This window comes from Silvibacterium sp. (assembly GCF_047605705.1).
GTDB lineage: Bacteria > Acidobacteriota > Terriglobia > Terriglobales > Acidobacteriaceae > Silvibacterium.
On the sequence record NZ_JASGFD010000024.1, the window covers coordinates 1 to 57,671 of the forward strand.

The window sequence follows — 57,671 nt, forward strand, 5'->3', positions numbered from 1 at the left end:
CGCGACGGGTGCGTTGCGCGACCTGCACCAGGTTCTCACCGGGATCGAGCAACTACGGGATTCACCGTGCCCGACACCTTGGTGGCGAGGCCTCCGTAGTATTCGAAGCAGGTGGCCGCATCGGCGACGTCGAATTCTGCTTCGACGATCGGTTTGCCGGAGTTGCGCGATTCGAGTTCAGCCAGCATCGGCGCTTCGGCACGGATCTTTTCGGCGATGCGAAAGAGTATGCGGCCGCGCTCCTGCGCCGTAGTTTGCGGCCATCCGTCGTGATCGAAGGCGCGACGAGCGGCGGCGATGGCCCGATCCACTTCAGAGGTGGTCGCATCGGGAATCTCGGCGATGACCTCTTCGGTCGAAGGGTCGTAAACAGGGATGCGTTTGCCGCCCGCGCCTTCTACCCACTGGCCGTCAATGAACATGCTTTCCTGCGTTGCCTGAGAGATCGCCATGGTAGTTAGAAGGACCTTTCGGTTGGAGTGGGGAACACCGCTGCTGGCTGCGGCAAGGGATCGAGCGCAGTGGCGACATGCTGGTTGCGTGCGGCTCTCCGGTAGAAGAGATATGCCGAACCGAAGATGAGCACACAGGCTGTGAGCAGCTTGCCTTCGTAGATCCAGATAGAGCTGACCTGCCGCGAAGGCACGAAGGCGACGCCGATGCCGACCAGTGTCGCCAGCAGGCCGGCGAGAGCGTTTGCGATGAGGTAAGGCTTTGACGTATGCAGCTTCGCGTCGGGTGCGAGAGCGTGTTTGAGCAGCGCGGCAAACATATAGCACGAGGGCAGCAGTTGCAGGATGACCGCTAGGTCGAGCATTGTCAGGTAGGCTTCTCCCACGGTGACGCCGAAGAAGCTGAGCAGGGTAAGCAACGCCGACAGTGCAGCGTAAATGATGAGGCTGACATACGGCGTGTGATAGCGCGGATGGACCTTGCCCACGACTGCGGGCAGGTAGCGGTCTATGCCCGCGACGAAGGGCAGGCGGCCTGCGCCGCTGAACCACGCTGAGGCTGTGCCGAGAATGGCAAGGCATTCCAGAAAGGCCAGAGGCGCAACCACAAACGAGAGGCCGTTGTGCAGAGACATCACATTGATCGCTTGCAGGACACCGGAGAGAATACCGATCTGCTCGTGCGGGAGCGCAATGAGCATGGCCATCGTGGTACCCAGATAGATGGCCGCGGCTGCTAATCCTCCCCAGAAGATGGCGACAGGAAGATTGCGCTTTGGCTCACAGATTTCATCGCCCATGATCGAAGCGAGATCGAGCCCGACGAGGCTGTAGCAGATAGTGCCGAAGGCGGGCAGAAGCCGCCAGTCGTGAAAGACAGGGCGGATATCCGCGCGATGAAATGAGCTCTGGTGATGATGCAGCGTGATCCCCGCGAGCAGCACGACCACGGCTGCTCCGCCGATGGTGCCTGCGCCGCCGAGGTTGTTGATCCATTTGCCCAGCTCGAGGCCGCGGATATTCAGGATCAGCAGGAAGAGCAGCAGGGCGGTGGCCATCGATGCCGTAAAGGCAGGGCTGTCCGCGAACCGCTGCACGCGTGGTCCAAAGACATAGACGCCGACGCCCACGCAGGAGAGCACGACAGTCGGCAAGTAGAAGACGTTCGAGAGCCAGTAGCACCATCCTGCGAAGAAGCCGTGCTGTTCGCCGAAGCCGCGCTTGGCCCAAAGATAGATGCCGCCTTCGCCGGGCCACTTCTGCGCCAGTTCCGTGACCGCCGCGCCCTGCGGCCAGAAGAAGAGCAGCATCGCGATGAGCCACAGCCATAGCGTGATGGGGCCGGATGCGGAGATGGGCGGCACCATGTTGAGATTGGCAACTGCGACGATAAACAGCAGGATGAGGTCGCGGCGTCCGAGCACACGCCTGAGCCCCGGTGTATGGCTGCTGCCTGGCATTCTTCTGGCCAACCGCATCCTCCTTTCTGGAATGCGCCGCCCCTATTCTGCCTGGGCGGCGCAATGTCGTCGCTCTTACACGGTTTGTACTGTGCTCTCCTGCTGCGCCTGCGCGATGGATGGCGCGAGTTCTTCAAAAGCGCTGAGATGGCGGTCGATATCGGCCATCGAATGCGCGACGGAGAGCGTCCACTGCTCGTCCCACCAGTAGGGTTGTGGCATCACGCCGCGGTTCACCATGCCGAACCAGTAGAGCTTCCAGAGATCGGTGTCGACCTGCAGCCAGTCGCGATAGTTGCGGATCTTGTGATCGTAGAAAAGCAGTGCGCCATTGGCTCCCGCGCTCTCCACATAGCCCTCGATGCCTGCTTTCTGCGCGATCTGCCGATATCCCGCGACGAGCGCTTCCCCGATCTTCGCAATGTGCGCGTAGCCCTCCGGCGTCAGCACATGATGGAACGTGGCAAGGCCAGCCGCCATGACCAGCGGATTGGTCGCGTAGGTGCCGGCGTGGAAGACCTTGTGCTGCGCGATCATATCCATCACCGCTTTGTTTGCGGCGAAGGCTGCTAGCGGAAAACCTCCGCCGATGGACTTGGCGAGGGTGACGATATCGGCCTGAATCTGGAAATACTCGCAGGCTCCGCCGCGCCCCAGCTTTGCGCCGGTTTTTACTTCGTCGAAGATGAGCAGCGCCCCCTCCTTCGTGCAGATCTCGCGCAGTCCTTCGAGATAGCCTTCGACCGGCATGCAGATGCCGATGTTCATCATGATGGGTTCGAGGATGATCGCCGCAATCTGGCCCGGGTTTGCTGCGAAGAGGCGCTTTATCGCTTCGAGGTCGTTGAATTGCGCGACCAGAGTGTTCTTCACTGTATCTGCCGGAACACCGCCGCCTGCGGGCACCTGCGTGGGATGCTCGGGGTCGCCGTAGAGATCGGCCGACGGCTTCATGCTCACCATCACCGAGTCATGCACGCCGTGGTAGCCGCCTTCCATCTTGATGATCTTGTCGCGGCCGGTGAAGCCGCGCGCCAGGCGTATGGCGTGCATCGTGACCTCGGTGCCGCTGCTGCCAAAGCGACATTGCTCGAGCGGAAAGCGAGTGCAGATCTCCTCGGCCAGTTCGTATTCGAGGGTATGCGGCATGCCATACATGGTGCCGATCTCGAGCCGCTGCTTCACCGCATCGACGACGGCGGGATGACAGTGCCCCGCCATCAGAGCGCCGAAGCAGAGGTTGAAGTCGATATATTCGTTGCCGTCGAGATCGTGGATGTGCGAGCCCTTCGCGTCCTTTACAAAGAGAGGCCAGGGCTCGTAGCTACGAAAGTTGCTGGCGACCCCAAGCGGGAGGCGCGGCTCCGCCTTTTTGAGCGCGGCGCGTGACGAAGGGGTGCGCGATTCGAAGGTGGCGAGTTCCTTCTCGAGAAGATGATGCATGGCAGCCAATCCTTTTCGGGTGACACCCGGCTATCGCGGGGCGTGTCGAGCGTGCGGGCCGTAGGTAGACGTGGCCCAGGTCTCAGCTGGCGTGCCGGAGCACAGCTTCACTGCGCGCGTAGCGCAGGATCCAGCGAAGACGGCAGTAGGTTCCGGGGATGCGCAGCAGTGGGGAGAGCGCAGGCGAGACAGGGAGCGCCTTGCGCGCGTCGCGTGCGCAACAACCGCATTCGGATTGCGAAGCAGCAGCCATACTCGGAAACGGTCCCTCCCTTATGGGGCGTAGGCACGAATAACAAGAGGCGATGTCCTGCGTACTGCTAAAGCAAAATGGCTGCGGGAAGAGGCGTGCAAATTTCGTTGCGGCCCGCAAAACCTTGTAGTAATTTTGCAAAAATTAGTAAATTTCCTCACGCATGTCAAGCACAAACGCTTTGTCCGCTGTACCTGTCTTGCAGGCCCGTCTTACGCTTCAACTTCCGTACCTGCAGTGATCCTGATAGGCGCTTGCTGCCTTGAGATTTCCGAGGAGCCATCTGTGCCGGTCTGTCGAATTTCAACATGTCGATACGAGAGTGCTGCGTTCGTGAGAGCGGGTTCTCTCTTCTCTGGCATTGCGGCAAGGATGCTGCCGCTTCAATCCGGAGCGACTGCATGACAAACCCGATTACACGGCGCAGCTTCCTTGCGGGCACGGCTCTCCTTGGTGCGGACCTGCTTCTGTGCGCGCAGCCGCTCGCCCGTCCACAACACAGTTGCGTGATTGTCGGCGCGGGCCTCGCCGGGCTGACTGCGGCATGGCGGCTCTCGTCTGCGGGCTGGAAGGTGACGGTGCTCGAGGCGCGCAATCGTCCCGGCGGACGCGCGTGGACCTATCGCTTTCCGCAGGCTCCCGAGTTGAGTTGCGAGATGGGTGGGGAATGGATCGGCAAAGAGCATACGCGCATGCTTGCCATCACCAGCGAGTTGAAAGTGCCGCTCGAGCCCCATGCGTATCACGTGTGGCTGCTGCGTCACGGGCATCTCTATACGCCGGGAAACTGGGGTCTTTCGCCTCAGTCCAAGGCCGCGTGGGAAAAGTTTCGCGCAACGTATGCGCACTACAGCGAGCAGGAAAAACGCCGCCTCGACCAATACGACTGGTGGACGTGGTTGGGCAAGATCGGCTACACGCGTGACGACCGCGCTCTTCGCGAAATCATCGATCCCACGGACTTCGGCGAAAGCACGCGTGTCGTCTCGGCGTTCTCCGTAGGAGATGAATACACGCAGGGCGATTATGCGAATCCGCAGGCGACCGATGAGATGGACTTTCACGTGCGCGGTGGTAACAGCGAGCTGGTCAAGGCTCTGATCGCGCGACTGCCCGCAGGCTCGGTGCATCTCGGTAAAGCAGTAACAGCGATCACGCAAAACTCCGCGCGCGGCACGGTAACGATCGAGGCGGGAGGAGAGACGTTCACGGCGGATAGCTGTGTCTTTACCGCGCCTGCAACCATGCTCAACAGCATTCGCTGGGATCCTGCGTTGCCTGCAGCCAAGGCCGAGGCTGCCGAGCAGCTGGAGTACGGACGCATCATCAAAACGCAGCTGCTCTTCGACCGCCGTTTCTGGCCCGCGGAAGACTTTTCGCTGATGACCGACGAGACTGCGCACCAGTTCTACCACTCGACATTTGGTCAACAAGGGCAGCGCGGCATTCTTTGCTCCTATGCGTGTGGTGACAAGGCCGACGTGCTGGCGGCGCAATCGAAGGTCGAGCGGCAGCAGCAGATGATCCGCGATCTTGCCGTTGTCTCGCCGAAGGCCGCGGGCGCGTTGCTCGACAGTTTCGATCAGCCATGGCAGGAGGATCCCTGGGCGCAGGGAGCGTATGCGGTCTATCGGCCGGGACAGTGGTTCCGTGTGCGGCCACTACTGGCTGCGCCGCATGGACGCGTACTCTTCGCGGGTGAGCATATCGCCGACTGGCAGGGGTTTATGGAAGGCGCGGTGACAACGGGCGAGGCTGCGGCACATCATCTGTTACATGCCTGATGGCAGACGCGGGGCTGGAGCATATGAATTTTGCTTTGCCACGAAAGATTGCGCCGGTACGCTGAGAGCATTCACTTTGCCAAGGATCGTCGATGAACCTTCGCTGCTCCCTCATGGGGTTCCTGTCTGTCCTGCTGCCCTGCATCGGTATCGCTCAGGTTGACTCTGCCAAAGCTCCTGCTCCGATCCCGGTAAAGGTGGTCGTTGTGGCCATGTACGAGCAGGGGGAGGATACGGGCGATGCACCGGGCGAATACCAGTATTGGGTGGAGCGCATACACCTGGATCGCGTGCTCCCGCTTGATGCGGGCTATCACCATGTGCGGATGAACAAGGATGGTGTGCTCGCGGTGTTGACTGGCGTGGCCACGGCGAAGGCGGCTGCGAGCATCATGGCGCTGGGGCTCGATCCTCGCTTCGATCTCTCGCATGCTTACTGGCTCGTTGCTGGTATTGCCGGTGGCGATCCGGCGGATGTCTCTCTGGGGTCTGCGGTGTGGGTGCAGCAGGTGGTCGACGGCGACATTGCGCACGAACTCGATGCACGCGAAATACCGGCTGACTGGCCGACGGGCAAGGTTCCGCTGCGTCGCACCACTCCCTATGAAGAGCCTGCCGATGCAGGCTATGGCGAGCTCTATGATCTGAATCCGGTGTTGACGCACTGGGCCTATGCGTTGACAAAGAACACGCCGCTTGCCGACGATGACCGCATGCGTGAGAAGCGCTCGCATTTTGCGCAGGCTGCTGCCCAGCGGCCTCCATTCGTTGCTACGGGAGATGAGGTGTCGTCCGCCACATACTGGCATGGAGCCAGGCTGGACCAATGGGCGAATGCCTGGACCCACTATTACACGGGCGGCAAGGGCAACTTCATGGTCAGCGGTATGGAGGACTCGGGCACGTTGCAGTCGCTCACCTTTCTCGATCATGCGGGCCGGATCGATCGGAGGCGCGTGCTTATTTTAAGAACGATTTCGAATTACGATCAGCAGCCTGCGGGAATGACCGCTGCGCAGAGTCTCACCGAACAGAAGGTGAGCCGCTATGGCGCTTATCTGGCGGCGCTCGAGGCAGCGTACGCGGTCGGGCGGCCGGTGGTGGATGCAATTCTGGCGCACTGGAGCGAGTATCGCGATCATCTGCCTTCAGCGGCGGAATGATCGAGTCGGGCTTGATCCGGATCTGATTGCGTTGGTGCGAAGGGCCATTCGCGCCTGCGCCACGCCCTTACGAGATAAAGCGCCGATCCAGTGATTGCAACGACCACGGCATCGAGCAACTCGCGTGAGGCTTCCTTGCGAGAGAAGACGATGAAGAGGAAGCCTGCGAGTGCGGCCAGCGGTGGCAGCGGGTAGAGCCATACGCGGAAGGGGCGCGGCATCTCCGGCCGCCGAATGCGCAACAGGATGATGCCGACCTGTTGCAGCAGGTATTGCAGCAGGATACGGATGGCGACCAGCGCAGCAATCACCGTTGCCAGGTGGAAGAAGCAGAAAATGGTGGCCACGCCCCCCAGTGCCAGCAGCGAGACAGACGGGAACTTATGCTTCCTGTCCACGTGTGCGAAGGCGCGGAAGTAGTTGCCGTCGAGCGCGGCAGCATACGGGGCGCGCGAGTAGGCGAGCAGCAGCGAGTAGACGGAGGAGAATGCCGTCCACATGACCAAGAGTGTGAGCAGGCGAGCCGCCGTCGAGCCGACGGTCTGCTGCATCAGGGAAGACACGACGGCCAGCTTTGCCGAGCTGTTGCCGACGAGTTCCTGTACCGGGATCACACCGAGCACGCTCACATTCATCGCGAGATAGAGCGCGGCGACGATCACGATCGACCACAGGATGGCGCGGGGAATGGTGCGGCCCGGCTCCTTCACCTCACCGCCGAGGAAGCACACCGAGTAGTAGCCCCAGTAGTCGTAGGTGGCGAGCAGCGTCGCCGAGCCTAGTCCGGCGAAGAAGCCTGCATGCAAATCGAAGGCATGGGGCGCGGGGTGCAGCAGTTCGGCGTGGAAATGCGTGAATCCTGCGACGATGACTGCACCGATGGTGAAGAGCACCCCTCCGGTGAGCACCCATGCTGTGCGGGCGATAGAGCTGACGTTGCGGTAGAGCATCGCCACGGCAAGCACGCAGGTGGCTGCGGCGAGAAAGCTCACCGCAGGAATCGAGCCCAGAAGCGGCCGGTCCAGTGAGGGCCACAGCCACGCAGCATACTGCGCGAGGCCGATGCATCCCGAGGCGACCGAGAGCGGAGCGCTAAAGCCGAGCTGCCAGATGTAGAGGAAGGAGATCATGCGTCCGGCGCCGTTGCGGCCGTAGATCTCGCGCAGGAAGGCGTAGGAGCCTCCGGCCTCGGGCATGGCTGCGCCGAGCTCGGCCCATACCAGGCCGTCACAGATGGCGATGAGCGCTCCGAGGAGCCAGCCGAGCACCGCCTGCGAACCGCCCATCGCTGCTACCACCAGCGGCAGTGTGATGAACGGGCCCACGCCGATCATGTTCATCATGTTCAGCGAAATGGCGCTGCCCAGGCCGATGCGGCGTTCGAGTGCGGGCTGTTGGGAGTCGGCCAAGGTCGGGTCGGAAAATGGGGAATCGAAGTCTCAGACTACCGTATGGGGAAGGCCTTGCGGGCGCGCTCGATCTCCTCGTAGTGCTGCTCGGCCCAGATCCATACGCCGCAGAAGGCTGCGCCGAGACTGTGGCCGAGCGGCGTGAGCTGGTAATCCACGTGCGGCGGGATCACGGGATGCACGGTACGCAGAACCAGGCCATCGTGCTCCATCTGGCGGAGCGTCTTGGTGAGCATCTTCTGGCTGATGTCGCCGACCAGCTCGCCAATGCGCGTGAAGCGGACGACACCGTGCTCTTCGAGGACTTCGAGCACGATCATGGTCCACTTGTCGGCGATGCGCTCGATGATCTCGCGGACGAGTCTTTCAATCTTCGGATCGATCTCTTCGGGGATGGGCTGGCCGGGTTCACACATATGCGGAACAGGTCGGCTCGGTGCAGAGGCCAACTTTTTTTCTGAAGGCAAGATCAACGCAGTCATATGACTACCCCTGCGGTAAGTATAGAACTCTTAGGTGCCTGCTTTCCAGAAGAGAGTGTAATTTCTAGGATGATTGAGGCAGCGATGAGAGGGCTGCACGCTATGAACATCTCGGGAAACACCATTCTGATTACGGGCGGAGGCTCGGGCATTGGCCGCGGGCTCGCGGAAGCACTGCATGCCGAGGGCAACCAGGTCATCATTGCCGGACGCCGTCAGAGCGTGCTGGATGAGACGGTGAAGGCCAATCCCGGCATGAAGTCCGTGACGCTGGATATCGAGGACGCCGCTGGGCTCCCGGCATTCGCGGAAAAGCTGGTCGCGGAGTTCCCCATGCTGAATGCCGTGATCCTGAATGCCGGCATCATGCGGGCGGAGAATTTGAGCGAGGCCGCGCACCTGGCGGACGCGGAGGCCATCATCAACACGAATCTACTCGGTCCGATCCGTCTGCTGGCGGTGCTGCTGCCGCATTTTCTGAAGCAGCCGCAGGCGACCGTGGCGACGGTGTCGTCGGGGCTGGCGTTTGTGCCGCTCGCGCCCACGCCGACCTACAACGCGACGAAAGCCGCGATTCACTCGTACACGCAGTCGCTGCGCTACCAGTTGAGAAAGACAACAGTCGAGGTGTTGGAGATCATTCCGCCGTATGTGCAGACGGAGCTGATGGGCGGTGCGGAGGATCCGCGTGCGATGCCCTTAAAGGAGTTCATCGCTGAAACGATCCAGATCCTGAAGCAGCAGCCGACCCCGGCGGAGATCAGCGTGGATCGGGTGAAACCACTGCGGTACGCGGCCGAGAGCGGGCACTATGACCAGGTATTCCATGGCCTGAATGAGGCGATGGCCGGCAGTCACTGATCTTTTGGATTGAGAATGACAAAGCCCGCTCTGGGAGAGCGGGCTTTGCCATTTTGGTGGCGAGGTTCGTGTTCTTCCGCCCAAACCCTCGCTTGTTGAGAGGACAGCAGGTTCCTCCACTGCGCTCGCGCTGCTCGCTTCGGTCGGAATGACAAGGTGTAGAAGATGGGTTCGCAGTCTCCCACGTCTCAGAATCGAGACGTGGGGCACCCGGCTTTCTTGTTTGGAGCAGTTCTTACTGGTTGACGGCCCACGCCATGCCATCGGGGCCGGGGCCGGCATTGATGTGGCCTACCACCTGCCAGCTGTGCAGGTCGAGCACGGCGATGTTGTTGTCCGGCGTGCAGGCGATATAGGCGCGCGCGCCATCCGGCTGCACCACGATGCCCGCCGCGCCGTGGCCGATGGGGATGTGCTTCACGACCTTGCGCGTCGCGGCATCGAGCACCGTCAGTTCGCCTTTCTGCAGGCAGGAGACCAGGACGTACTTGCCGTCCGGCGTGAACTTGAGGCGATTGGCGCTGGGCACATTTGCCTGCAGCGTCGCGACGACCTTCTTCTCGGCAAAGGAGATGACGGAGATAGTGCCTTCCTTGGCGTTGGCGACCCAGATCTCTTTCTCATTCGGAGAGACGTCGAAGCCTTCCGATCCGCCGCCCACCTTCACTACCGTCTCGTCCCAGTCGGTCTTGGGCATCGGCTCGTTAGGCAGCGCAGCAGGCGGCTTGGGAAGTGCAACCGGTTCAATGATGGTCACGGTGCCGGAGTTCACATTCGTGGTCACGATGCGTTGCATGTCCTGCGAGACCCAGACCATGTGGGTGCGGTTCTGGCCGGTGCCGAGAATCCAGTCGACGCGCTTGGACGAGGGGTCATACCGTCCGATGGACTTGGCCCGCTCGGCGGTGAACCAGACGCGTCCGCCCGCATAGGCAAGGCCGTGCGGGCCAGCGAGAGGGCCCAGATCGACGGGGGCGAGCGTCTTGTGATTCACCAGATCCACGACTGCGAGGGTGTGAAAGGTGCCAAAGCCGTAGTTCGAGACATACGCCGTGCGCCCGTCATTCGAGGCGATGACCTCGTGAGGATCCCAGCCCACAGGCATTTTCGCGATGACCTGGAGGGTCGTGGGGTCGATGACGGAGAGCGTGCGGTCCTGCTTCGACAGCGCGAGCAGCGTGGCCTTGGGCGCGCTCTGCGCATGGAGCAGCGGGGCTGCCAGCAGGGAAGCGAGAACGGCGGAACGGAAAAAGAGCTTCATGCCCTTAGCCTACATCCGTACCTGGAAAACTTTCTGAGCCGCACAGCCGAGCGGATGCATCGAAGAAAGGTTTACAGTTTTCATATGGCCAGGTTGTCCCAGGAAAAAAACTTGCCGGTCGTAGACCTGGCGGGTGTCGGGCTGAATGCTACCGACACATTGATTCACCTGCAGCATTATCCTGCGCGCGGCGCCAAGGGTGAGTATCGCGGTTCGACCGTGTTGCCCGGCGGCCAGGTGGCGAGCACGGTGATCGCATGCGCCCAGTGGGGTCTGCGTACTCGCTACGTGGGTAAGCTCGGCGAGGATGAGGCGGCGCGCCTGCATCGCGGGGAGTTCGAGCGCCTCGGCGTCGAAGCGCAGATTCTCACCGTTCCCGGCGGAGCCAGCGCCCAATCATTGATTTTTGTCGACGGAACGGGTGAGCGCACGGTGCTGAACCGCCGCGATGACGCCCTGATTATCAAGCCCGAGGAGTTGAGCCGCGAGTGGGTGGTAAACGCCCGTGCGCTCCACGTGGATGGATGGGACACCGATGCTGCAATCCAGGCTGCCCGCTGGGCTCGCGAGGCCGGTGTGCCGGTGATTGCTGATCTCGACGAGCTCTATAACGGGATTGAACAGCTGGTGCCGCTGATCGATTACCTGATCGTCAGCCGGGACTTCCCGAATCGCTTCACAGGTGAAGCAGATCTTGAGTTTGCGCTCCGCCGCCTGCAGCGGGAGAGCGGCTGCAAGCTGGCCGCAGCCACGCTGGGCGAGCACGGTGTACTGGCCTGGGACGGTTCGCGCTTCTATCACTCCGCTGCCTACAATGTGCCGGTTGTTGATACTACGGGCGCGGGCGATGTCTTCCATGCCGGGTACATCTTTGCGCTGCTGCAGGGCTGGCCGCTGGAGCGGCAGCTGGATTTTGCCTGTGCGGCCGCGGCGATCAACTGTACGGGCATCGGCGCGCGCGGCGGGATTCAGTCGGTCGAGCGTATCGAAGAGCTGATGGCTACCGGCGAGCGCCACGACGCAGCAGAGTTTGCTCTGCTGGCCCGATAAGGATCTTCCTCTATTGAAACCAGAAAGCCCGGCATAGCGCCGGGCTTTTGTACACTGGCTTTGCATGCCCAAAGCTGCCCTCTCTCACATTCGCACTGCCTCCGCTCTCGCGATGGCCGGCTTCGTGACGGTGTCGCCGTTCGTTTCTTCTCTCGCCGCGCAGGTCACGCCCTGGCAGACTTCGATCGTCGCTTCGGCCGACCAGCAGACACTGCCCGAGGATCGCGGCGCCGATGGACTATCTCTGACACTCAGGAAGCTGCACACCTGGGCGAGCCTGATGATGATCGTCGCGCACCCGGACGACGAGGATAGCGGCATGCTCACGCTGGAATCGCGCGGGGCTGGCGCGCGGACGGCGATCCTCACGCTGACCCGCGGAGAAGGCGGCCAGAATGCAATGTCCGGCGAGGCCGACGACGCACTGGGGCTCATCCGCACGAATGAGCTCCTACTGGCCGATCAGTACTCGGGGACAGAGCAATTCTTCTCGCGGGTTGCCGACTACGGCTTCTCGAAGACGCTCGACGAAGCGCATCGGAAATGGGGGCGCGACCGCGTGCTCTACGATGCCGTGCGTGCCGTGCGCCTGTACCGCCCGCTGGTTGTGACCTCGGTGTTTACCGGAAACATTACAGATGGGCATGGGCACCATCAGATGTCGGGTGAGGCGGTGCAGGAAGTCTTTCGCATGGCTGGTGATCCAAATGTCTTTCCGGATCAGATCGCGGCGGGCCTGCGTCCATGGTCGCCAGTGAAGGTGTATGCGCGGCTGCCTTTCTTTTCGATAACGAGCAAGGGCATGTTCGACTATGCCACGAACAAATGGGCGCCCGTTCGTTTCTATGATTACGTGCAGGGGCATTGGTCGGATAAGGCTCCTACGGCCGATGTTGAGATCCCGGAAGGCACGTATGACCCCATCCTCGGACGGTCCTATGTGCAGATGGCGCGTGATGGCTGGGCTCTCCAGAAATCGCAGTATGGCGGCGGCAATCCTCCGCTTCCCGGCGATTTCAGCGTTGCGTATCACCGTTATGGATCGCGCGTGCAGACGCCTGCGGCCGAAGGCGTTCGAGAGAACGGCTTCTTTGATGGCATCGATACATCGCTCGTGGGTATCGCCTCACTCGCGCACGGCGACACTACGTTTCTTACCGCTGGCCTGAAAGAAATTGACCAGCATGTGATGACGGCGACCTTCAACTACCTGCCGTCGAGCCCCGTGAAGATCGCTCCCGAGCTGGCGCTGGGAGCGCAGCGGACGCAGGCGCTTCTCGACCAGGTGAACGCAAGCGGCCTGAGCGCAGACGACAAAGCAAATGTCGCGCATGAATTGGAGATCAAGCTCACGCAGTTCAACACCGCGTTGGCAGAGGCTCTTGGCCTGAAGGTGCGGGCGCTGGTGATTCCCGAGGATGGATCGAAGGATGTCACCCTTACGATCAACGCCGAGGAGACACGCACGGCTGTTACCCCGAGCGAGCAGTTCACGGTGCGCCTGCACGTGACTGGCGCAGAGCCGTGGAGCACCGGCGGCAATCTGAAGCTGACGAAGACCTGGCTTGCGTCGAGCGGGGATACGCCGTGGCATGTGGAGCGCGCGGGTTCACCCGGTATGGATGTGGCTGCGAGCCATGAGGGCGATGTTCTTTATCGTGTGACGGTGCCGCGCAATGCGCCGCCCACCGAGCCGTATTTCACGCGCCCCTCGACGGCGCAGCCTTACTACGATGTCTCCGATCCGAAGCTGCTGAATCAGCCCTTCGCGCCCTATCCGCTCGCGGGCTGGGCAGAGTTCGACTACAACGGTGTGCCGATCCGCATTGGGCAGGTGGTGCAGACGAACCACCGTGAGCACGGATACGGCAATCTCTTCGAGCCTTTAGTCGTGATGCCGAGGCTGGCGGTGAATCTCTCCGCGCATGCCGGAGTGGTTCCGCTGGATGCGAAGTCCTTTCCGCTCGCTGTCTCGGTGAGAAACTATCAGCCGGACAACGCGGACGGCACGCTGCATCTTGAACTGCCGCAGGGCTGGACCGCTGAGCCTGCGTCGCAGGCATTTCACCTCGCGCCAAACCAATCTGTAACCGAGACGGTGACAATTCATCCCGGAGCGCTTGCAGCGCAGTCCTACGACATCCATGCAATCGCGCAAAGCGGCAATTACGAGTACAGTACCGGCGTGGAGCGGGCTGGGTATCCCGGCCTGCGTCCCTATTTTCTCGATCGCCAAGCGACCTACAGCGTGCACGGCGCGGATGTGAAGGTCGCCCCCGGCCTGCGCGTTGGATACATCATGGGCACGGGCGATGAGGTTCCTGAGGCTCTCACCCAGCTAGGTGTTACGACCCACCTGATCACGGCTGCCGAGCTCGCTTCGGGCGACCTCAGCGGTTACAGCGCCATCCTCGTGGGTATCCGCGCTTATTCGAATCGCAGCGATCTCGTTGCGGCGAATGCGCGGCTGCTCGACTATGCACACAATGGAGGCGTGGTCGTTGTGCAGTATCAGAATCCGGGACTCAGTTCGAGCGTAGGGCCCTATCCTTATTCTGTTCCTGGCGATGCAGAGAAGGTCGTGGATGAGTCGGATGCGGTGAAGCTGCTGGCTCCTTCGAGCCCGCTCTTCCAGTGGCCAAATCGCATCTCGGGGGCTGATTTTTCCGGATGGGAAGAAGAGCAGGGTCACAGCTTCGCCTCCTCGTGGGATCCGCATTACATCCCTCTGACCGAGGTTGCCGATCCGGGGCAGGATCCGCAGCGTGGTGGTCTGCTGGTTGCGCCTTACGGAAAGGGCATCTACATTTATGAGGCCTATGCGCTGTACCGCCAGTTCCCGGCGGCGGTGCCGGGTGCATATCGTATCCTTGCGAATCTGATCAGTCTCAGTGCGAATCCGAATCGCAGCACCATGAAGCCATAACGTTCGTTGCCAGCTTTCCAGAATCCGTCAATGGTCAGGGAGCCGATGAAGGATTTTACTTCCGCGAAGCACTTCAGCCGCCGCCGGTTTCTGCGGCAATCCGCCTTCACCAGTTCCATGGCCGCGCTCGTGTTTCACGGCGGATGGCCGGTATCTGCGCTTGGCCAGACCGCAGCAGCGCAGCCTGCGCCGGCTTCACAGGGCTCCGGCTCGGGGCCTCTGGTGCGCACGGCCAGCGGCGCATTGCGCGGAGCAAGTGCCGCCGGTATCCACATCTTTCGCGGCGTACCCTTTGCGCAGCCTCCCGTTGGAGACTTACGTTTTCGTCCGACTGAGAAGCTAAAGCCATGGCAGGGAGAGCGCGATGCCACGCAGTTTGGGCCGTCCCCCATGCAGTTTGGCGAGCCCCGCGTGGTACATAGTGAAGACTGCCTGCAGCTGAATATCTGGGCACCCGAGGGCAAAGGGCCGTACCCGGTTTTCGTCTGGATACATGGCGGCGGATTTACCGGCGGCCATGCCTTTGAGGGTATCTATGACGGCAGCGAGTTCGCGCGCGAGGGAATTGTATGCGTGACAGTTGCATATAGGCTGGGAGTCTTCGGGTTCCTGGACATGGCCCCACTGCTGGGCAATGAATATACGGGCTCGGCGAACAATGCGCTGCGCGACCTCATCGCATCACTGGAGTGGGTCCGAGAGAATATCGCCAGCTTCGGCGGCGACCCGGATCGTGTGACCATCGGGGGTGAGTCGGCGGGAGCCAAGCTTACAGACATCCTGATGGGCGTACCCGCAGCCCAGCCACTTTTTCACCAGATGATCTCGGAGAGCGGCGGTGCCGAGCGGGTATGGCCGCAGCAGAACTCCTTCCGTGTGGCTCAGGGGTTTGGCGATGTATGGACGAAGCAGTCGAGCGAAAGTGCAGCAGCACTGCGCACGGCTCCGGCAGAGGACCTGATCCAGGCGCAGCATGATTTCATCGCGAACTGGCCGCAGCATTTTCCTCTGCGCTGCGAGATCGATGCTTCGCTGTTGCCGCGTCTGCCTGTGCTCACCATTGCGAAGGGCTCCACGAAAGGGAAGCGGCTGCTCATCGGCACCAATCGGGACGAGAGTTCACTGTTTGTCGGGCCGCATCCAACTGGAGATGCCACGGCAAAGGATATCGGCAACATTACGCTGGAGCAGTTCCTGCCCGTGTATCGCAAGTACAAGGGCGTCTATACGGATTTAGGGCTGGAACAGTTACGTATTCGCGCGCTCACGGCGGAAGAATACTGGGTGCCGTCGATTCGCGTGGCCGATGCTCACATCGCCGCAGGCGGCAAGGCATGGATGTATCGCCTCGACTTCACGGAGGCGAGCGGCCGACTCTCAGGCTATGCCTATCACTCGCTCGATATTCCTCTGGTGTGGGACAAGCCTCATGAGCAGGTCACGAACTCGTCGGCGGAAGCCGTCATCGCCAAGCAGATGCATATCGCCTGGGTGGCCTTCATCAAGGGAGAAACGCCGACGGCGCCCGGCTTGCCGACGTGGCCCGAATATACGGGCACGCATCGCGAGACAATGATTCTCGATGTTGCGTCGCATGTCGAACAGCAGCCACTCGAAGCAGAGTTGCGGCTTTGGGATAACGTGCTGTAGCTGTGTGGAGTCTCGCCCCTGAGCGAGGCTCTTGTCTCTCGATGATGGCCGGGTGACGACAGCACCAATCCGGAATTTTTTCGCTCTGAAACGGTTTTATTTTCGTTCCGTCGCCGCGGCCAGCTCGCATTGTCCGATGGATTCCCCCTGCTGCATTTATCCTGAGAGGACCACCCCTTGTTTTACAGGTGACCCCACGGCCCGATGTCGATTACGACCCCATCCTCGCCCCAGGCTGCCCCGGTGCATAAACCCTCCACCGCCATGGATGGCTGGGTGATGGCAATCGGCGGCTTCAAGATGCTCGAAGCCTTGCTCTGTATTCTCCTGGGGATCGGTGGCCTGAAGCTGTTACACCTGCACCGGGATCTGGTGGATGTCGCGACGCGCGTGGTCGTGGAACTCCGTCTCGATCCGGAAGGGCATTTCGTCAACATCCTGTTGGATAAGATCGCCTTGATTGGTCCGCACCGGCTGAGGCAGATCAGCCTGGGAATTTTTGCCTATGCCGGGCTGCATACGCTGGAAGGCGTGGGACTTCTGCTTCGCAGAACCTGGGCGGAGTACGTCACCCTGATCCTGACCGCTTCTTTCCTGCCCTGGGAGACCTTCGAGATCCTTCATCGCTTCACCTGGATCAAAGTCGGGCTCTTCGTTGTGAACCTGCTGGTACTGGCTTTTCTGCTGTACTACGTCCGGTCACGATCGCATGCCCGCAGAAATTACCGGGCCGGGGAAAAACTTACGTAGCGGAAGCAACCTTTTTAGGCAAGCTTTAAGAGGGGGCGGGAATCAGAATTGCAAACACTATGGATTGCGGGTAACGCTCTTTCGTAACCACAATATGTGGTGGTTTTTAGTATCGTTTTGCACCATTTCTGAGCGCTTCCACCGCAAAACTACGAATCCACAATTTTTGTTGTTTGACGGCCTATGCCCGTGCGCTACGATTGTGGACGAAAGGGGCCCAAAAGGGTCTAAAGTGGTTCAACTTTAAGATTTACGAGGTCCTTCCCAGCCGCTGTGGAACGTTAGCACACCGACTCCGGTTGGGCGAAGGATTCTAGGATGTTTCGCGGCAATTACCCAACGCGAGTCGACGAAAAAGGGCGCTTGAAGCTCCCTGCCGACTTTAAGCGGGTAGTGGAAGAGAAGCAGTACGGCGAGACGTTCTACATCACGAGCAGGGACGGAGTGGATGTAGAGATCCACCCGATGAAGGAATGGGAAGAGATCGAGCGGAAGATCGCCGCGATTCCCAACTCCAACCCGGCCAAGAAAAAGTTGATGAATTACATCAACTATTACGGCCAGACGGTTGAAATGGATACGCAGGGCAGAGTTCTCCTGCCGCAGCTCCTGCGCGAAAAGACCAGCACGCTAGGCGATGTCCTGATCTTCGGCATGCACACGTTTCTGCGGGTAACCAACCGCGAGAACTTCGTGAAGCTGATGGACGAGTCGCCCATGACAGAAGAAGACGAGCAGATGCTCGAAAGCTTCGGCTTATAGAAAGGCAGTCCCTGAGGGGAAGCACATGACAGAACGTGAACGCCATGTGCCCGTTCTTTTACAAGAAGCGATCCGATACCTGAACCTGCTCCGCGGCGGTACGTATGTCGACGCGACGCTCGGACTGGCAGGACACTCGAGCGCGATTGCACGAGCGATCGGCCCCGAGGGCAAGTTGATTGCCTTCGACCGCGATCCCGAGGCGATGGCCCTGGCAAAGGCCAGACTGAACGCCCTTCGCGAGGAGCTCGGCGCCGAGATGCCCGAGGTAGTCCTGCACGATACGGAGTTTTCCGGTGCTGCCGAGCTGATTGAGCCGGCGAGCCTGGATGGCCTGCTGGCCGACTTCGGCGTCAGTTCCCTGCAGTTCGACGAGGCGCATAGAGGTTTTAGTTTTCAGGCGGATGGGCCACTGGAGATGCGGATGAATCCGCGCCGGGGGCACTCCGCCGCACAAGTGGTAAATCAGATGGACGAAAAAGAGCTCGCCAATCTGATTTACGAATTCGGAGAGGAAAGGAGGTCGCGGAGAATCGCCAGAGCCATTGTCAGGGCCCGGCCAGTAACGACGACGGCGGAATTAGCCGGCATCGTGAGAGCTGCGGCCCCGCCAATGAAATCTGACAGGATTCATCCGGCGACACGAACCTTCCAGGCTCTCCGAATTTACGTTAACGACGAGTTGGGCGAGATCGAATCACTGCTCGAGGCAGCACCCCGGTTGTTGAAGCCCGGCGGACGCCTGGTGGTGATCAGCTTCCACTCACTCGAAGACCGGCGCGCCAAGGATGCAATCCGCGCAGGCGCGCAGCAGGGCATCTACGAAGCGCTCACCCGCAAGCCGGTGATCGCTGAAGAAGAAGAGACGGATCGTAATCCGCGGGCAAGAAGCGCGAAGCTTCGAGCGGCGGAAAAGCTAGCAGCGAAGCCGGGACAAGGGAAGAGGCGATAAGCCAGCACCTGATTCCGGGCTTCTTTGACAACATCGGGCCGGGGTCGTCCCACCGCAGCAAACGGCGAAAGTTTTTATCCGCGCAAGACGATCCCCGCAAGACCTCTCCTCAAACCCAGCGCCCCGGCCCGGTCGCAGAGGAGAAAGAAAAGTTTCAGGCAGTGCAGAGATCAGGGAGACAACCCATGGCGACACAGGCAATCGCGTCCCCTAACATTTTCGATACCCCTTCCGGCCGCGTTCACGATCGTGTCCATGACCGTATCAGGGAGCGCAACAGCGAACTGCTCGCTGCCCAGCAGCAGCGCGCCCGCCGCGGTCCTACGCCCGAGGTTTTCTTCGTCAAGCGCTTCGACAACACCCGCCTGGTGAAGGCGGCCGACCCGGCACGCGCGAAGGAGATGCGCCTGTTCGCGGTCGCCATGGCGACGCTCTTCGCGCTGATCATGACCTACGGCTGGCAGCACCTCAGCTCGATCGAATACGGCTACCGCATTGAGAGCGAGAAGCAGCAGGTTCAGCAGCTCGAGGAGCAGAACCGTCAGCTTCGCCTCTCCGAGGCAGAGCTGGGAGATCCGGCCCGCATCGACGGCATGGCGCGTCAGCTTGGCCTCACCGCGCCGCAGCCCGGGCAGGTGGTTCGTCCCGATGCAGTGGCCGATCCGAATGCGCCGGCTCTGGCCGAGGCTTCGCCGATGCTCCCCGGCATGCGCTAGTACCGGTTTTGCAGTTCCCCACGATTGTTATTGGAGGAAAGCGATGGCAGCGATGAACGGCCTTTCCCGCCGCTGCCCTCGCTTCTCCGGCTTTATCCCGCTCTCTCCTGCGCAGCTTTCATCTCCACACTTTGAATCCGTGGGAGCCGGTTTTTCGCTCCAATTGCAGCGATGAACCGCCCGACCTTCACTCCCGTCCAGCCTGTCTCGAAGACCGGCGTCGTTACGCCGATGCGGCGCATTCGCATGCTGCAGGTGCTGGCGTTTCTCGCTCTGTGGTGCATTGTGATCTGCGGCCGGCTCATCTGGTTGCAGGTGATTCAGCACCACGAATGGCAGGACCGGGCTCTCCGCCAGCAGCAGCGCACCTTTGAGGTTGCGCCCCGGCGCGGCGTGCTCTACGACCGCAATCTGCATGAGCTGGCGATGACCACTCTGGCCGACTCGATTTTTGCTGTGCCGTCCGAAGTGGGTGACAACAAGCCCATGACGGCCACCGCGCTGGCTGCCGTGTTGCATGTGGATCCGACGGATACCTTCACTTCGGGCTCCCAGATGCTTGCGCGTCTCAATGCTTCGAGGAACTTTGCGTGGATCGCCCGCAAGCAGTCGCCGGAGATGATCGCCAAGGTAAAGGCGCTCAACCTCAAGGGCATCTATACGGTGAAGGAGTTCAAGCGGTTCTATCCGGACAACGAGATTGCCGCGCAGGTGCTGGGTTACGTCGGCATCGATGACAACGGCCTCGGCGGCCTGGAAGAAAATTTCGACGAAGACCTGCACGGTACGCCGGGCCGGATGTATGCGAATGTGGACGCACGCCGTCATCGGCTGGGCAGCGAGGAGCGCGAGCCGTTGCCGGGTGAGAACCTGGTTCTCACTATCGATGAAAACATTCAGTACATGGCCGAGCGTGCGCTCGACCACAATATGGCCCGCACGCATGCGAAGGTCGGCACCGTGGTGGTGCAGGACCCGCATACCGGGCAGATTCTTGCGCTGGCAGTACGTCCGACCTTTAATCCGAATGATTTTCGTCATGCCACGACCGATTTGCTTCGCGATCACGCGGTGAGCGATGTGTATGAGCCGGGTTCGACCTTCAAGCTGGTCACCTACTCGGCCGCGCTGGAAGAGCACGTGGCGACGCCGGATGGCATGGTGGACTGCGGCGGCGGCCAGATTAACGTGGCGGGCCGCATCGTGCATGACGCGCCGGGCGAGCACTTCGGGAACATCACCGTGGCGAAGGCTCTGGCGGAGTCGAGCGACGTGGCGGCGATTCGCCTTGCGCAACGCATGGGCGCGGAGAAGTTCTACCAGTACATCAAGGCTTATGGCTTTGGCGATCGTACCGGCATTGAGCTTCCAGACGAGACGCGTGGCTTGCTGAAGCCGGTGCGCAAGTGGAATCCGACGACGATCGGCTCGATCCCCATGGGGCAGGAAGTTGCGGTGACGCCGATCCAGCTCATCAGCATGGCTTCTACGATCGCGAATGGCGGGGTATATCTTCCTCCGCACATTCTGCTCCAAAGCACGAACGATATGAAGGGCGACGGCAAGCTGCAGCCTGCGGCCTTTCATCCGGAAAACGACCTGCCGAGTCCTCTCCCGGATGGCGCGCACCGTGTGATCTCTACGCTGACCGCGGCGCAGATGCGCAAGATGATGGAAGGCGTGGTGGAGTTCGGCACCGGACACCTGACCACGCAGCTAAACGGCTACAGCGCAGCCGGCAAGACAGGTACGGCGCAGAAGATCGACCCGCGCACACACACGTATTCGAAGACGAACTTTGTTGGATCGTTTGTGGGCTTTGCACCGGTGAACAATCCGGCGGTGACGATTGCAGTCATCACGGATTCACCGGACCACAGCATGCATTTTGGCGCCGAGGCCAGCGGTCCAGTGTTTCAGGAGCTGGCGCAGGAAATCCTCGAGTACCTGGGCGTTCCGCACGATCAGCCACTCCGCACACCGGCACAAGCCGCCAAGGTGGATGCTGCGCTGCATGCTGACAACGATGAGCCGCAGGAGAACGCGGACGACCTGAACTCGCTCTTTGCTGAAGTAAACAACCTTCCGGCGAACGATCCGCTCCGCTCTTCGCCTGCCGACGGCACACGCGCTCCGGTCTCAAAGCACGATCTGGAACAGCAGGATTCGGGAGCGCTGCCTCCAGCGCCCGAGGATTCCGGTCAGCCTGCGTCTCCGCTGATCGATCCGAAGATTCTTGAGGCGAAGCGCGAGCAGGAAAAGGAAGAATCTGCCAAGGAAGTGGCGGATAACAAGGCCGGCCAGCAGCCACTCCAGGCGCCGTCATCGGCAACGCCTGCTCCTGGGGGAGGCGTGGTGGTCGCAGCAGGCAAGCGCGTTACGGTGCCGCAATTTACGGGTGAACCGGTGCGCAAGGTGATTGAGCAGGCGGGCAGTATCGGCATCACGGTGAAGGTGCTGGGCAGCGGCATTGCGCGCGAACAGGCTCCCGCACCGGGAACCATGGTTCCGGAAGGAACCGCAGTCGTTGTGCGCTTCGGGCGTTGACGAACAGACACAACACGCGGCCGCGCGGATGAATACAATCATTTCCAGCATGACCTTCGACGACGTTCTCGCTGGTATTTCACTTCTTCATCGTTTCGGCCAGAGTCCGCATATCCGCGGCCTTGAGTATGACTCGCGCCGCATCCGGCCGGATGCGGTCTTCGTGGCCATGCGCGGCGAGACGACGGACGGCAACCGCTATCTATCGAAGGCGCTCGAGCTTGGCGCAGCCGCAGTGATCACCGATTCCGCCGAAGCTTTCGAAGGTCTGCGCCGCGATTATCCGGAAACCGCGGCAGCGCTTGTCGCGCACGGGCGCAACGCGCTGGCCCAGGCATCAGCGAATTTTTACATGCACCCGGAACATCGGATGAAGATTAGCGGCGTGACCGGAACCAACGGCAAAACGACCACCGCGTATCTTCTGGACGCCATCCTGAATCATGTGGGGCGCAAGACGGTGTTGCTGGGGACGATTGAGTGCCGCGTGGCTGGTGTCGTTCGCCCTTCCGCGCATACCACACCCGAATCCCGTGACCTCTATGAGCTTCTGCGTGACGGTGTCGATGCCGGGGCCAGCGAGGCTGTGATGGAAGTCTCCTCGCATGCGCTTGAGCAGGGACGCGTCTTTGGCGTGCCTTATGATGTTGCGATCTTTACCAACCTGACGCGCGATCATCTCGATTTCCATGGCACGATGGAGAACTACTTCGCGGCAAAGCGCCGCCTCTTCGATGGTTCGTTGGGTGCGCCGCCGCGTGTGGCTGTGATCAACGCGGACGATCCGTATGGAGAGAGGCTCGTGGTGGCTGCGAAGGAAGCAGTGGCTTTGGTCTACTCTTATGGTCTGGACGCCGGCGAATTTCGTGCCGCAGATATAGAGATGAAGCCGTCTGGCATGCGCTTTACGATCGCTTCGCCCAGCGGCAGTTTTGAAATAGCGTCGAGGCTCACGGGGAAGGTGAATGTCTACAACCTCCTCGCAGCCTGCGCCGCAGCGGCGGCACGCGGCCTCTCGCCGGAGCAGATTCAGGCTGGAGTGGCTTCGCTCGATTGCGTGCCGGGACGCTTCCAGACGGTGGACCGCGATCAGCCCTTTACGGTGGTTGTCGACTACGCGCATACCGACGATGCTCTGCGGAACCTTACCGCCTTGGCCCGCGAGTTTGTGACGGCGAGCGGAGGCCGCGTGCTCACGCTTTTCGGCTGTGGTGGAGATCGCGACCGCGCCAAGCGGCCGCTCATGGGACGCGCGGCGGGCGAGGCCAGCGACTTCGTTATCCTTACTTCGGACAATCCACGCAGCGAAGATCCGCTGGCGATCATTGCCGACGCGCTGCCGGGGCTCGAGGCAACGGGCACGAAGTATGCGGTCGAGCCAGACCGGGCAGCTGCGATCCGCCTTGCTGTGCGCGAGGCGCGTGCAGGCGATATTGTGCTGCTTGCAGGCAAGGGGCACGAAAAGACGCAGACGATAGGAGCTCAGGTGATTCCATTTGATGATGCTGCTGTAGCCACCGCCGCTCTGGAAGCCGTGCAGAACGAGGTGCGCGCATGAAGCTTGAACTGCATCAGGCCGCACAGTGGTGCGGCGCGGAATTGTACGGGGACACGCACCGTGCGAGCGTCGTCACCGGCTATTCCATCGACTCGCGTACGGTGCAACCCGGTGAGCTTTTTTTCGCAGTCAAAGGCGATCGCTTCGATGGCCATGATTTTGTTGCGGCAGCTCTCGCAGCGGGAGCCATCGGCGCCGTTGTTTCTTCTGCGCAGCTGGACCGCCTGGGGAAATTGCCTGGAGCATTGCTTGCAGTGGAGGATCCGCTTGCTGCGTTGCAGCAGCTTGCCGCGGCAGTGCGCCGCCATTGGGGGAAGCGGGTTGTGGGCGTGACCGGGTCGGCGGGAAAGACCACGACGAAGGAAGCGATTGCGGCTGTGCTCGGCGCGCGTTTCTCTGTGTTGAAATCGCAGGGCAATCTGAACAACGGCTTCGGACTTCCATTGCAACTGCTGAAGCTGCAGCCGGAGCATGAGGTCGCGGTCATCGAGATGGGTATGTCCGCGGCTGGCGAGATCGCCGCGCTTGCGCGCATCGCCGCGCCGGAATGGGGTGTCGTCACGAATGTAGGCAATGCCCATGCGGAGTTCTTTCCTGACGGGATTGCCGGGGTGGCGCGTGCGAAGTACGAGCTGATCCAGTCCCTGCCGAATCACGGCACGGCGTTTCTCAACTGCGACGATCATTATGTGGGGCAGTTTGGCCGTGATTTCAGCGGCAGCGTGGTGTACTTCGGGCATGGTCCCTGCGCCGATCCGCGCGCAACGGCCGTGGAATCACTCGGCGTGGATGGTCTGCGAGTCACGGTGCACGCAGGAGAGGAATCTGCCGTTCTACGTTTGCACCTTCTGGGGGAGCATAACGTCTCGAATGCGCTGGCTGCCATTGCCGTCGGCATCGCGGCTGGGATTCCGCTCGACGCCTGCTGCCGGGCTCTTGAAGAGCTGAAGCCGGATGAGAAACGGGGCCGCGCGACCGTGGTTCGCGGCGCGACCATCATCAATGATAGCTACAACTCAAACCCTGAGGCGCTCAAGGCGATGATTACGACGCTCGCCGAAGTGCCGGTAGGCGAGGGAGGCCGGCGCATTCTGGTTGCCGGAGAGATGCTCGAGCTGGGTGCGCAGACCGCGGTGCTTCATGCTGCCTCTGGTGAGCGCGCAGTAAAGGAAAAGGTCGATATTGTTCTGGGTGTACGCGGCGCAGCAGAGCACCTTGTGGCGGAAGTGAAGAAGCAGGGCCGCGAGGCGCACTTCTTCCCAACGCCCGAAGAGGCCGGTGCATGGCTCAATGAGCATCTCCGTGGTGGGGATGTCATTCTCCTGAAAGCCTCGCGCGGCGTGCGTCTCGAACGGCTCCTGGACCTTCTGCAACCATAACTATTACGTATTGTCTGACGTGGAGCGCAGGAGCGGCGGAGGACGATAGCCGAAGGCACGGTCCACGCATTCTGCGATTTTAAGTACGAGCTCGTCCTCAAAGGGCCTGCCCGCGATTTGTACGCCGATGGGCAGTCCCTCGTGGGATTGGCTGACAGGAACAACCGCGGCAGGTGCAGCCAGCAGGTTGAACCACTGTGTGTAGCGCATCGCATCGAGGTAGCGCACCGTCTGTGCTTCGACCTGCCATGCGCGTTCGCCGTGACGAAATGCGGGTACGGAGCAGGTTGGTAGCAGAAAAAGGGGATATTCGCGCATCTCCTCCAGCAGTTTTCCACGGACGATGTCGCATTGCGCCCAAGCGTCGAGCAGCTGTGCCGCGGTCAGCGGTGGTGCCTCCTCTGCGAGTTGCAGAAATTCGCGGAAGATGGGGCTCAGTTCTTCTTCGCGGCCTGCGATGGCAGGGGCGTAAAACATCGCACCGCACTGCATGAAGAATTTCCACCACAGTTGCCGCGCCTCTTCGAGCGCAGCAGGGCGAAACGGCTCTACGCGGAAGCCTAGTGCTTCGAGAGCTTTCGCGGCGGAGCGTACGGCCTCACGGGTTTCGTCGGTGACTGGCGCGATGCCGTCGTCTTCCATCCAGCCAATGCGAACCTGCTTCGCCTGCTCGATCGATATTTCACGTGTTGCGAGTGGAGGGCTTATGGGGTCGAGAGGATCCTGTGCGGCGATGGTCTCAAAGAGCAGGGCAACGTCGCTGATGGTGCGAGCCATCGGCCCTACAGCGCCGAGAATCGAGAAGGGGCCGATGCAGGGTGGTGTATGTCCTCGGCCTGGGATGCGGCCAGGTGTGGGCTTCAACGCGCTGATGCCACAGAAATGCGCAGGCACGCGCACGGAGCCGCCACTGTCGCTGCCGAGACCTCCGGCAGCCATCCCTGCTGCGATGGCCGCGGCTTCGCCGCCGCTTGAGCCGCCAGCAGAGTGCTCCAGGCTCCATGGATTCCGTGTCCTGCCGTAGAGAAGATTGTCTGTCTCATACGCCATGAGGAATTCCGGGCAATTGGTTGTCCCTAACAGTGTTGCGCCCGCAGAGCGTATACGCGCCACTGCTTCTGCGTCTTCGCTGGCAACTTCGCCGCGCAGCAATACGCTGCCTATTTCGCAGCGATAGCCTGCGATGGGCACGGTCGCTTTCGAACTCAGGCAGAGCCCGGCGAGTGGTCCCCTGGCGCCACGCCGTGCCTGCTCGCGAACCCTGTCGGCGTCGAATTCGATGAATGCCCCGAGCGTGGTGTTCCACCGCTCGATCTGCCGGATATGCTCTTCCGCGAGTTCGACAGGCGAAATCCTGCGGGCGCGCAGCATGGCCAGCTGCTCGCGGGCCGAAAGGAATGTCACTGTCATGGTTGCGTATTCGGTTCCGACTTCACCGGAGCGTAGTCGAACTGAAAGTGCTGCAGGCGGTTGCCGAATTCAAAGCGGTCATCCCAGTTCAGCAGGTAGCGAAGCGTCTCCGGCGTGTCTGGATAGTGCTCTGACTTGGGATACGGGTAGCTGCTTTCTTCGTGATACGGAAGCTGCGCGACGCTGAAGGGCATGGCTTCGTAGAAGTCCATATCTTTTACAAAACCGTTCGCGTAGAAGAAATAATCGCGCTTCCAGTGCGGCGGAAGCAGCGGCAGAGAAGCTGCTGCGAACTCAGCGTCGATTTCTTCGCCACTGCCGAAGATCACATACTGATTGTCAGCGCTGGTCAGGAGCGGCGTTACGTTGCCATAGTGCGTGTATGGGCCGCGCTGCCATTCAAAGGGGCCAGTCTGGCTGATTTTCTCGTAGTTATACGTAAGGTCCCCAAGCGTTTTGCCCTCGATCTGCTGCGGGTAACCACGGAAGGCGAGGTGCGCCGTGCCCAGAGGCAGCTCCGTCTGCCGCATCGTGACATGTTGCGATGGACCGTTATCGACCAGCGCCTGGTCCCAGTAGATCTGAAGATTTGTGGTGAGGCGAACCTTAGTCACGCCTGCGGGCAGCTTGCCGGTGAGGTCGACGACAATGGTGCGCGGCAGGCCGGCAGGAAAGCCCATGTCGTCAATGATCCGCTTCCAGCTCCCATCTGGCATTTGTGCTTCGAGATAGGGAGAGATCGGCTTGAGGCCTGCCTGCCATGCGGAGTACATCGAGCTTGCGCTGAAGTATTCGATGTAGCCGTGAAGGAAGAGCCGCAACGGATTTACCGGTGACCATGCGCCCAGATCCAGCGTGAGCGTGTGCATGTTGGCATAGCCCGCATAGCTAAGGTTGGTGAAGTCGCGTACGTATTGGTGATCGCGCTTCGCGAGCAGTGGCAGTACATCCTGCCCATGGTCATCCCATGCGCCGGCAGGCAGACGTGTCTGGGAGGACGCCGCGACAGCTTTGCCTGAAGCAAAAGGAGCTTCATCGAGGAAGCGCTCGTCGGGATAGACTTCGGTGCCTTCAGGATGATCCACGGCAACAAGCCGCAGCTGATCGATGTAGTTGATCTCTTCCATCGGCTCGCCGAAGCGCAGACTCAGGTAGCCGCCGCGCGCTTTCAACTGCGAGCCTTCTACCTTAATCCACTCATCAGCATCGGCTTGATTCGTGGCCGTTGGCGAAACCCAATGCCCGACGACGGCTGCGCCGATGACGTCCGAGATGAACTGATACTTCGTGCCGTCCCATGCGAAGAGAACCGGGCACGAACTGCCACGGCGATCGAGTTCCTTGAGCTCAAGAGGTTTTACCGCCGAGATGTCGATCTCATCTTGTGGCACTCCGGTTGGCCACAGCATCCGCACCACGTCGGCCTGCGTACTCTGCCCAAGGCCAGCGAGAATCGCCGTCGCGCCCTGGCTCAGATAGCCCGCACCGCCGGTGATCTCGAACTTCTGCATCTGCCCGCTCGAAAAGACCTCGACCTTGGTGCCGATGGCGGTCTTGTTGTCGGCAAGGCCGGTCAGATCGATCCGCAGGGAGTGGTTCTTGTTGCCGCCGATATTCTTCAGCGCGACGACCGATCCATCAGCCTGTGTGACGATCAAGTCCGTTGCGCCGTCACCGTCGATGTCATCGGCGATGAGCGCACGAGGATTGCTCAGGTTGAGCTTGCTTGCGCCCACGGCGTCGCTCACATCTTCGAATCCTTGCGGGCCGCGGTTGCGGAAGACGCGCAGACTCGCACCAGCGGGAGTTTCTACGATGGCGGCGAGATCGATCCATCCGTCGTTATCGATATCGATCGGAGTCAGGCCCCATGCGGCCGTGGCATCTTTGAGTGGAAGCGGTACGCGTTCAAAGGTATTGCCGCCAATGTTGTGCCATACCGTGATGCCGGGTGCGCCTGTGTGCGAAACCGCGACGTCCATCCAGCCATCTTTGTCGAAGTCAAAGACAGCGAGGCCGCGCGATGCGGTCAGAGTGCTATCGCTGTAGAGCGGCTGCGGTTGAAATTTTCCTTCGCGCTGGTTCAGATAGGCAATCGGTGCTGCATCCTTACCTGCGACGAGCAGGTCCACGGCGCGGTCGTTGTTGATATCAGAAAGTGTTGCTCCTGCGGTTGGCTTCGCGCCTGCGAGTCCGGTGGGCGCGGTCCACTCGGTAAAGGTGGAGTTGCCGTTGTTGCGCCACAGGATGCTCGGACCGTTGTTGTCCCTGGCTGTGCCTGTCACCAGCAGATCCACATCTCCGTCGTGATCGAAGTCGACAAAGAGCAGGCCAGCGGGATGATTCAGCTGCTGGATGCCAGCCTTTTCGGTCGCGTCTTCAAAATGCCCGTCGCCGGTGTTGTGGTAGAGCACCACGCGATCGGTGAAGGCGACCGCAAGATCGGGCAAACCGTCGCCATCGTAGTCGCCCACGGCGCAGGCCGTCGCGTCTCCCCCTGCGGTAAGGCCGGTCCGCGTGGAGGGGATTTCGGTGTATCCGTTCGCTGACGGTGTGAAGACACGCAGCGCCTGCGCGCCGGTGCCGAGTACAAGCAGGTTCGCTTTGCCGCTTTTTTTCGTCGGCAGCAAACACGCGCCGGCACTGTGGCCGGAGGTCGCACTGGTTAGCGCGGGAGCGATTGTCTCAGGCTTCAGCGTAACGGGGATCATGGGGCCGGGCATCACCGGAGGCGCCAGCATGTCTTCTACCGTTGCGTAGTGGCCCTGCTCGCCATAGGCTGCGCTGAGCGGGCTCGAGATCTTGCCTTGGGTGAGCTGCTGAAAACGCCGCAGGTGCTGGCGCGAGCCATCGGTATCGCCGAGGCGCTGCAACGCGCGCGCGAGGCCGAATTGCGCTGATGCGTGGATCGGATTCAGCTGGATCGCAGTCTCGTATTCCTGCTTGGCATGTTCATAATCACTCAGGCTCAGGTAAAAGGAGCCGAGGAAGTAGTGCGTGTCTGCGTCTTTTGGGTCCAGCGCGACCACATGCTGCAGGTCGTCTATGGCCTGCTTCGGATTGCCGGCGTTTAGGTGCGCGAGGCCCAGCGCATACCAGACACGCGGATTCTTCCCATCGATCTTTGCTGCTTCCTCCAGCGCTGCCTCTGCTTCCGGAAGCTTTTGCAGGTAAAGCAGCGCGATGCCCTTATTCAGCACCGGGATCGCGGTCTGCGCATCGGCGGCATGTGCAGCTTCAAATTTGGCCAGCGCCTTTTCCGAGAATTGCTGATTCATCAGGGCGACACCCACATTGTTGAGGCGCGACGCTTCGACGGAAGGCGCAGCCTGGGCAAAGGCCGGATGCGTGCTGCCCGCGCTGATGAATAGGCAGAGGGCGGAAGTGATGCAGAGTGTTGCGTGCCGGATGAGAGTATTGTGGGCGAACATCGTCGGGGCCAATTATAGAAGAGCAAACGATAGACTGAGAGCGATGCCGGATACCCGTGTGAACACCTGGAACGATCTTTTCCCCTGGATGAAACTCGATTCGCCGCGCCCGATCGATCCGGCCTTGATCCGGACGAAACGCATCCTGATTACAGGCGCCGGCGGTTCGGTCGGGTCCGCACTTGCGCATGAGGTTGCGTCACTCGACCCGGATGTTCTGGTGGCGCTTGAGGCTTCGGAGCAGGGACTGTTTCGGCTCACCCAAGGACTTCGCTCGCCGCACACGGCGGTGCTGGGCAGCGTAGGGGATGAGGGTCTGGTAAGGGAGCTATTCGAGACGCATCGCTTTGACCTGGTGTTACACGCCGCCGCTTATAAACATGTGCCGCTGCTCGAATCGCAGCCGTTCGCGGCTATTGCGAACAATGCGCTTGCAACGAGGAACCTTGTTCGTCTCGCAGCGGAGGCTGGCACCTCGACTTTGGTGCTGCTCTCGACCGACAAGGCTGTAGAGCCGGTGAACATGCTCGGAGTCTCGAAGCGCATCGCCGAGCTTGCGACCCTGGACGCTGGCTTCACGGTAGTTCGGCTCGGGAACATCCTTGGATCGGCGGGCAGCGTGCTGCCGCTTCTTCAGGAACAGCTCGATCGCGGTGAGCCTCTGACCGTCACGCATTCCGAAGCAAGCCGTTATTTCCTCACCATGCCTGATGCGGTGCAGTTGCTTCTGCTGGCAGCCACCGAAGTGCGGGGTCCACAGCTTTTTGTGCCGGAGATGGGCGATCCGATACTGATCCGTGATCTCGCTGAGCGGATGCTCGCATCGTCGAATCGTTCACCGAGGGGCATCCTTTATACCGGTCTGCGCGCCGGGGAAAAGTTGCATGAGGTACTAATCGCGTCTGATGAGAAGGTGCAGATCCTGCCTGGATCGCCGCTTCGTGCTGTCATCACGCCACAGCCTGATTCGCATGTACTCGGGGCCACTCTCGACGCACTTACTTCAGCGGTACAGAGTCGTAATTTGTCACAGCTGCTGGATGCTATTCACCTCCTTGTCCCGGCGTATCAGGGCCAGCCGGAGGTGCGGGCGTGAGCGGGACGAAGCGCACCATTGCCGTGGTCACCAGCTCGCGTGCGGACTATAGCCACCTCTACTGGCCGCTCCGCGACCTTGCCGACCACCCGGACGTCGATCTGCGGCTCATTGTGATGGCGTCGCACCACTCGCCTGCCTTCGGCTCGACGGTAAAAGAGATCGAGAAGGATGGATTTACGATCGCCGGGCGGGTTGAATGCCTGCTGAGTTCGGACTCCGATGTGGGCATGGCGAAAACTATCGGCATCGCGGTGCAGAGCCTCGCCGATCTGCTCGGCACAATGCGGCCGGACCTGCTGCTATTGATTGCCGACCGTTACGAGATGCTGGCGCCCGCGTCGGTGGCACTCGCGCTGCGTATCCCCATCGCACACATTGAGGGCGGCGAGACCAGCGAGGGCGCGATCGACGACGCTGTGCGGCATGCGCTCACCAAGATGAGCCACATCCACTTCACCTCCACGCAAGGCGCTCGCGCACGGGTGATCTCGATGGGCGAGGAGCCGTGGAGGGTGCATCGTGCCGGCGCTCCTTCTCTCGATCATCTGCGGCGCAGCAAGTTGCTGAGTCGCGTGGAGCTGGAGGCGAAGCTCGGCATGGATCTGAGCCGGAAGCCGGTGCTGGTTACGTATCACCCGGTCACATTGCGCACAGATACTACAGAAGAAGCGGATGCTCTCTTTGCTGCGTTGGAGCAGGTTGAGGAGCCAGTCTTCTTCTGCTTTCCGAATGCCGATGCGGGCAGCTATCAGCTCATGGAGCGCACACAGGCGTTCCTCTCACAGCGGGACGATGGCCGGGTCTTTGTGAATCTCGATGCGGTGACCTACTGGAGCCTGTTGCGGCAGGTGCGGATGCTGGTCGGCAACTCCTCGAGCGGCATCATGGAGACGGCTTCCTTCGCGTTGCCGACGGTGAATGTCGGCCTTCGGCAGAAGGGGCGCGAGCGGGCGAAGAATGTTCTCGATGCGGCTCCGGATACGATGGATATCCTTGCGAAGATTCGTATCGCATACAGTGACGAATTCCGTGCATCGCTTGCGGGTATGACAAATCCTTATGGCGACGGTCATGCGGCAGAATTCATCACCCGAGTGCTGACCCAAGTTCCCCTCGGCAGTGAGCTGCTCACCAAGCAGGCGGTACCTTTGCCTATCGTGCTTCCTGACGAGACAGACGCATGAGGATTCCGCTTTCGCAGCCAGACATTACGGACGCTGAGATCGAGGCCGTCACCGCGGTTCTGCGCAGTCCACAGCTCAGTCTTGGGCCGCGTCTGCCGGCGTTTGAGCGCGCGATGGCAGGCTATGTCGGTGTGGCGCACGGTATCGGCGTGAACTCAGGCACCAGCGGGCTGCATCTTTGCGTGCGAGCGCTCGGTTTGGGTGAGGGCGATGAGGTGATCGTTCCGTCCTTCACCTTTATTGCCGCTGCCAATGCCATCCGCTTCGAACGGGCGACGCCGGTCTTTGCCGACATCGATCCGGTTACGCTCAACCTCGATCCTGCGAGGGTGGAAGCTGCGATTACGCCACGCACGCGGGCGATCATGGCGGTGCACAACTTCGGTGTGCCTGCGCCGATGGATGCGCTGCTCGAGATTGCGGAGCGGCACAGGCTTGTTGTGATCGAGGACGCATGCGAGGCGATTGGCGCGGAATATCGTGGGCGCGGGGTGGGAAGCTTCGGTCATGCAGCCGTGTTCGCGTTCTATCCGAACAAGCAGATCACAACCGGTGAAGGCGGGATGATCGTAACGCAAGATGCCGGGCTTGCTGCGAAGATGCGAGCATGGCGCAACCAGGGCCGCTATGATTCGGCTGACTGGCTGCAGCATGAGGAGCTGGGTTATAACTACCGCCTGCCGGAAATGAGTTGCGCGCTGGGCCTGGCGCAGTTGCGACGACTGGATGAGATTCTCATCGCGCGGGCTCGCGTGGCAGCGATGTATGAGCGGGCGCTGGCGGAGATTCCCGAGTTGATTCTGCCTTCACAGGAGCTTGCAGATGGCAGGCGAAGCTGGTTCGTCTACGTGTTGCGGCTTGCAGACCGCTTCGCCCCGCAGCAGCGCGATTGGCTGGCATCGTATCTGCAGGAGCAGGGAATCGGTTGCGCGCGCTACTTTGCTCCGATTCACCTGCAGCCGAGTTACAGCGCGTGGCGCGGTGCGCACCTTCCTGTAACGGAGGCCGTGGCTGCGCGCACGCTTGCGCTGCCGTTCTTCAATCGGTTGACGGAAGATGAGGTTGCACAGGTAGCGGATGTGTTGCGGGCGGGGTTGCGGAGGATTTGAGCGAAGTGCCGCCTCGATTGAGGTTTGTGTGAGATCCACCCATTCCAAAATCGGGCATGGGGGCACCCGCTTCCTCGTTCATAGGAAGAGAACCGCAGGTCCCTCCACTGCGCTTCGCCCTTTGTGCTTCGCTTCGGTCGGGATGACAGTTGTTCTCTTTGGGAAGCTCTCTAAAGAAAGCATTGGGTATGGCCCGTACAGTCTAGAGTGCTACGAGCGCCACGCGCAGACGATGCGTGCGGAGTGTCCGCGCATCTTGAGGCCATCGCTGCGATAGGCAAAGTAGCGGCCGTTCAATTCAGCCGAACCGACATCTTCGATGCGTGAGAATGCGCCGAGCTCCTCCGCCAGATCTTCGGGCAGAAAGAAAAGCTGAAAGGGCTCTCCCGCGAGCGCAACGCGTGCGGACAAAGAGGCGCGCTCCAGTTGTTCGACGGAAGGGAGTGCTTCGGTGCGCAGGAAGTAGTCCATCACCAGAGCGCTGCCTACGGGGCGTGCGTCGAGATAGGCCACGGTGCGGCGGAAGGCTTCGAGCGTGAGATACGGCACGACGCCAAGCCATGCGAAGACAGCGGGCTGCGTGGAATCGAATCCGGCTGCTGCGAGTTCTGTCTCGAGTGATTGCTGCTCGAAATTCACAGGCACGTAGCGCAGAGAATCGGGCACGGTAATGCCGTTGCGTGCGATCAGGCCGCGCTTCCATGCCTGCGTGGAAGGATGATCGACCTCAAAGACGCGGAGGCCGGGATGGGGATTGCGATAGGCGAAGGTGTCGAGTCCGGCGCCGAGCAGTACATACTGTCTCACGCCGCTGGCATAGGCCGTGGCGAGATGATCTTCGGCAAATCGGCTGCGGGCTACGAGAAAGGCGCGCATGCCGAGGGAGTGCGGCTTTTCGAGCTTGAAGCGCGTGCGCTCCAACTCCTCGCGAAACTCCGCACCGAGCAGCGGAACGGCCACGGGGTCAGTGAAGACGACAGGCGAATCGTAGAGCTGGTGCGCAGCGCGGCGCAGGGCTACGCGGATCGCGGTCCGCGAGGGAGTTCCTTCATCCATACGGGATCGATTGTAAATTTCCTAATTCTGCTTTGCCCCGATCTGAACGGTGTTGAAGGAGTCAGGAGGCATCAGGCCGCTGATGCGCTCGCCATGAACGATGAGATCCACCGCGCGCTCGCGCGAGCTGGCGTTGCGCAGCAGGACGATGGTGCTGCCGTCCGGGTTGGCGAAGGCCAGCGCATCCTCCATCGTGCCGTCGAGGTCGAGTCGCCGTGCGCCCGGCTGGATGAAATGGCTGGCGTGTTTGAGCAGATAGTATTCGTGGTTCCAGTGGTAGCTGCGGTCAGTGGGGTTCACGGTGAGCAGTGAGTTCTGCGGCCATCCCCAGTGGCTCACGCCGCCGGGCAGCAGCGAGATATTCCAGTACATGTAGCCGGTGGCGCCGTCGGAGAGGTAGTGGCGCATCAGATCCCAGCAGTAGGTGGCATAGTTCCAGTCGTTCTTGCCGTCGCCGCACTCCTGCTCGGACTGGTAGAGCGTCAGCTCGGGATGCTGGCGGCGGATGACGGCGATGGCGTCCTTGCCGGCCCACTGGATGCCAGCGCCGCGGACCCAGCGCGCGGCCTCGGGATCGGCCAGTGTGCGAAAGAGCAGGTCAGGGTTACCGCGCTCGAGGGTGCCGAAGAAGACATTTACACCGCGCTTTTGCATTTCCGGGCCGAGATGGCAGATGAAGCGTGCCAGACCTTCGGGCGTCCAGGTGCAGCTTGGGAAAGGCTGCGCGGAGTTGAACTCGTTTTGCGGCATCACGGTCTCGATCTCTATGCCCTGGGCGCGGTAGCCATCGATGAACTTGCCAAAATAACGGGCGTAGGCATCGAAGTAGCGATCCTCCTGAAGAAACATGTCTTCGCCCTCGTGACCAACCTGATCGGGGCGGATGCCGTTCGGCGGCCAGCCGGGAAATTGCACGGCTTCGGCGTAGAAGCCGTTTTTTTTCATCCAGCTGGGTGGGCTCCATGGCGAGGCCCACAGGCGCAGGTGCGGGTTATGCTGCTTCGCCGCGTGGATGAAGGGGATCAGCGTCTCCTGGTCGTTGGCGAGGCTGAAGTGTTCGAGGGCGAAGTCGCCGGGCGTTTCATCGTAGGAATACCAGCCGCGCGAGAAGTCATTCGCGCCCACTGGCATGCGGCAGAGGTTCAGGCTTGCGCCCTTGCCGGGAGCGAATAATTCCGCGAAGACGGCTTCACGGTCGGCCTCGCTCAGCAGCGCGATCGAGGTCCATCCCAGCTCATTGAAGCATCCGCCGAAGCCCTGCATCGGGCCACCTGTCGGCGAGTCGGCTATCTGCAGGTCGAGGGTGTCCCAGCGCCATCCGGCTTCCCGCAGCGGGCGTGTCTGCCACGGAGCGCTTTCGGTGGTGCTAATCCACTGGATCTGCGTTGCTGCCTGGGCCCGCCCACTGCGGGAAGCCGTGGTGGCTCCGGCTGCGGCGATCGCTGCTGTCTTTAGAAAGGCTCGCCTTTGGATGACTGTTCTCCTTGCCTGCCCTTTTATTGTCATTCAGACGGAAAGAGGCAGGGCCGAAGCCCCGCCTCTCGATTTTCCATTCGCCGGTGTGCCTAAAAAAACTCCGGCGCGCCCCGGCGCAGATAGGCTCCATATCCACCGAAACCCAGCGCGGCGACGACCGCCAGCACGTTGTAGTAGAACATCGGGTGCAGCCATCCCGGCGAGTAGGTCAGATCCTGGCCGGACCAGAGGGTGAGCAGGATCGCGAAGAAGCCGAACTGTCCGGCGATGACCTGCAGTGCCAGCCCCCAGCGCCGCCGCCTGTCGAGGATTTCGATTTCGTCGGGCGATGCGTTCTGCTCTTCCACGGGAATCGTCAGGTTGGCCATCCGGAAGCTCCTTGGTTTGTTCGATGTCCTGCGCGTGCCATCGGCGTTTCGCGAAACAGTAAAGCAGAGAACAGCTTTCGTTGTACAGGCCAGAGATACGGATTTCCGGGAGAGCGTGCTTTTCCGGGCGATGCCCGAGAGCAGGATCACCGTCCTAAGGGGTGGATGCGGTCCGCCGTCCGGAGGGATTCCTGTCGCATCCGTCGAGGCTCCGAAGTAACCCGTTCGCTGTGTGAAAAATTGAACCCGCTGCCCCCCTCGTGATACACCCGGGGCATGAGCACTTCTGTTCAGCACGATCCCGCCGAGGCAGCCAAGCGCAAGGCCGCCGAGTACGCCGCCGCGCAGATTCAGGACGGCATGGCCGTCGGCCTCGGCTCCGGCACCACCTCCAAGCTGGTCATCGACGAGGTTGGCCGCCGCGTCAAGGAGGGGCTGCGCATCAAGGCCATCGCCACCTCCATCCAGTCGCACAACCAGGCCGTGGCGCTGGGGATTCCCATCACCGACTTCGCCTCGACGCCCCGGCTCGATCTCGCGGTCGACGGCGCGGATGAGGTCCAGCGCGGTACGCTTCATCTGATCAAGGGCCACGGCGGCGCGCTGCTGCGCGAGAAGCTGGTCGAAATCATCGCCGACCGCCTCCTGATTGCGGTTGACCCTCGTAAGCTTGTCGATACGCTCGGTTCGGTCTTTCAGGTTCCGGTGGAAGTTGTCCCCTTTGCATGGGAGAGCACTGCGACCCGTCTGCGCGAGCTCGGCTTCTCGCCTGAGTTGCGCGTGCACGAGGATGGCAAGCCCTACATCACGGACGGCCAGCACTACATTCTCCACTGCGACCTGCCCGGTTCCGGTCTTTCGCCGGAGGAGGCCGCCGAAGCCTTCAACCGCACCGTTGGTGTGGTCGAGCATGGGCTCTTCCTGAACATGGCCAGCCAGGTCGTCATCGGCAGCCCGGACGGCATCGAGATCCTCGATCCAATCGTGAAGTAACTGTGCAGGCCAAGAGGCAATCCGTTCCGGAATCGAGAGAATCCGGCCGCGAATTGCCTCTTTTCGCGCTGCTCTCCCGGGCTCTGGTGGCCTTCACCATCGAGCTGGATAACACCTTTGAACAGCGCGTCCCTCATCGCATCTCCGATGTCCCGAAAGGATCTGCCGCGCATGATCCCGGCGCGCAGTGGCTGGTTTCGTATGCGATCTGGTCGCACTTTCTCGTGCATGTGCCGGAATCGGGTATTTCCGTGCGCGAACTATTGCATGTCACCGGTTTGGACAAGTCGTCGCTGAAGCAGTGGCTCACACGGCTTACTCGCTGGTGGGGCTACCTCACTCTTTCGCCCAGCCTTGTTGCCGGACCGCCCGGTGACCGGATCGTGCGGTTGACCCGCGGTGGCCTCTCTGCCCGGCAGGCATGGCTACCGCTCGCGGCTGAGATCGAAACGCGCTGGCGCGGCCGTTTGGGGGATCCGGCGATCGAGTCCTTGCGCCGGGCACTCATCGCAGTGGCGGGCCGGATTGAGCATCATCTCCCCGATAGCCTCCCGATTCTCGGCTACGGCCTGCGTGCGCCGCTCGGTCGTTTCGCGGCTACGCCCAGAACGGGGCGGGAAGAAATAGACCGGCTTTCACTTCCGGCACTGCTTTCGCATGTGCTCCTCGCCTTCACTATCGACTTCGAAAGGCAGTCGGAGCTGTCCCTTGCTATTTCCGCGAACACCCTGCGTGTGCTCTCCGACAAAGGCACGCGGAGGCGCGATCTGCCAGCTCTGACTGGTATCTCTGCCGAGGCGAATACGATGGCCCTCGGTGTCCTCGACAAAGCTGGTTATGCAGTGAGTGGGCCGGAATCGCCGGGCAGCCGCGTGAGGGTTATCCGTCTCACAGAGAAGGGAGTTCTCGCGCAGGAGGCGAACCGGAGATTGGTGTCGGCGATTGAGAAGGAATGGGTGCAGCGTTTCGGCCGGAATGAGCTCTCTGATCTGTATGCGTCCCTGGCCGCGCTGCCTGAAGCCGATCTGCTGGCGGGTCTGGTTCCTCATTCCCAGGGCTGGCGTGCCTCTCGCCCTGCGATGACCGTGCTGCCGCACTATCCCACCGTTCTTCATCGGGGAGGGTATCCGGATGGCGCATAGAGCTGGCCTTGGTATGCTCTCCACACATGAGATCCCAGCTTGCTCTGCTCACTGCCGCTGCCGTGCTGCCGTTTTCTGCGTTCGCCCAGTCGCCTGCTCCGCTCACCGCGCCGGAAAAGACGATGGTGTCCTACATCGATGCGCATGAGCAGGAATCGAGTGACTTGCTGGCAAAGCTCGTCTCGATCAACAGCGGCACGCACAACCTTGAAGGCGTGCGCGAGGTCGGGAAGATTCTCTCGGATGACCTGGCTGGCCTGGGCTTTCAGGTTCGCTGGCTGGATATGAGCCAGGTGCAGCGCGCCGGTGTGCTTGTCGCGGAGCATCCCTGCCCTGAGCCGGGCAAGTGTGGTAAGCGCATGCTGCTTATCGGCCACATGGACACGGTCTTTGAGAAGAACAGCGCTTTCCAGGCGTACGCACCGCCCGCAGCGGGCAGCACCATTGCGACGGGGCCGGGCACGAATGACATGAAGGGTGGGCTGGTCGACATGATCTATGCGCTCAAGGCGATGCAGGCTGCGGGCGTCCTGAAGCAGACCGAGATTGCCGTGGTCCTGAGCGGCGATGAAGAAGCGCACGGCGAACCGGTGACGATTTCACGGCGTGACATGATCGAGGCTGCGCACCATAGCGATGTGGCTCTCGAGTTCGAGGGCACACCGCGTTTCAACGGCATTTTTTACGGATCGGTGAGCCGCCGCAGCTCGATCACCTGGCAGATCAGGACCACAGGCGAGACCGGACACTCCTCTGCGATCTTCTCAGCGGAAAAGGGCTACGGCGCGATCTTTGAGCTCACGCGCATCCTCGATGCCTTCCGCATGCAATTGCCCGAGGCCGGGCTGACGTATAACGTCGGCATGGTGCTGGGCGGTACGGACATCAAGCTGGATGAGGCAGGCAACAACGCGACGGTTGAGGCCAAGAACAACGTGATTCCGCCCTCGGCCTTCGCGAGCGGTGATATCCGTACGCTTTCGAATGAGCAGACCGACCGGGTGGAGAAGAAGATGCAGGAGATTGTCGCGCAGCATCTCGCCAGGACGGGCGCCACGATCAGCTTCGGTGAGGGTTATCCGGCGATGGCCGCGACAGCGGAGAATCGCGCGGTACTGGCGATTCTGAACCGGGCGAATGCGAGCCTTGGTTTTGCACCGATGCCGGAGCTGGATCCGATGAAGCGCGGGGCAGGCGACATTGCGTTCGTGGCGGATATCGTGCCGGGACTTGCCGGCGTAGGGGCAACGGGAGACGGAGCGCACGCTCCCGGCGAGACGATTGATCTTGCCGCGCAGCCGGTCAACACCAAGCGCGATGCGGTGCTGATGTATCGCCTGAGCCGGATCGATCAGAAGACCGGACTGGTTGAGGCGGCGCGCTGACCGTCGATCTGGTCGCACCCAGCCAATTGCAGGCTTGAGTGGGCCATCCATAATCGAGCGTGAAAGGAAGAGGGGCGTGCGGGCAGCATACCCCTCTTCGTGATCCTTAACCTGTTATGCCGATTGCAGGAAGGCGACCGACTGCACTCCGGCCACATCGAACCGCTTGCGGCAGCGGATATTCTTGCAGGCCACCATGTCATCCTTGCGAACCATGTAGGACTGCGCCTTGGCGAAGCGGGCGCGGTCACGCTCGTCGGCATGGCGTGGCAGACCGTTCTTCTTGCGCCGCACCAGCCAGCCCAATTGGTACTCGTCCGCCTTGCCGCAGTGCGGACACGTCAGCTGGTGATTCCGCTGTTCTGCCTTTTCGTCAAAAAAATCGCGTTCTTCCATCGCTTCACCTTCGCTTGAGAGTCGAGCCGTGGCTGCGCTCTTCCATTTGCAAATATTGTAGAGACGTCTCGTGCTTTGCGAAAAGTATGTGGCCAGTCTTTGATACGGGATTGCAGCGAATCCGCGTATGCTTGGGAGCGAAGGAAAGGTGCGTATGGCCGCGAAGAAGGCAAAAAAGAAGACGTTCTCCGCGGTGAAAGCGGTGAAGGCGAACGCCCGCGAGCGCGTTGGGCAGCCGAAGGCCGAGCGTGTGATTGTCGACACGCCTCGCGCTGAGCGCCGCAAGGCGAAGCACAAGGAAACTCTCGCAGAGATTCTCATCCGGGAAGACTGAGGCGAAGGCAGACAGGAGGCGCGCATGAGTCAACAGTTTCTTAACCTCATTCGCAGTGGGCAGACGGCCGAGATTGCCTCTGCTGTCGAAGCGCAGCCTGAGCTTGCCCGCTGCCGCGATGCGCAGGGCGTCTCCGCGCTGATGTGGTCCATCTATACGCAGCAGCCGCTGATCCGCGACTTTCTTCTCACTCGCATCGGGCCAGCCGATGTGCATGAGGCTGCCGCGCTTGGCGATTGTGGCCGCATGTATGCGCTCATCTCCGCAGACGCGATGGCTGCGCGTGCTGTCTCCGCAGATGGCTGGCCGCCTCTGCACCTGGCCTCGGCCTTCGCCACGCCGCAGGCTGTAGAACTGCTGCTTGAACACGGCGCGCACATTCACCAGGTTTCGCATAATGCACTTCGCAACCAGGCTCTGCATGCATGCGTCGCGCTTAGCCAGTCCGCCGCTGTGCTTCGTCTTCTGCTCGAGGCCGGAGCGCCCGTGAACAGCACGCAGGCTGGCGGATACACGCCTCTGCACCAGGCCGCTTCAGGAGGCAAGGGAGATTTTGTGACTGCGCTGCTCGAGTACGGGGCTGATCTGTCGCTGCTTTGCCATCAAGGCAAGACCGCATCCGACTATGCGCGAGAGCATGGGCACGCGGAGATCGTGGAATTGCTGCATCGCACCGCTTCGGCTTAGTGGTTGCTCATCCCGTTACGTGTCTGCCAGGTAATTGAGAGCAGAACTGGGCCAAGTTCTTCCTCTTTTGTTCGCTTCAATGTCTCTTATGGGCATACGCCGGCGAACGGCAGCGGGGTATCTTTTCAGAATTTCCATGGAAGCGCTCGCTTTCGTGCTGGGCCGGACCATGGCAGGCGGCTGGCTTTTCGTGGTAGAACCGCAAGGGATGCAACAATATCGTTTCCCGGATCGTCTTAGGAATCACGCTTAAGTCGGGCTGTAGAGACAGCTTAGGGAAAATTTTGTGTGGTGGCCGGCCAACTCCGCCGGGTCTGCTGCTTAACCTGCTCAAATACCGCAACGCCTGAACAGTTATGGACCGGATGGATGGCACTGAGGCCGTCCGTGTCACAAAACCAGTAGTTTGAATCCCACCCGCAGGCCTGAACCTGACGAAGGGTGAACGAAATCACGATGGAACAGAGACCGCCCGAGCCACCTATTCCGCCCGACCACCAGTTGCCGAAATCCACTACCCCTGAACCCGCACCCGCGGCCCCGAAAAAGGGCCGGCAGTGGCTTTGGGCCATCCTGCTCCTGGTGTTTGCCGGCATTCTCTTCCTGATTCTTCGCCATCACGACGACTCCAAGAAAGCCGCAGGCGGCAGTGGTGGAGGTGGCCGGCATGGATTCAGCGGGCCGGTGACGGCTACGGCCTCGTCCGCCAAGCAGGGCGATATCGGTGTGTATCTCGATGCCATCGGCACGGTGACCCCGGTCTATACTGCGGCAATCTACAACCAGGTCGAAGGCGTGATCACCGCGGTGCACTACCGCGAAGGCCAGCTGGTACATAAGGGCGATCCGCTCGTCGATATCGACGCCCGCCAGTACGCAGCCAATGTCGAGACGGCCGAGGGCACGCTGGCCAAGGACCAGGGCGTTCTCGCTCAGGCGCAGATGGACCTCGACCGCTACCAGAAGGCCTGGGCGGCGAACGCGATCGCCAAGCAGACGCTCGATGACCAGGAGAAGCTCGTCCTGCAGGATGAAGGCACGGTCAAGTCCGACCAGGGCACGCTGGATTACGACAAGGTACAGCTCTCCTATTGTCATATCGTGGCCCCCTTTACCGGCCGCGTGGGTCTTCGCCTCGTAGATCCCGGCAACCTGGTGCAGGCCAGCAGCAGCACGGAGCTGGCAGTTGTCACCCAGACACAACCCATCACCGTCGTCTTTACTGTCGCTCAGGACAGTCTCCCCGAAATCCTGGAACATACCAGCCAGACTGGCGGCAAGCTGGCCGTGGATGCCTATAACCGCGACTCCAGCCAGAAGCTGGCGACCGGTACGCTGCTGGCCATCGATAACCAGGTGGATACAACCACCGGTACGGTGAAGCTGCGCGCGCAGTTCGACAACAAAGACAACGCCCTGTTCCCCAATCTCTTTGTGAACACCCGCCTGCTGGTTACGACCCAGCACAACCAGACCCTGATTCCGGATGCAGCCATCCAGCACAACGGCGACGAGTCGTTTGTGTACGTGCTCGATCCGATCAAGGCCTCGGACAACGCCTCGCAGAAAGCCGAGCCTGAAGAAGCGCAGCCTGAGGCTTCGGATGAGTCTGGTAAGAGCGGCTCCGGCTCGGCCAATGGAGCCGGCGGCAAGGGTGGGCAGAAGCCCGGTTTCACCGCTCGTAAACAGGATGTGAAGGTTGGTATCTCGGATAACGGTACGACCGCGGTTCAGGGCATCACCCCTGGAGACATGGTAGCCACGAGCAGCTTCGAGAAGCTGCAGCCCGGCTCCAAGGTCATCCTCAGCAAGAAGCCCATCCCCACGGACACCACCGAGAGCATAACCCCGTGAGTCCTTCCCGCCCATTCATTCTGCGGCCAGTGGCGACGTCCCTGCTGATGGCCGCAATTCTTCTGGCCGGACTTGTCGCCTTCACGCAGCTGCCGATTTCGGCGCTGCCTGAGGTCGACTATCCGACGATCCAGGTGCTGACCTTTTATCCCGGCGCCAGCCCGGATGTGATGGCGACGACCGTCACAGCTCCGCTGGAGCGCCAGTTCGGCGAAATGCAGGGTCTCAGCCAGATGACCTCGACCAGCTCGGGCGGCGTCTCGGTGGTGGTGCTGCAGTTCAGCCTGACGTTGAACATCGACGTTGCCGAAGAAGAAGTGCAGGCCGCGATCAACGCCGCGCAGAGCCTGCTGCCTTCGCTGCTGCCTGCACCCCCGGTCTACAGCAAGACCAATCCGGCCGATGCGCCGGTGCTGACCATGGCGATCACCTCGGACTCCATGCCGCTTTCGCAGGTGGAGGATCTGGTGGATACGCGCATGGCGCCCAAGCTCTCGCAGCTGAATGGCGTCGGTCTGGTTTCGATCAGCGGCGGCCAGAAGCCTGCGGTCCGCATCCAGGTGAACCCGACGCAGATCAACGCCTACGGCCTCAACATGGAGGACGTCCGCACGGCGCTGGCCGACGCCAGCGTGAATGCGGCCAAGGGTAACTTCGACGGTCCGAATAAAGACTGGGAGATCGACTCCAACGACCAGCTGGTGACGGCGGATGACTACAAGAATGTGGTCATCGCCTATCGCAACGGTGGCCCGGTCTTCCTCAAGAACGTCGCGAATGTCGTGAATGGAGTTGAGAATAGCCGCCAGGCCGCCTGGATGAACCAGACGCCTGCTGTTGTGCTCAATGTCCAGCGCCAGCCCGGCGCGAACACCATCAGTGTCGTCAAGAGCATTAAGAAGCTGATGCCGCAGCTGCAGGCCAACCTGCCGGCTGGCATCCAGGTGACGACGCTGACCGACCTAACGACGGCTATCCAGGCCTCGGTGGATGACGTGGAATTCGAGATGATGCTGACCATCGCGCTGGTGGTGATGGTCATCTTCCTCTTCCTGCGTAATCTCTACGCCACCATCATCCCGTCGGTTGCCGTGCCGCTTTCGCTCATCGGCACCTTCGCGGTAATGTACATGCTCGGCTACTCGCTCGATAACCTGTCGCTGATGGCGCTGACCATTTCGACCGGCTTCGTGGTCGACGACGCGATCGTGATGATCGAAAACATCTCCCGTTACCTCGAAGAGGGCGACTCGCCGATGCAGGCCGCTCTCAAGGGAGCAGGGCAGATCGGTTTTACGATCCTCTCGCTGACGGTATCGCTCATCGCCGTGCTCATTCCGCTGCTCTTTATGGGCGATGTGGTTGGCCGCCTCTTCCGCGAGTTCGCGGTGACGCTCGCGGTCACCATCGTGATCTCCGCGGTGGTCTCGCTAACGCTCACGCCGATGATGTGCTCGCGTATCCTGCGGCACAACCCCAAGGCGCAGGAAGGCCGCTTTTACAAGGCTTCAGAGCGCGTCTTCGAGAACATGATCGCCTTCTACGGTCGCACGCTGAAGGTGGTGCTCCGCTTCCAGACGATCACGCTGCTGGTGGCTGTCTGCACGCTGGCGCTCACTGTCGTGCTCTACATCTATATCCCCAAGGGCTTCTTCCCGGTGCAGGATACGGGTGTGATCCAGGGTATTTCGCAGGCCCCGCAGTCCATCTCCTTCGACGCCATGACCAAGGCGCAGAAGGAGCTGGCCCGCATCATTCTCGAAGATCCTGCGGTCGAGAGCCTGTCCTCGTTCATCGGCGCGGATGGCACAAACACCACGCTGAACAGCGGCCGCTTCTCGATCAACCTCAAGCCGCTCGATCAGCGCGATCTCAGTGCCTCCGACGTGATCCGCAGGCTGCAGAAGAAGCTGGCGAATGTGCACAACATCCAGCTCTACATGCAGCCGGTGCAGAACATTACGGTCGATGACCGCGTGACCCGCACGCAGTATCAGTACACGCTCGAAGACCCCAACAGCGTGGAGCTGAATACCTGGACGAACCGCTTTGTCGACAAGCTGAAGAAGCTGCACGATCTCGAAGACGTTGCGACCGATCAGCAGACCGGCGCGAGCGCTGTTTCTCTGATGATCGACCGCGTTACTGCTTCGCGTCTCGGCATCGCTCCCAGCACGATCGACAACACCCTCTATGACGCCTACGGTCAGCGGCAGATCAGCACGATGTACACGCAGCTGAATCAGTACCACGTCATCCTCGAGGCCATGCCGCAGTTCCAGCAGGATCCCTCGCAGCTGAACAAGCTCTACATTCAGTCCGATGCATCCTCCGGTACGAGCGGCGCGGGTGCTTCCACCTCGTATTCCTCTTCGGCGTCCACATCGGCAGGCTCGAACTCGACGACGACATCGATCGCGTACACGCCGTCGAGCAATGTGCTCACGCCGCCTACGAGCATCATGACGCCCACGACGACGAGCAATACGGCGACCTCGTCCACCGCGCCGAATGCCGTGCCGCTGAGCGCGTTCACGCGGCTTGGCTCGACGACGGAGTCTCTCTCGATCAATCACCAGGGGCAGTTTCCAGCGGTGACGGTCTCCTTTAACCTTGCCCCGGGCGCATCGCTGGGCACAGCGATCACTGAAATCGACAAGGTTGCCGCGGACATGCACTTCCCGGCCAGCCTGCAGGCTGATTTCCAGGGCACCGCGGCTTCGTTCCGCAACTCGCTCTCGAACGAGGCGCTGCTGATTCTTGCCGCGCTGGTGGTCGTCTACATCGTGCTGGGTGTGCTCTACGAGAGCTTCATCCACCCAATCACTATTCTCTCCACGCTGCCTTCGGCGGGTGTCGGCGCGCTGCTTTCGCTCATGCTCTTCCACCAGGATCTGAGCGTAGTCGCGATCATCGGCATCATCCTGCTGATCGGCATCGTGAAGAAGAACGGCATCATGATCGTCGACTTTGCCCTTGAGGCCGAGCGCGAGCATGGGCTCGATTCGACGGAGGCAATCTATCAGGCCAGCCTGCTGCGCTTCCGCCCCATCATGATGACGACGATGGCCGCGCTGCTCGGTGGTATTCCGCTGGCCTTCGGTTCGGGTATCGGCTCGGAGCTGCGCCGTCCGCTCGGCATCTGCATGGTCGGCGGTCTACTGCTCAGCCAGGTCCTCACGCTTTACACCACGCCGGTCATCTACATCTTCTTCGATCGCCTCGCGACGAAGTTGAGCGGCAAGAAGGATAAGGACGCTTCGCATCAGGATGCCCGGCATCATCTGCTGGACGGCGAGGCGCAGGCGTAGACATGAATATCTCCGCGCCATTTATCCGGCGCCCCGTGGCCACCACGCTGCTGACTATCGCGGTGGCCATTGCGGGAATCATCGGGTTCACGGTCCTTCCGGTATCGCCGCTGCCGCAGGTCGACTTTCCTACGATCCAGGTGCAGGCGTCGCTCTCCGGTGGCAGCGCCGCGATCATGGCGTCTTCCGTGGCGACGCCGCTCGAGCGCCAGTTCGGACACATCGCCGGCATTACCGAGATGACTTCGTCCAGCCAGCTTGGCCAGACGCAGCTCGTACTGCAGTTCGATCTGAACCGTAATATCGACGGCGCGGCGCGCGACGTGCAGGCAGCCATCAACGCCGCACGCACGTATCTGCCGACGAACCTGCCCAGCAACCCGACCTATCGCAAGGTCAATCCTGCGGATGCGCCGATTATGATCATCGGCCTCACTTCGGACGTTTACGATCGTTCGAAGCTCTATGACCAGGCCGACACCGTTCTCGAGCAGAAGCTCTCGCAGATTGAAGGTGTGGGCCAGGTGGTTGTAGGCGGCGGCGCGCTGCCATCGGTACGCGTCGAAGCGAATCCCACGCTGCTGAACAGCTACGGCATTACGCTGACCCAGGTACAGAGCGCGCTCAGCACGGAGAACTCGCAGCTTGCGCGCGGGCAGATTGTCAATGCCGCCAACACCGCGGATATCACGATCAACGGCCAGATCGGCCACGCTTCGGACTACAAGCCGCTGATCATCGGCTACAAGAACGGAGCCGCGGTTCGTCTCTCCGATGTCGCGCAGGTGGTCGATTCGACGGAGAACATCCGCAACGCCGGCTATCTCAACGGCAAGCTTGCGATCCCGCTGATCATCTTCCGCCAGCCCGGCGCCAACATCATTCAAACCGTCGATCGCATTCGCGCTCAGCTGCCGTTCCTGAAGGCGACGGTGCCGGTGGGCGTCGACATGACGGTGGTGATGGATCGCACGACGACCATCCGCGCCTCCGTGAACGACGTCGAGCGCAGTCTGATTCTCTCGATCATCCTGGTTGTCGTTGTCGTATTCGTCTTTCTGCGCAGTCCCCGCGCTACGCTGATTCCGTCGGTGGCCGTGCCGGTCTCACTCATCGGCACCTTCGCGGTGATGTACATGTTCGGCTACTCGCTCGACAACCTCTCGCTGATGGCTCTGACCATCTCGACCGGTTTCGTCGTCGACGACGCGATCGTGGTGATGGAGAACATCACCCGGCATCTCGAAGATGGCATGGAGCCCTTCGAGGCGGCACTCAAGGGCGCCAAGGAAATCAGCTTCACGGTCTTCTCGATCAGCGTGTCGCTGGTGGCCGTGTTCATTCCTATTCTGCTGATGGGCGGCATCGTTGGACGCCTCTTCCGCGAATTCGCGGTCACGCTGTCCACGGCCATCCTGGTGTCGATGATCATCTCGATTACCACCACGCCGGCCATGTGCGCGCACCTGCTGAAAGCGCACAACGAGGAGCATGGCCGTCTCTACCGCTTCAGCGAAAAGATCTTCGACAGCATCCTCAGCGGTTATCGCGGCAGCCTGCGCTGGGTTCTGAAGAACCCCGGCCTGATCCTGGTCGTTCTGATCATGGTCGTGGCTCTCAACGTGGTGACCCTCATCAAGGTGCCCAAGGGCTTCTTCCCGCAGCAGGATACAGGCGCGCTTGTGGGTGGCGTACAGGGACCGCAGGATGCCTCGTTTCCCGTGATGGATAACTCCATCAAGATGCTGGTGAAGACGATCAAGGCCGATCCCGCGGTGAACAACGTCATTGGGTACGTGGGCAACGGCAACGGCGGCTTTATCTACGTCGCGCTCAAGCCGCTCGACGAACGCAAGATCAGCGCGGAGCAGGTAATCGATCGCCTGCGGCCGAAGCTCAATCGTCTGCCGGTTGCATCGATGTTCCTGCAGGCCGCGCAGGATCTGCGCATCGGTGGCCGCAGCTCGAACGCGCTCTACCAGTACACGCTGCAGGCGGACAGCCTCGACGATCTGAAGAAATGGGCTCCGAAGCTCAAGGATGAGATCGCCAAGCTGCCGGGCCTGCAGGATGTGAATACGGACTACCAGAATGCCGGCCTGTCCGAATACCTCACCTACGATCGCACCACCGCTGCCCGTCTCGGCGCCAGCGCGTCGTCGATCGATAATGATCTCTATGCGGCATACGGCCAGCAGCTGGTTTCGCTGATCTACACGCAGATGAACCAGTACTACGTGGTGCTTGAAGTGGCCCCGCAGTATTGGCAATCGCCCGATGCGCTGAACAAGACCTACATCTATACCGGCGAAGGCATGACGCCCATCTCCACGCTGGTGCGCGCAAATACCCAGACAACGCCGATCTCCGTAGCGCACACAGGCGTATTCCCGTCGGCTACGATCTCCTTCAACCTTGCGCCGGGTGTCTCGATGGGACAGGCGACGGAGGAGGTCACGGAGCTGCAGGATAAGCTGGGGATGCCGCAGACGATCCACGGATTTTTCTCCGGCACGCTGCAGGCGTTTCAGGCTTCGCTTTCGAGCGAGCCGATGCTGATCGTCACCGCGATCCTTGCGGTGTATATCGTTCTCGGCATTCTTTACGAAAGCCTCATCCACCCGCTGACGATTCTTTCGACGCTGCCTTCGGCCAGCATCGGCGCGACCGTGGCGCTGATGCTCTTCGGCTCTGAGCTCGATGTGATCTCGATTATCGGCATCATCCTCCTGATCGGTATCGTGAAGAAGAACGCCATCATGATGATCGACTTCGCGCTGCAGGCCGAGCGCGAGCAGGGCATGAAGACCGAAGACGCCATCTTCGAGGCTTGCATGCTGCGCTTCCGCCCGATTCTCATGACCACCATGGCTGCGCTCTTCGGCGCGCTGCCGCTGGCTTTCGGTACGGGGACCGGATCTGAGCTTCGCCGGCCGCTTGGCATCACCATCGTCGGTGGACTGATCATGAGCCAGCTGCTTACCCTCTACACCACGCCGGTCGTTTACCTGTTCCTCGATCGCACCCGGCTCCGCGTGCTCGGTAAGAGCCACGACACATTCAATCCTGAAGCAGAGGGAGGCGTCGCATGAGGACATCGCCCCACACCAAGAGACCCAGCATGAACCACGATGAAGTTCCAGGCTCCTGTCATCTGAAGCGGACCGGCGCAGGCCGCACGGCCACCGCGATTGCCGCTACCCTTTCGCTGCTGCTCTCCGGCTGCATGCCCGGGCCGAAGTATCAGAGGCCCTCTGCGCCTGTGTCCGCCGCGCCCGCGTACAAAGAGACGCCGGCCAATTTCCAGGATGCGGACGGCTGGAAGGTCGCGCGCCCCGATGATGCCATGCTCAAGGGCAAGTGGTGGGAGATCTACCAGCAGCCGGAGCTGAACGTACTCGAAGATCAGCTGGTCATCAACAACCAGAACATCCGGGAGTACTTCGAGAACTTCATGGCTGCCCGCGCGATGGTGCGCGAGGCCAAGGCGCAATACTGGCCGACGGTCACCACATCGCCAGCATGGACCCGCTCCAAGAGCTCCGGAAACCTTGGCCAGTCTTCGACTGCAAATGCCGGCAGCACCGCATCGACCTGGGCGATGCCGCTCGATGTCTCATGGACGCCGGACTTCTTTGGCAAGATTCGCAGCGAGGTGAGGGAAGAGCAATATGCTGCGCAGGTTTCGGCGGCGGATCTCGAAAACGAGAAGCTGACTGAGGAAGCCACGCTGGCTGAATACTTCTTCGAGCTGCGCGGACAGGATGCGCTGCAGAAGGTTCTGGATGACACGGTAGCCGCCGACCAGAAGGCTCTCGACCTGACTCGGCATCTTTATGAGACCGGTATCGATGACTATGTCTCTGTCGTCGAAGCCGAGGCGACGCTGAAGGCAGCCCAGTCTTCGCAGCTCAATCTGGGTGTGGATCGCGCGCAGTACGAGCATGCGATCGCAATGCTGATCGGCAAGCCGGCGACCGATTTCTCCATGCCGGTGAAGGGGCTGCTTACACCGCCGCCGCCGATCCCGGTAGGTGTGCCGTCTCAGCTGCTCCAGCGCAGGCCGGATATTGCTGCAGGCGAGCGCACGCTGGCCGAGGCGAATGCGACGATCGGTATCGGTTACGGTGACTTCTTTCCCGATGTCACGCTCACTGCGGAAGGCGGCTTCGAGGCCTCGCAGTTTCAGCACTGGTTCGACTGGCCGAGCCGTTTCTGGTCGATCGGCCCATCGATCTCGCAGACGATCTTCAATGGCGGTCTCTATCGCGCGGAGCTGAACCAGTACACGGCAACCTACAACGCCGATGTGGCCACTTACCGCCAGACGGTACTTACGGCGTTTCAGCAGGTAGAGGACTATCTAGCTGCGACCCGCATCCTATCGCAGCAGGTGATCCGCGAACAGGAAGCGGTAACTGCGGAGCAGAAGTATCTCGACCTCGAGATGCATCGCTATGAAACCGGCCTCGATCCGTATATCGATGTCACCATGGCGCAGACCACGCTGCTCGCGGAGCAACAGACCCTGGCGTCGCTTCAGATCCAGGAGTCCGTGGCCTCGGTGGAGTTGATCGAAGCGCTTGGCGGCGGATGGGATGTGTCGCAGCTTCCGACTCCGGCGCAGGTCAGCGTCAAGCCGACAAAAGGTGAGTACGCTCGCGATAAGTAGCCGTAACAGTTGCAAAATGCACTGAGGGCGCCGCAATCAGCGGCGCCCTCAGTGCATTTTGAGAGAGAAACGATGGTGACGGTTACGAGACCAGCGACTTGAGGTGAGAAACCACGTCGGCTACGGCAACATCTTCGCCGGCAGCCTTTGCGCGCGTCACTAGCTCCACCTTGCCTTCGGCGATCTTCTTGCCGACGGTTACGCGGTACGGGATGCCGACGAGATCGGCGTCCTTGAACTTCACGCCGGCGCGTTCGTCGCGATCGTCGAGCAGCACGTCGAAGCCCGCAGCTTCGAGTTCTGCGGCGATCTTCGAGCCCGCTTCCACCAGGGCTTCGTCCTTGATGTTGGTGAGCGTCACCACCACTTCGAACGGCGCGATCGACGGCGGTAGCCAGAAGCCGTTCTCGTCGTTGTTCTGCTCGATGCACGAGGTGAGGATGCGCTCGATGCCGATGCCGTAGCTGCCCATGATCGGCGTAACTTCCTTGCCGTTGGGATCGAGTACACGCGCGCCCATGCTCTCGGAGTATTTGTAACCGAGCTTGAAGATGTGGCCGATCTCGACCGCCTTCGCAACCTTGAGCGGCGTACCGCACTGGGGGCAGCCTTCGCCTTCGGCGACATTGCGGATGTCCGCAAGCAGCGTCCAGGTGAAGTCGCGGCCCGGCGTGATGTTGCGGAAGTGGTAGTCGAGCTTGTTCGCGCCGCCGACGAGGTTCTTGCGGCCTTCGAGGCCGAGGTCGACGATGACGTTGACTCCGCCGTCATGCAGCTTTTTCGCGACGTTGAGACCGATAGGGCCGAGATAGCCGGCAGGTCCCGCGAAGTACTTCTCGAGCTCTTCGCCGTTCATCGGACGTAGGTCGGATGCGCCGGCGATGCCGCCAAGCTTGGTCTCATTCACGAAGTGATCGCCGCGCAGGAAGGCCACGAGCGGGACCCACTTCGCCTCCTTGCCTTCGCGAATTTCCGCCATGTAGGCGACGGTCTTGATGTCCGAGGCCGCGTCGATCTGGAAGAACTCGGCCACATCGGCGATGGCAGCCTTGCCCGGCGTGTGCACCAGTTCTGGCAGGCCGTCGCCGGTCGGCTCCATCTCGGTTACCGCGCCGAGCTTCGAGGTCGCCTTCTCCATGTTGGCCGCGTAACCGCAGTTCGGGCAGCTGGCAATCAGATCCTCACCGGCATCGGTGTAGACCATGAACTCCTGCGACTGTGTGCCGCCCATGGCGCCTGAGTCGGCTTCGACCGAGACGAAGGACAGGCCGCAGCGCGAGAAGATCTTGCGATAGACGGCGTCGTGCAGATCGAAGCTCTTGTCGAGTCCGGCTGCGTCGAGGTCGAAGGAGTAGCTGTCCTTCATGATGAACTGGCGCACGCGCAGCAGGCCCGACTTCGGACGGGGCTCGTCGCGGAACTTGGTCTGGATCTGGTACCAGATCTGCGGCAGCTGCTTATAGCTGCGCAGTTCCTTGCGTGCGATGTCCGTCATGACTTCCTCGTGCGTCATGCCGAGGCAGAGCCACGCGCCCTTGCGGTCCTGCAGGCGGAACATGTTCTGGCCCATGGTCGTCCAGCGCCCGCTCTGTTCCCACACATCCGAGGGCATGATGCCGGGCAGCAGGAACTCCTGCCCGATGGTGTTCATCTCCTCGCGCACGATCCCGACGATCTTCTGGATCGACCGGTTCCCGAAGAACAGGTACGAGTAGATGCCCGCGCCCAGCTGCCGCACGTAACCGGCGCGCAGCAGAAATTTGTGGCTGGCGACTTCGGCATCCGCCGGAGCCTCACGAAGGGTCGGAACAAAAATCTTGGACCAGCGTTGCATGAACGAACTGCTATCTTTCCCGCCGCAGCCGGAGAAGAATCTCCTGCCGCCGGACGAATCGTAGAGTCTTGTTGGAGCCTTTATTGTAGCTGCCCACTCCGATTTGGACGGGCCCGGCGCGGCTCAGAATGCCTTCGCCGTTTCGGCGACCATGGGCTCGGGTGTAGAGAGTATTTCGCGCTCAGCCGGGATAAGTGGAATCCACACATTGAAGATAGTCCCGTGCCTCGGCGTTTCGGCCGCAGTGCGCGAGCGCACCAGGATGCGGCCTCCGTGTCGCTCGACCATGGAGCGCACCAGCCACAGGCCCACGCCGGTGCCTGCGGAGCCTTTCGTCGTGAAAAAGAGCTGAAAAAGGCGCGACCGGTGCGAGGGCGCAATGCCCGGGCCGGTGTCCGCAACGGTGATGGAATAGCCGGCATTTGCATGCCCATTTCCACGCTTTTCCTGCTGTGGCAGATGCCGGGGCTGGATACGCAGATAGATGGTGCCGTCGTGTCCGAGGGCCGCTGCCGCATTTTCGATCAGGTTGATCAGGATCTGGCGCATGTCGGAGGCGTAAATCTGCGCCTTGGCCCCGCGGCGCATCCGCGTCTCGAGTCGGATGCCACGCATGCCCAGCTCCGAGCGCTGCAGTTCGAGCACGCCCCCGGCCAGATCATCGAGGCTTGCCGAAGTTGGCGCGGGGGATGGATCGGGCCGGAAGAGGGAGAGCATATTGTCGGCGATGCCGCTGGCCCGCTCCAGCTCGGCGCGCGCGGTCTGCAGCATCGCGGCGAGGTCGGCGGGCAGGCGCGGATCGGTCGCGGCCAGGTAAGTCAGGTTTGCGGCGGTATCGAGCGGGTTGCGAACCTCATGGCTGATGGCGGCGGAGAGGCGTCCGGCGACCGCCAGCTTCTCCGAGGCGATCAGCATGTTCAGCGCCTGTTCCCGTTCCTTCCGGGTGGTGGAATACATCTTGAGGAACCGGCGCACGCTCTCTGCCAGCTGGGGCGCGGCCCGCGTGAAGAGGATGGCCGTGGGCACGGAGGCTGCTGCGCACAGCACTTTCACCGTGGCGGAGAGCGGATACACCGGCCACCACACCGTCACAATCTCCATGAAGTGCGTCGCGCCGCAGGCGACGATAAAAGTGCCGAAGAAGAGGAAGATCCAGAGATAGCGGCGCACTGCAGCCACGTGCCGCAGCCGGTAGGCTACCCAGAAGAGTCCACCAAAGATGAGAGCGTAGGAGATGCCGATCAGGCCGTCGCTGATGGCGTTCGTCCACACCAGCCCCGGACTCGCCAGATAGCAGAAGCGATGGGGCACGTATCGCGCGGAGAAGAGCTGCGGCAGAACCCCGCTCCATATCAGGGCCACGATGGCCAGCAGCCCGCCGCACAGGATAGCGATTACTTTCTTCAAGGCATTCACCAGGCTCGGGTCTGTCTTTCCAACTGCAGCAAGGGGGTCTGAAACTCCAGGACTGGTGCTCCCATTATGTCAGCGAGAGCATTTTTACTCCGCTGGATCATAGCGCGGATCTCTCCTCGGTCTCCATGGGCTTGAATGATTGCGTCAGCGGTCCGGGCAGGAGGTACGGCATCGTTCCCTGTCCACTGCCGCCATCCTCGTTTCCTGCATCCGAGCGTCAGAGACTTCTTCCGTCCGTCCAATTACCAGGGCTGCAATCCCCAGGGGCCGCTGATACCGGAAGCTGACCGAAGTGACGCATGGATGTATTTCGCCGGACGGGGTATCTACCGTCCAATTTTACGGGAGGTAGAGAGGTTGACTTTTATTTTCTTATGTTTGCCGCTCATTCTCCGCATGCTGCCCCGGTCTTCAGCGGTACCCTCGCCGGCCACGAGGAGTCGCGGAGTCGATAGAATGCAGAGGGAGAGAAACGCTTGGCGGTAAAGATAAAGTTTGCGGCGCCCGAGGCGCGATCTGAATCCGGTAAGTCCTGGCTGACGCGCAGGGTCTTACTGGCAGTCGGCGCGGTCGTCGGCATTGTTGTTGTCTTCTTTGTTGCGGTCTTCTCCTTCTATTACTTCAAGTATCAGCACATCGTGGATGACCGGCTGGCCAAGCCGCTCTTTGCCAATACGGCGAAGATCTACGCTGCGCCGACGGAGCTACGTCCGGGTCAGAAGTACACGGTTCGCTACATCGAGCAGCAACTGCGCAGCGCGGGCTATACGGTGGATGGCGAAGGCTCGGCCTCGCCCATGGGCACCTTCACCGCGGGCGCCGAGAGCATCACGATTCATCCAGGGCCGCAGTCCTTCCACGCGCCCGATGCGGCGACCGTCACCTTCGACAGCGGGTCGATCAGCCAGATCACCGGCAGCAACGGCCAGCAGCTTGCGGCCTATGAGCTTGAGCCGCTGCTGATTACCGACCTTTCCGACGAGAACCGCGCCAAGCGCCGCATCGTGACCTATGATGACCTGCCGAAGACTCTGGTGCAGGCGGTGACGTCGATCGAGGATCGTCGTTTCTTCGAGCACGGCGGCGTGGATTACTACAGCATCCTCGGCTGGACCTGGCACGATCTGCGCGGGGACCGCCGCTTTGCCGGCGGTGCGTCGACGCTCACCATGCAGCTGGCGAAGATCATGTTTCTTACGCCGGAACGCACGTTTTCGCGCAAGGTCCGCCAGATCCTGGTCACCTTCCAGCTGGAGAATCACTATTCCAAGCAGAAGATCTTCGAGATTTACGCCAACCAGGTGCCTCTCGGGCAACGTGGCAGCTTCTCGGTCAACGGCTTCGGCGAGGCCGCTCAGGCCTACTTCGGCAAAGACGTGCGCCAGCTGACAGTGCCGGAATGCGCACTTCTGGCTGGTTTGATCCAGAGCCCAAGCCGCCTGAACCCCTATCGCCACGCTGAGCGCGCCGTTGCGCGTCGCAACGTTGTTCTCGATGCCATGGTCGAGACGGGCTCCATTACGAAGGAGCAGGCCGAAGAGTACAAAGCCACGCCGCTCAAGCTCGCCCCCGGCGCAGTCGATGCCGGTGAGGCTCCGTACTTCGTCGATCTCGTCCGCGACCAGCTCGCGCAGCGGCTGAACGACGCCGATTACAACCAGCAGGGTCTGCGCATCTACACCTCGCTCGACCCAGAACTCCAGCGTGCTGCCACCGAGGCGGTGAACGAGGAGATGAAGAACGTCGACGAGCAGGTGGAGCGCCTGCACGCCCGCCGCGTGAAGGCAGGGGATGAGTCTCCCATCGTCTATCCGCAGGTCGCGATCGTAGCGCTCAATCCGCATACCGGCCAGGTGCTGGCGCTTGTCGGTGGCCGGAACTACGGCGCCAGCCAGTTCAATCACGCGGTCTCCAACCGTCCGACCGGCTCGATCTTTAAACCCTTCGTCTACGCCGCTGCATTCAACACGAGCCTGGCGGGGGCGCAGTTGACCAATTCAGACGGAGTGAGCGCTACATTCTCGCCTGTCACGATCCTGAACGATCAGCAGACCACCTTTACCTTTGCCGGAAACCAGACCTATTCGCCCAAGGATTTTGAAGGCAAGTATTTCGGCGAGGTGACGGCGCGCGAGGCGCTCTATCGCTCGCTCAACAATCCCACGATTTCGCTGGCCGAGATGGTGGGCTATAACAATGTTGCCTCTCTCGCGCGGGATGCCGGCATCAAGTCCGCGCGCGGCACGCCGGCGATGGCCATCGGCGCCTATGGTTCGACCCCGTTGGAGATGGCTGGAGCCTACACGGTCTTCGCCAATGGCGGCGTCAAGATCGATCCGTGGATGGTGGCTTCGGTGCGGCATCCGAATGGCGATCCGGTTGCGGACTATACGCCAACGACCAAGCCGATTCTCGATCCCCGGGCGGCTTTCCTGACCCTTGGTCTGATGGAGGCCGTGATGAACGACCCCCACGGCACGGCAGCCGGGGTGCGCTCGATGGGCTTCCGGGCTCCTGCCGCAGGCAAGACCGGCACCTCGCATGACGCCTGGTTTGCTGGGTTTACTTCGAACCTGCTGACCATCGTATGGGTCGGTAATGACGATTATTCCGACATCAAGATTGAAGGCGCACATGCCGCGGCTCCCATCTGGGCCGACTTCATGAAGCGGGCCATCGCGTTGCCGCAATACTCGGACACAAAGGACTTTGTGCCGCCGCAGGGGGTTGTGCAGGTGACCCTCGACCGTGCAACGAACCTTCTTGCCGACGCCACCTGCTCGGACTCCGACTACTCGGCATATTTCCTCGAGGGGACCCAGCCGACCGACACCTGCGACCACGCCAATGGCGACCAGCGCAATCTTTTCCAGCGGATTTTTGGTCTAGGGGAGAAACCGGCGACGCCTCCCAGCACCCCGGCGGCGCAAACCCCGGCTCCTCAGCCGGTTACTCCTGTTCCAGCCGGGCAGCCCCAGCCGACCGCCCAGGCGCAGCCTCCTGTCACCGACGACAAGCCCAAAAAGAAGCCCGGCTTCTTCCGCAGGCTCTTTGGCGGTAGTAAGAAGGACAATAACGACCAGACCGACCAGCCTCAGCCTCCGGCTACTCCCCAGTAGCCGGCACTGGTTGCCTTCCTGCTGAAAAATGAGACAGAAGGTAGTTCGCGCGGTATACAGGAAAGGTAATGCGCTTCCCTCAAAATACTGATGACTAACTAGTTGTTTCGCGCATACCAACGGGTGACGCGAAACTCCTGCACTTCCCGCTACTGTGACTGTGGATGCAAATAAATTGTTGTCGCCGACCGCCCGTACGCTGAGCGATTCGACCACGAGGTCTGGTAGTGAACAAAACTCTCCTCTCTACTGCTCTTTGTGCTGCTGCTTTCTGCCTTTCCCCGGTTCTCTCCGCTGAGAGCGCCCTGACGAACTACATCCCCACCTCCCCGGTGGAGAATCCGATCTCGGAACACCGCTGGGAGATTTTCGGCGGAATCGGGTATAAGCCCTATTCCGTGGGCCCGGGCAGCGGCCATACTTCGCCCTTCTGGGGATTCAATGGCGAAGGAGCCTACTTCTTTACTTCCCACTGGGGCATTGCCGGCACCGGCCGCGGCTACTTCGGCACGGCGCACGTGAACGTTCCTAACTCCT

The 57,671-nt window shown here is 61.2% G+C and carries 41 protein-coding genes (1 of these 41 running past the window's edge); 27 read left to right on the forward strand and 14 right to left on the reverse strand.

Annotated features, from left to right (window positions below):
- Positions 1–35: 35 nt before the first annotated feature.
- From QM649_RS10370 to QM649_RS10380, 3 genes are all read right to left on the reverse strand, one after another.
- Positions 36–452 (reverse strand): aldehyde dehydrogenase family protein, encoded by a 417-nt coding sequence (locus QM649_RS10370; RefSeq protein ID WP_415198966.1) that lies wholly within the window; start codon positions 450–452, stop codon positions 36–38.
- Positions 453–457: 5 nt separating this feature from the next.
- On the reverse strand, positions 458–1,924 hold the full coding sequence (locus QM649_RS10375; RefSeq protein ID WP_415198967.1) for an APC family permease: 1,467 nt from the start codon (positions 1,922–1,924) through the stop codon (positions 458–460).
- A gap of 63 nt (positions 1,925–1,987) precedes the next feature.
- The gene (locus QM649_RS10380; protein ID WP_415198968.1) at positions 1,988–3,355 is read right to left on the reverse strand and encodes an aspartate aminotransferase family protein; all 1,368 of its coding nucleotides are present in this window, start codon (positions 3,353–3,355) and stop codon (positions 1,988–1,990) included.
- A gap of 654 nt (positions 3,356–4,009) precedes the next feature.
- Here QM649_RS10380 and QM649_RS10385 point away from each other — a divergent pair.
- Entirely contained in the window at positions 4,010–5,392 is a 1,383-nt protein-coding gene (locus QM649_RS10385; protein ID WP_415198969.1) for a flavin monoamine oxidase family protein, read from the forward strand.
- Between the two features lie 92 nt (positions 5,393–5,484).
- Entirely contained in the window at positions 5,485–6,555 is a 1,071-nt protein-coding gene (locus QM649_RS10390) for a purine nucleoside permease (RefSeq protein WP_415198970.1), read from the forward strand.
- Here QM649_RS10390 and QM649_RS10395 read toward each other — a convergent pair.
- Positions 6,531–7,964 (reverse strand): APC family permease, encoded by a 1,434-nt coding sequence (locus QM649_RS10395; RefSeq protein ID WP_415198971.1) that lies wholly within the window; start codon positions 7,962–7,964, stop codon positions 6,531–6,533. The two genes, QM649_RS10390 and QM649_RS10395, sit on opposite strands and share 25 nt — an antisense overlap.
- A gap of 35 nt (positions 7,965–7,999) precedes the next feature.
- On the reverse strand, positions 8,000–8,380 hold the full coding sequence (locus QM649_RS10400; protein ID WP_415198972.1) for a winged helix-turn-helix transcriptional regulator: 381 nt from the start codon (positions 8,378–8,380) through the stop codon (positions 8,000–8,002).
- Between the two features lie 168 nt (positions 8,381–8,548).
- Here QM649_RS10400 and QM649_RS10405 point away from each other — a divergent pair, with 168 nt between their 5' ends.
- Positions 8,549–9,307 carry an SDR family oxidoreductase gene (locus tag QM649_RS10405; RefSeq protein ID WP_415198973.1) on the forward strand — a complete coding sequence of 253 codons (759 nt, stop codon included), beginning with the start codon at positions 8,549–8,551 and terminating at the stop codon, positions 9,305–9,307.
- Between the two features lie 235 nt (positions 9,308–9,542).
- Here QM649_RS10405 and QM649_RS10410 read toward each other — a convergent pair whose 3' ends face one another.
- Complete coding sequence (locus QM649_RS10410; protein ID WP_415198974.1) at positions 9,543–10,568, reverse strand: YncE family protein; 1,026 nt, start codon at positions 10,566–10,568, stop codon at positions 9,543–9,545.
- Between the two features lie 111 nt (positions 10,569–10,679).
- Between QM649_RS10410 and QM649_RS10415 the strand changes: the two genes are divergently transcribed.
- The 10 genes from QM649_RS10415 to QM649_RS10460 all read left to right on the forward strand — a co-directional run bounded on the left by QM649_RS10415 (position 10,680) and on the right by QM649_RS10460 (position 24,858).
- Entirely contained in the window at positions 10,680–11,618 is a 939-nt protein-coding gene (locus QM649_RS10415; protein WP_415198975.1) for a carbohydrate kinase family protein, read from the forward strand.
- Between the two features lie 64 nt (positions 11,619–11,682).
- Positions 11,683–14,544 (forward strand): PIG-L family deacetylase, encoded by a 2,862-nt coding sequence (locus tag QM649_RS10420; protein WP_415198976.1) that lies wholly within the window; start codon positions 11,683–11,685, stop codon positions 14,542–14,544.
- A gap of 45 nt (positions 14,545–14,589) precedes the next feature.
- A complete protein-coding gene (locus QM649_RS10425; RefSeq protein WP_415198977.1) occupies positions 14,590–16,194 on the forward strand; it encodes a carboxylesterase/lipase family protein in 1,605 nt (534 codons plus the stop codon).
- 279 nt (positions 16,195–16,473) lie between these two features.
- Positions 16,474–16,944, forward strand: coding sequence for a DUF2127 domain-containing protein (locus tag QM649_RS10430; RefSeq protein ID WP_415198978.1), 471 nt, complete (start codon positions 16,474–16,476; stop codon positions 16,942–16,944).
- A gap of 318 nt (positions 16,945–17,262) precedes the next feature.
- A complete protein-coding gene (locus QM649_RS10435) occupies positions 17,263–17,706 on the forward strand; it encodes a division/cell wall cluster transcriptional repressor MraZ (protein WP_415198979.1) in 444 nt (147 codons plus the stop codon).
- Between the two features lie 25 nt (positions 17,707–17,731).
- Positions 17,732–18,658, forward strand: a complete 927-nt coding sequence (rsmH, locus tag QM649_RS10440; protein ID WP_415198980.1) for a 16S rRNA (cytosine(1402)-N(4))-methyltransferase RsmH — start codon at positions 17,732–17,734, stop codon at positions 18,656–18,658.
- A gap of 185 nt (positions 18,659–18,843) precedes the next feature.
- On the forward strand, positions 18,844–19,374 hold the full coding sequence (locus QM649_RS10445) for a cell division protein FtsL (RefSeq protein ID WP_415198981.1): 531 nt from the start codon (positions 18,844–18,846) through the stop codon (positions 19,372–19,374).
- A 171-nt stretch (positions 19,375–19,545) separates the two neighbouring features.
- Positions 19,546–21,921 carry a penicillin-binding transpeptidase domain-containing protein gene (locus tag QM649_RS10450; RefSeq protein ID WP_415198982.1) on the forward strand — a complete coding sequence of 792 codons (2,376 nt, stop codon included), beginning with the start codon at positions 19,546–19,548 and terminating at the stop codon, positions 21,919–21,921.
- A gap of 28 nt (positions 21,922–21,949) precedes the next feature.
- The gene (locus QM649_RS10455; RefSeq protein WP_415198983.1) at positions 21,950–23,479 is read left to right on the forward strand and encodes a UDP-N-acetylmuramoyl-L-alanyl-D-glutamate--2,6-diaminopimelate ligase; all 1,530 of its coding nucleotides are present in this window, start codon (positions 21,950–21,952) and stop codon (positions 23,477–23,479) included.
- Positions 23,476–24,858, forward strand: a complete 1,383-nt coding sequence (locus QM649_RS10460) for a UDP-N-acetylmuramoyl-tripeptide--D-alanyl-D-alanine ligase (RefSeq protein ID WP_415198984.1) — start codon at positions 23,476–23,478, stop codon at positions 24,856–24,858. Before QM649_RS10455 ends, QM649_RS10460 begins: the two co-directional genes overlap by 4 nt.
- 3 nt (positions 24,859–24,861) lie before the next feature.
- Here QM649_RS10460 and QM649_RS10465 read toward each other — a convergent pair whose 3' ends face one another.
- Together QM649_RS10465 and QM649_RS10470 are read right to left on the reverse strand one after the other, a co-directional pair.
- On the reverse strand, positions 24,862–26,268 hold the full coding sequence (locus QM649_RS10465) for an amidase (protein ID WP_415198985.1): 1,407 nt from the start codon (positions 26,266–26,268) through the stop codon (positions 24,862–24,864).
- Positions 26,265–29,699, reverse strand: coding sequence for an FG-GAP-like repeat-containing protein (locus tag QM649_RS10470; RefSeq protein ID WP_415198986.1), 3,435 nt, complete (start codon positions 29,697–29,699; stop codon positions 26,265–26,267). Before QM649_RS10470 ends, QM649_RS10465 begins: the two co-directional genes overlap by 4 nt.
- Between QM649_RS10470 and QM649_RS10475 the strand changes: the two genes are divergently transcribed.
- The 3 genes from QM649_RS10475 to QM649_RS10485 are packed head-to-tail and all read left to right on the forward strand — an operon-like array spanning position 29,656 to position 33,091.
- The gene (locus QM649_RS10475) at positions 29,656–30,795 is read left to right on the forward strand and encodes a polysaccharide biosynthesis protein (RefSeq protein ID WP_415198987.1); all 1,140 of its coding nucleotides are present in this window, start codon (positions 29,656–29,658) and stop codon (positions 30,793–30,795) included. The genes QM649_RS10470 and QM649_RS10475 overlap by 44 nt on opposite strands.
- A complete protein-coding gene (gene neuC / locus QM649_RS10480; protein ID WP_415198988.1) occupies positions 30,792–31,982 on the forward strand; it encodes a UDP-N-acetylglucosamine 2-epimerase in 1,191 nt (396 codons plus the stop codon). The genes QM649_RS10475 and neuC overlap by 4 nt, the downstream gene beginning before the upstream one ends.
- Positions 31,979–33,091 carry a DegT/DnrJ/EryC1/StrS family aminotransferase gene (locus QM649_RS10485; RefSeq protein WP_415198989.1) on the forward strand — a complete coding sequence of 371 codons (1,113 nt, stop codon included), beginning with the start codon at positions 31,979–31,981 and terminating at the stop codon, positions 33,089–33,091. Before neuC ends, QM649_RS10485 begins: the two co-directional genes overlap by 4 nt.
- 210 nt (positions 33,092–33,301) lie before the next feature.
- Here QM649_RS10485 and QM649_RS10490 read toward each other — a convergent pair whose 3' ends face one another.
- Genes QM649_RS10490 through QM649_RS10500 form a run of 3 tightly spaced genes read right to left on the reverse strand, consistent with a single transcriptional unit; the run spans position 33,302 to position 35,991 of the window.
- Positions 33,302–34,147 carry a class I SAM-dependent methyltransferase gene (locus QM649_RS10490; protein ID WP_415198990.1) on the reverse strand — a complete coding sequence of 282 codons (846 nt, stop codon included), beginning with the start codon at positions 34,145–34,147 and terminating at the stop codon, positions 33,302–33,304.
- Between the two features lie 21 nt (positions 34,148–34,168).
- A complete protein-coding gene (locus QM649_RS10495; protein WP_415198991.1) occupies positions 34,169–35,653 on the reverse strand; it encodes a glycoside hydrolase family 30 protein in 1,485 nt (494 codons plus the stop codon).
- 59 nt (positions 35,654–35,712) lie between these two features.
- Positions 35,713–35,991 carry a hypothetical protein gene (locus tag QM649_RS10500; protein ID WP_415198992.1) on the reverse strand — a complete coding sequence of 93 codons (279 nt, stop codon included), beginning with the start codon at positions 35,989–35,991 and terminating at the stop codon, positions 35,713–35,715.
- A 276-nt stretch (positions 35,992–36,267) separates the two neighbouring features.
- Between QM649_RS10500 and rpiA the strand changes: the two genes are divergently transcribed.
- From rpiA to QM649_RS10515, 3 genes are read left to right on the forward strand one after another with little or no spacing between them, the layout of a single operon-like run.
- On the forward strand, positions 36,268–36,984 hold the full coding sequence (gene rpiA, locus QM649_RS10505) for a ribose 5-phosphate isomerase A (protein ID WP_415198993.1): 717 nt from the start codon (positions 36,268–36,270) through the stop codon (positions 36,982–36,984).
- Positions 36,985–37,037: 53 nt separating this feature from the next.
- Positions 37,038–38,126, forward strand: coding sequence for a hypothetical protein (locus tag QM649_RS10510; RefSeq protein WP_415198994.1), 1,089 nt, complete (start codon positions 37,038–37,040; stop codon positions 38,124–38,126).
- A gap of 26 nt (positions 38,127–38,152) precedes the next feature.
- Complete coding sequence (locus QM649_RS10515) at positions 38,153–39,511, forward strand: M20/M25/M40 family metallo-hydrolase (protein ID WP_415198995.1); 1,359 nt, start codon at positions 38,153–38,155, stop codon at positions 39,509–39,511.
- Positions 39,512–39,625: 114 nt separating this feature from the next.
- Here QM649_RS10515 and QM649_RS10520 read toward each other — a convergent pair whose 3' ends face one another.
- Complete coding sequence (locus tag QM649_RS10520; RefSeq protein ID WP_415198996.1) at positions 39,626–39,907, reverse strand: hypothetical protein; 282 nt, start codon at positions 39,905–39,907, stop codon at positions 39,626–39,628.
- A gap of 154 nt (positions 39,908–40,061) precedes the next feature.
- Between QM649_RS10520 and QM649_RS10525 the strand changes: the two genes are divergently transcribed.
- From QM649_RS10525 to QM649_RS10550, 6 genes are all read left to right on the forward strand, one after another.
- Positions 40,062–40,241 (forward strand): hypothetical protein, encoded by a 180-nt coding sequence (locus QM649_RS10525; protein ID WP_415198997.1) that lies wholly within the window; start codon positions 40,062–40,064, stop codon positions 40,239–40,241.
- 24 nt (positions 40,242–40,265) lie between these two features.
- Positions 40,266–40,928, forward strand: a complete 663-nt coding sequence (locus tag QM649_RS10530; protein WP_415198998.1) for an ankyrin repeat domain-containing protein — start codon at positions 40,266–40,268, stop codon at positions 40,926–40,928.
- Positions 40,929–41,384: 456 nt separating this feature from the next.
- The gene (locus QM649_RS10535) at positions 41,385–42,782 is read left to right on the forward strand and encodes an efflux RND transporter periplasmic adaptor subunit (protein WP_415198999.1); all 1,398 of its coding nucleotides are present in this window, start codon (positions 41,385–41,387) and stop codon (positions 42,780–42,782) included.
- Positions 42,779–46,093 carry an efflux RND transporter permease subunit gene (locus tag QM649_RS10540; RefSeq protein WP_415199000.1) on the forward strand — a complete coding sequence of 1,105 codons (3,315 nt, stop codon included), beginning with the start codon at positions 42,779–42,781 and terminating at the stop codon, positions 46,091–46,093. The genes QM649_RS10535 and QM649_RS10540 overlap by 4 nt, the downstream gene beginning before the upstream one ends.
- 2 nt (positions 46,094–46,095) lie before the next feature.
- Positions 46,096–49,185 (forward strand): multidrug efflux RND transporter permease subunit, encoded by a 3,090-nt coding sequence (locus tag QM649_RS10545; protein WP_415199001.1) that lies wholly within the window; start codon positions 46,096–46,098, stop codon positions 49,183–49,185.
- Positions 49,182–50,765: an efflux transporter outer membrane subunit gene (locus QM649_RS10550; protein WP_415199002.1), complete on the forward strand. Its 1,584-nt coding sequence runs from the start codon at positions 49,182–49,184 to the stop codon at positions 50,763–50,765. Before QM649_RS10545 ends, QM649_RS10550 begins: the two co-directional genes overlap by 4 nt.
- Positions 50,766–50,847: 82 nt before the next feature.
- Here the strand turns inward: QM649_RS10550 and QM649_RS10555 are convergent, their stop codons facing one another.
- Positions 50,848–52,599: a proline--tRNA ligase gene (locus QM649_RS10555; protein WP_415199003.1), complete on the reverse strand. Its 1,752-nt coding sequence runs from the start codon at positions 52,597–52,599 to the stop codon at positions 50,848–50,850.
- Between the two features lie 123 nt (positions 52,600–52,722).
- The gene (locus QM649_RS10560) at positions 52,723–54,006 is read right to left on the reverse strand and encodes a sensor histidine kinase (protein ID WP_415199004.1); all 1,284 of its coding nucleotides are present in this window, start codon (positions 54,004–54,006) and stop codon (positions 52,723–52,725) included.
- Between the two features lie 485 nt (positions 54,007–54,491).
- Here QM649_RS10560 and QM649_RS10565 point away from each other — a divergent pair, with 485 nt between their 5' ends.
- Positions 54,492–57,134, forward strand: coding sequence for a PBP1A family penicillin-binding protein (locus QM649_RS10565; protein WP_415199005.1), 2,643 nt, complete (start codon positions 54,492–54,494; stop codon positions 57,132–57,134).
- Positions 57,135–57,361: 227 nt separating this feature from the next.
- Positions 57,362–57,671, forward strand: partial view of an outer membrane beta-barrel protein gene (locus tag QM649_RS10570; protein ID WP_415199006.1) — the start only. Its footprint extends 392 nt past the window's final position; 310 of the gene's 702 nt are visible here — the first part of the coding sequence; the start codon lies at positions 57,362–57,364; its stop codon lies beyond the right edge, outside the window.

Bases quoted from the DNA above. Each gene is read 5' to 3' on its own strand.
- QM649_RS10370 (WP_415198966.1), bottom strand. From the start codon at position 452: ATGGCGATCTCTCAGGCAACGCAGGAAAGCATGTTCATTGACGGCCAG.
- QM649_RS10380 (WP_415198968.1), bottom strand. From the start codon at position 3,355: ATGCATCATCTTCTCGAGAAGGAACTCGCCACCTTCGAATCGCGCACC.
- QM649_RS10385 (WP_415198969.1), top strand. From the start codon at position 4,010: ATGACAAACCCGATTACACGGCGCAGCTTCCTTGCGGGCACGGCTCTC.
- QM649_RS10390 (WP_415198970.1), top strand. From the start codon at position 5,485: ATGAACCTTCGCTGCTCCCTCATGGGGTTCCTGTCTGTCCTGCTGCCC.
- QM649_RS10400 (WP_415198972.1), bottom strand. From the start codon at position 8,380: ATGTGTGAACCCGGCCAGCCCATCCCCGAAGAGATCGATCCGAAGATT.
- QM649_RS10405 (WP_415198973.1), top strand. From the start codon at position 8,549: ATGAACATCTCGGGAAACACCATTCTGATTACGGGCGGAGGCTCGGGC.
- QM649_RS10410 (WP_415198974.1), bottom strand. From the start codon at position 10,568: ATGAAGCTCTTTTTCCGTTCCGCCGTTCTCGCTTCCCTGCTGGCAGCC.
- QM649_RS10420 (WP_415198976.1), top strand. From the start codon at position 11,683: ATGCCCAAAGCTGCCCTCTCTCACATTCGCACTGCCTCCGCTCTCGCG.
- QM649_RS10425 (WP_415198977.1), top strand. From the start codon at position 14,590: ATGAAGGATTTTACTTCCGCGAAGCACTTCAGCCGCCGCCGGTTTCTG.
- QM649_RS10430 (WP_415198978.1), top strand. From the start codon at position 16,474: ATGGCAATCGGCGGCTTCAAGATGCTCGAAGCCTTGCTCTGTATTCTC.
- QM649_RS10435 (WP_415198979.1), top strand. From the start codon at position 17,263: ATGTTTCGCGGCAATTACCCAACGCGAGTCGACGAAAAAGGGCGCTTG.
- rsmH (WP_415198980.1), top strand. From the start codon at position 17,732: ATGACAGAACGTGAACGCCATGTGCCCGTTCTTTTACAAGAAGCGATC.
- QM649_RS10445 (WP_415198981.1), top strand. From the start codon at position 18,844: ATGGCGACACAGGCAATCGCGTCCCCTAACATTTTCGATACCCCTTCC.
- QM649_RS10450 (WP_415198982.1), top strand. From the start codon at position 19,546: ATGAACCGCCCGACCTTCACTCCCGTCCAGCCTGTCTCGAAGACCGGC.
- QM649_RS10455 (WP_415198983.1), top strand. From the start codon at position 21,950: ATGAATACAATCATTTCCAGCATGACCTTCGACGACGTTCTCGCTGGT.
- QM649_RS10460 (WP_415198984.1), top strand. From the start codon at position 23,476: ATGAAGCTTGAACTGCATCAGGCCGCACAGTGGTGCGGCGCGGAATTG.
- QM649_RS10465 (WP_415198985.1), bottom strand. From the start codon at position 26,268: ATGACAGTGACATTCCTTTCGGCCCGCGAGCAGCTGGCCATGCTGCGC.
- QM649_RS10475 (WP_415198987.1), top strand. From the start codon at position 29,656: ATGCAGAGTGTTGCGTGCCGGATGAGAGTATTGTGGGCGAACATCGTC.
- QM649_RS10470 (WP_415198986.1), bottom strand. From the start codon at position 29,699: ATGTTCGCCCACAATACTCTCATCCGGCACGCAACACTCTGCATCACT.
- QM649_RS10485 (WP_415198989.1), top strand. From the start codon at position 31,979: ATGAGGATTCCGCTTTCGCAGCCAGACATTACGGACGCTGAGATCGAG.
- QM649_RS10490 (WP_415198990.1), bottom strand. From the start codon at position 34,147: ATGGATGAAGGAACTCCCTCGCGGACCGCGATCCGCGTAGCCCTGCGC.
- QM649_RS10495 (WP_415198991.1), bottom strand. From the start codon at position 35,653: ATGACAATAAAAGGGCAGGCAAGGAGAACAGTCATCCAAAGGCGAGCC.
- QM649_RS10500 (WP_415198992.1), bottom strand. From the start codon at position 35,991: ATGGCCAACCTGACGATTCCCGTGGAAGAGCAGAACGCATCGCCCGAC.
- rpiA (WP_415198993.1), top strand. From the start codon at position 36,268: ATGAGCACTTCTGTTCAGCACGATCCCGCCGAGGCAGCCAAGCGCAAG.
- QM649_RS10515 (WP_415198995.1), top strand. From the start codon at position 38,153: ATGAGATCCCAGCTTGCTCTGCTCACTGCCGCTGCCGTGCTGCCGTTT.
- QM649_RS10520 (WP_415198996.1), bottom strand. From the start codon at position 39,907: ATGGAAGAACGCGATTTTTTTGACGAAAAGGCAGAACAGCGGAATCAC.
- QM649_RS10525 (WP_415198997.1), top strand. From the start codon at position 40,062: ATGGCCGCGAAGAAGGCAAAAAAGAAGACGTTCTCCGCGGTGAAAGCG.
- QM649_RS10530 (WP_415198998.1), top strand. From the start codon at position 40,266: ATGAGTCAACAGTTTCTTAACCTCATTCGCAGTGGGCAGACGGCCGAG.
- QM649_RS10535 (WP_415198999.1), top strand. From the start codon at position 41,385: ATGGAACAGAGACCGCCCGAGCCACCTATTCCGCCCGACCACCAGTTG.
- QM649_RS10545 (WP_415199001.1), top strand. From the start codon at position 46,096: ATGAATATCTCCGCGCCATTTATCCGGCGCCCCGTGGCCACCACGCTG.
- QM649_RS10550 (WP_415199002.1), top strand. From the start codon at position 49,182: ATGAGGACATCGCCCCACACCAAGAGACCCAGCATGAACCACGATGAA.
- QM649_RS10555 (WP_415199003.1), bottom strand. From the start codon at position 52,599: ATGCAACGCTGGTCCAAGATTTTTGTTCCGACCCTTCGTGAGGCTCCG.